The sequence below is a fragment of the Pseudorhodoplanes sp. genome, from assembly GCF_059499825.1.
The window spans coordinates 615,816-672,842 of record NZ_JCABZI010000002.1 but is presented as its reverse complement, the minus strand read 5'-3'; the positions used below and the strand labels follow the sequence as shown (position 1 = coordinate 672,842).

Below are 57,027 nucleotides of genomic sequence, written 5' to 3'. Positions count from 1 at the left end.
CGGCCATGCCGGCTACACCTACGACGCGAAATACGGCTTCCACGACTATCGCGGCGGCGGACGGGCCTCGGCGCGCGAGACCGCGTCGCGGGTCGCCGCCGGTGCAGTCGCGCGCAAGGTGGTGCCGGGCGTCACCGTGCGCGGCGCATTGGTGCGGATCGGCCCGCATGCCATCGACCGCACGCGCTGGGACTGGGACGAGGTCTCGCGCAATCCGTTCTTCTGCCCCGACGCCAGGACCGCGGAATTGTGGGCCGGCTATCTCGATGGCGTACGCAAGTCCGGTTCGTCGGCGGGCGCGGTGATCGAGATCGTGGCCGAGGGCGTGCCGGCGGGTCTCGGCGCGCCGATTTACGGCAAGCTCGACGCCGATCTCGCTGCGGCCTTCATGAGCATCAACGCCGTGAAGGGGGTCGAAATCGGCGACGGCTTCGCCGCAGCCGATCTCTCCGGCGAGGCCAATGCCGACGAGATGCGAACCGGCAACGACGGCAAGCCGGTCTTCCTGTCGAACCATGCCGGCGGCATCCTTGGCGGCATCTCCACCGGACAGCCGGTCGTCGCCCGTTTCGCGGTCAAGCCGACCTCATCGATTCTAACACCCCGCCAGACCGTCGACCGCTATGGCGGCGATACCGATATCTTGACCAAGGGCCGCCACGACCCCTGCGTCGGCATCCGCGCGGTGCCGGTCGGGGAGGCGATGATGGCATGCGTGCTGGCGGATCACTATCTGCGTCATCGCGGGCAGGTGGGCGAGGGGCCGTCCTGGCCTTTCCCGCGCCCGGCCCGATAAACAGGATCATTATGCTCGAGACCCATCAGCGCATCGATCAGGCCATCGCGGCCTTTGCCCGCGGCGAAATCGTCGTGGTGACCGACGACGACGACCGCGAGAACGAGGGCGACCTGTTCGTCGCCGCCTCGCTCTGCACGCCGGAGAAGATGGGATTCATCATCCGGCATACATCCGGCATCGTCTGCGCGCCGCTGTCGGCGGATGACGCCAAGCGTCTGCATCTCGACCCGATGGTGTCACGCAATGACGCGCCGTTGTCGACTGCGTTCACAGTGTCGGTCGATGTGAAGCACGGGCTGACCACCGGGATTTCGGCCGAGGAGCGCACCAACACCGTTCGCGCGCTGGCCAACGGCAATAGCGGCGCGTCGGACTTTGTCCGTCCGGGGCATGTCTTCCCGCTGGTCGCGCGCGACGGCGGCGTGCTGATGCGGTCTGGTCATACCGAAGCCTGTATCGATATGTGCAAGCTCGCCGGCGTGCCTGAAGTCGGCGTACTGTCCGAACTGATGAATGACGACGGCACCGTGATGCGCGGGCGCCAGGTTGCCGAATTCGCCGAAAAACATGGGCTCAAGCGGCTGTCGATTGCCGACCTGATCGCCTACCGCCAGGCGCGCGAGAAGCTGGTCCAGCGGGTCGGCGAATTCCCGGTGGCGTCGCCGATCGGACCCTTGCAGGGCTATGCCTATGTGACGCCCTTCGACGCCACGCATCACATGGCGTTCGTCTATGGCAATATCGGCGATGGACGGAATATTCTCACCCGCCTGCATCGCGCCGACGTGATCGGCGATGTGTTCGGCGGCGCCAAGACCATCAACGCGGTGTTGCAGCGCTTCAAGGACGATGGCCGCGGCGTGATCGTGTATCTGCGCGACGGCACCGCCGGCGTCCCGGTCACGGCGATCCCGCGCGAAGAGACCGAGTCGGAGGCCGCCCGGATTCGCCAATGGCGCGAAATCGGGCTCGGTGCCCAGATCCTGAGGGATCTCGGGATCGGCTCGATCCGGCTGGTGACCTCGAAAAAGCTCACCTATGTCGGCTTGGGCGGGTTCGGTATCGAGATTGTGTCCACGGAAGCTGTCGACGGCTGATCCGCCGCTTTTCCGCTGCGTGCGGCCATGGCACCATTTCCCCGTAAAGCGGGGAGATGAAGATGCTGCGTCGACCGGCCGTCATCGCGATTTCGCTGGCCCTTGCCCTCGTGGCCGCCACCGCCCGGCCGCTCGAAGCCGCGCCGACAACGCGCGGCGGCGCCAGTCAGCGAACTGCCACCGTGGATGTCGAACTCGTGCTGGCGGTCGACATTTCCTATTCCATGGATGCCGACGAACTGGCGCTGCAGCGCGAAGGATATGCCAGGGCGCTGACGTCCACCGAATTTCTCAACGCTCTGCGTGAGGGCATCCATGGCAAGGTTGCCGTCACCTATTTCGAATGGGCCGGCGCCGGCGAACAGCGCGTGGTCGTGCCGTGGCGGGTGGTGGACGGCCCGGAAAGCGCGGGCTCGGTCGCAAGCGAGATCATGGCAGCGCCGATCCGGCGCGCCGCGCGGACCTCGATTTCGGGCGCGTTGCTGTTTGGCGCGTCCCTTTTCGAGACCAGCGGCCATCGCGGTATCCGCCGGGTGATCGATATTTCCGGCGACGGTGCGAATAACAACGGGCCGCTCGTCACCATCGCCCGCGACGACGTGTTGTCCAGGGGCATCACCATCAACGGCTTGCCGGTGATGCTGAAGCGTCCGAGCTACTCGACCATGGATATCGAATTGCTCGATGAATACTACGAGGATTGCGTGATCGGCGGCCCGGGCGCGTTCGTGGTGCCGGTCAAGGACCGCGACAAGTTCGTGGAGGCGATCCGCACCAAGCTCGTGCTGGAGATCGCGACGCTCACGCCGCAGACCCGCGTCATGAAGGCGTCGGCCGCCAATCCACGTGTCCCCTGCACGATCGGCGAGCGGATCTGGCAGGAGCGCTGGGGGAATTGAGCCTCCGCACGCTTGGAGCGTCGCGTCGCTACGGCCCCTCGTTCTCCGACTTGCTGCCGCCTGCGTCCCCGCCATGTTCGGGCGGAATTCCGGATTGATCCTGCGGCGATCCCGGGAGCGCGAATACTTTCAGGGAATCGCCCTGTGTGGTTTCAAACCGGGCGTGTCCGGTCGCCGTGATGGCGATGTATTGCCTGCCATTGTGTTCGTAGGTCATCGGTCCGGCCTGGCCCCCGGCCGGCAGTCGCGCCTGCCAGACCAGTCGTCCGGTCGCTGTCTCGAAGGCGCGCAGGAAATTGTCCTGCGCCGCGGCAATGAATGTCAGTCCGCCAGCCGTGGTCAGCGGCCCGCCGAGATTGGCCGTACCCATCTCGATCTTCAGCCGTGCGGGAATGCCCAGCGGACCGGAATCGAAGCCGGTGCCGAGCGGTCTGGACCATGCCAGTTCGCCGGTGTCGATGTTGGTTGCCGCGATGAAGCCCCAAGGCGGCGCAAGGCAGGGCACGTTCAGGACAGACAGCCACATCGGACGATCGACGCCGAACGGCGTGCCGGAGTGCGGCGCGATCGCCTGATCGGGTCGCGCACCGCCCGAGCCGACAGGCCGGTCTTTGACCTCGGAGCGCGGGAACATGTCGACCACGTTCGGCAGCCGCGAATAATTGGCGATGACAATGCGCTGCACCGGATCGAAGGCGAGTCCGCCCCAGTTCATGCCGCCGACGGTTCCGGGCAGCAGTACCATGCCCTTTGTCTCAACTGTCGGAGGCGTGAACATGCCCTCATAGCGGCGCGCGTGAAATCCGATGCGGCACAGGGCGGCGTCGATCGGCGTCACGCCCCAGACGTGCCGACCGTCGATGGTCTCCGGTTCGCGGCCCGGCACGCCGCCGAGATTTGGAAAGAACACCGATTGCGGCTGGGTTGGCGACAGGCGTTCGCCGGGGAGGGCGCCACCCTGCGGAACCTTGCGCTGTTCGACCGGACGCAGAGCCTCGCCGCTCGCGGCATCCAGCAGGAACAGGTCGCCGCTTTTCGTGCCCTGCAGGACGGCGCGACGGCTTTTGCCGTCGATCGTGACATCGACCAGCATCGGCTGCGCGCCGATGTCGTAATCCCACAGGTCGTGTTGCACGGTGGCGAAGGACCAGCGCGTCTTGCCGTTGGTGAGATCGACCGCGACGATGGCGGCGGTGAAGCGGTCTTCCTCCTCGGTGCGGTTGCCGCCCCAATGGTCGGCGCCGGGATTGCCGGTGCCGAGAAAAGCCAGCCCGAGCGACTCGTCGGCTGAAATCACATTCCAGACATTGGGCGTTCCGCGTGGATAGATTTCCCCCGGCGCAAGCGGCGCCTGCGCGTCAGGCCGCAGCGCATCCCAGGCCCAGCGCAGTTCGCCGCTGCGCGCGTCGTAGGCCCGCACCACGCCGGACGGCGCATCGCGACGCTGGTTATCGCTGACTTGCTGCCCGACGAGCAGAAGGCCGCCGGCAACGGTGGCGCCGGATGTGTTGGAGGCAAAGCCGGCTTCGCGCAGTCCCATGCCTTGGGTGAGGTCGACGATCCCGTTGCGGCCGAAGCCGATGCAGACGAAGCCGGCGACGGCGTCGAGCGCGATCAGCCGTCCGTCGGGCGTTGCGACATACACACGCCGATGGCAATTGCTGCCGCCACGAGGCACTTGCCCAATCACGCCCGGTACCGTCGGCGTTTTGCTGATTGCGTCGGGCTGCCCGGCCGGTTCGCCGTCGTCAAAGTAAGCAACGGCACGGCAAGCGGCGCTGAACAGCGACTCCATACTGCGTGGTGGCACCTGCGGATCGTAGTGCCACTTCACCTCGCCGGTTGCGGGATCGAGCGCATAGACACGGCTGCTGCTGGTGCAGGTGTAAAGGAAGTCGCCGACTTTGATCGGGGTGTTTTGCGACGAATAGAACACGCGGCCTTCGGCGGGGGTGAGGTCGCCACTGCGAAACGTCCAGGCCTCTTCCAACTCGCCGACATTACCGGTGTGCACCTGCGCCAGTGTCGAATAGCGGCGTCCTGCGGTGGTGCCGCCATAGGCGGTCCATTCAGCGCTCGCGTCGCGCGCTTGCGACTCCGTCGCCGGCGGCTGACGCTGCTCCGCGCGCGATTCCGGTGCCTCGACGCGCTCCCAATTTATCGCGATGACGATGCCGGCGGCAGCAAATGCCGCAACGATTCCGAATGAAACGCCGATGCGTGCAAAACTGTGGCGTGGCGTTTGCCAGAACACGAAGGCGGCGGCAGCGCCAATGACGAGGCCTGAAACGATGCCCATCCGCGCCGCGAAATCGAAGCCCCAGGCCGGGAGCCAGCCCTTGCCGGCAATTTCGAACAGCGACCACGCAAGCGTCAGCAGGATTGCAGCGCCGCACGCAATCATCGCTGAGCGATGCCGTCCGAGCCAGGCGAGCAGGCCGCCACTGAGCAGAAGCAGACCGGCGACGATGTAATAGGCCGTCCCGCCCAAGACGAGCAGGTAAGCGCCAAGTCCCGCCATCGCGAGGCCGAGCAGTCCCAAAACCGAAGCGAACAGAAGATAGAGCCATTTCCAGGCCGGATGCCCCTTGGCTTCACGGCCGTGCATAGGCATTGGTCCAGTTGGTCATCGCGTGCTTCGTTTCGGTGATGGATTTGCCAAGCAGGCGCGTGGCACGTGCGCCGCATGCACAACCCAACGGCGCGCTCCACTGCCGGTTCCCGCAGGTTCAGAGACAGGACGTCGCAGTCTCCGGTCTTCGCGTCACCGCACGAAGTGCGCCACCATTTCCACATGCGCGGTGTATTTGAACTGATCGACCGGCGTCACGCGCACGAGCCTGTAACCGCCTGCGATCAGGATCGCGGCATCGCGCGCGAAGGTCGCGGCGTTGCACGACACCGCGATGACCGTCTTCACCTTGCTCTTCGTGAGTTCGCGGGCCTGCGCCTCCGCGCCCTGCCGCGGCGGATCGAACACGACGACATCGAAAGGCGAGAGGTCGATCGGCTGCATCGGTAGCCGAAATAGGTCGCGCTTTTGGACGGTGACTTTCTTGAGTCCTGGCGTCGCCTGGGCCGCGCGGGACAGCGCATCGATCGCCGGCTGATCGCTGTCGATCGCGGTGACGCGCATGGTCTCTGCAAGCCGCAGCGTGAACGGTCCGATGCCGCAAAACAGGTCGAGCGCGGTTTTGATTTTGCCCGCGCTTGCCGTGACCAGCCGTGCGAGCGTGTCCTCGCCTTGCGCCGTCGCCTGCAGAAATGGTCCCGGCGGCAGCGCCACCTGCGCTCGTCCCATCTGCACCAGTGGCGGAGCGATCAGCGCCACCATCTCGCCATGCCGAGTAATCCGTGCGATCCGCCCGGATGCAGCGATGCGCGTCAGTTTCAGCGCGTGCGCCCGGTCGAGCGGGCCGGAGCCGCGCACGTCGATATCGAGGCCATTGAGGGTGGCGGTCGCGTGGATATCGAGCGGCTTCTTCAGTGGGCCGAGCGCCTCCGCGATCGCCCATGCGGCCTCGATTGCACCGTCCATCCCTGGCGCCAGCACCGGGCAGCGGTCGATCGGCACGAGCGTATGAGCGCGCAAAGCCGAAAAGCCGACCTCGACGATCTCCCTGGTGCCTTGCCGTGCATGAAGGACAACGCGGCGCCGGCCTTCCCCATGCGCATCGATCAGGTCGTCGACCGCCGCATCGATCTGCGCATGCCGCAGCGCCTCGACCACCAGATTGCGTTTCCAGTCGCGGTATTGCGGCTCCGCCCAATGCTGGATCGCGCAGCCGCCGCAGACTCCGAAATGCGGGCAGAACGGCGCAACGCGGTCGGGCGAGGGGGACACCACGCGCAGCAGGTGGCGGCGGTCGGGATGACCCTGCACCGCGCCCACATCGACGGTTTCGCCGGGCAGCGTATAGGGCACGAAGATCGGCCCGTCAGGCGAAGACGCTACGCCGTCGCCGCGATGCCCGATGTCCAAAATGACCAACCTGTCGACCATTGCGGTGTCATGCCCGGCTTTTGCCGGGGAGGGCAAGACTGCTTCTGTCGTTCATCCGAAGATGCGCCTGTCGTGCTACCGTTCGGCCGCTACGTTGCTTCCAAATGATGAGCGAAGAAGCAAGCGGGAGACGGACGATGACCTTATTCGTGATCGCCGCGGGGCTGATGGTCGCGGCTCATGTCGTCGCCGCGTTGCAGCGACCGCGCCTGGCCGTGATCGTGTCGGGTATCCTGTGGGCGCTCTACGCCTATTACGAGTATCTGATCGCGACCGGCGTCCTGTGCGACAAGGACTGCAACATTCGTGTCGATCTCGTGTTTTTCTTTCCGATACTCGGGCTCGCGACGTTCTGGGCCTACCAATCGTATAATGGGAAGTCGGGCCCGGCGAAGATTGCCGGCATTGTCCTTGGAATCGTCGGCCTGCTGGCGTTTGGGCTCGTGGCCGAGGCCTACGGTTACGGCGCTTTCGCATACGCCGTCATATTAGGTGTCGTGGCGATCGCCATCATCTACGCGATCAAATCGAGGTCCGTAGCAAAACGGTCGTGACGCCGTCAGTGCACCGCGCCCGGCACGTCCGGCATGTAGCCGCGCCGCGTCAGCAGGTGAAAACGCGTCACCAGCATCAGCGCATAGACGATCACCGACAGCGACAGCCCGATCCACACGCCGAGCGCGCCCCAATTCAGCACGAAGCCGAGACCGTAGCAGGCCGAGAACCCGATTACCCAGAAGCAGATGAAGGAGAACAGGAGCGGCACCCGCGTGTCATTCAGCCCGCGCAGCGCACCGGCCGCGATCGACTGCACGCCATCGCAGATGAAGAAGCTTGCGCCCACGACCATCAGAGTCGCGGCCAGCGCCGCGGTCTGGCCGTTCTCCCTGGTGATCGTGCCGAGGAACATGACCGGCAGCATGTCGCGGGTCGCGATCACCAGCAGCGTCATCACAAACATAAAGCCGGCGCCGAGCGAGATCGCGACGAAACCCGCGCTGCGGGTGCCAGCGCTGTCGCGCCGTCCGACCGCATGCCCGACGCGCACGGTCGCCGCCATCGAGATGCCGAACGGCACCATGAACATGATCGAGGCGATCTGCAGCGCGATCTGATGCGCGGCCAGAGCCGTGGTGGAAATCCAGCCCATCATGATGCCGGCTGCGGCAAACACGCCGTACTCCAGCATGAAGGTGCCGGAGATCGGCGAGCCGATCACCAGCAGCTTGCGGAATAGCGGCCAGTCAGGGCGCCAGAAGCGGCCCATCACCTGATACTTCTTGAACGGCCGCAGCGAATAGCAGACCCAGATCGCGGCGATGCACATGCCGAGATTGACGATGGTGGTCGCGATGCCGGCGCCGAGCAGGTCGAGCCGCGGCAGGCCGAACTCGCCATAGATCAGTGCATAGGCGAGCAGGGCGTTGGCCGGGATTGCGACCAGCGTGATCCACAGGCCGGGCTCGGGCCGGTTCACCGCGCCCATGAAACCGCGCAGCGCAATGAACCACCAGGACGGAATGAGACACCAGGCGAGCCCGAACAGGTAGCGCGCGGCAAGCGTCGCCGCCTCTTCGGTCTGGCCGAGGAACAGCAGGATCTCCTTGCCGTAAAGCTGGACCAGGCTGAGCGGGATGCCGAGCAGGGTCGCGGCCCATAATCCGACACGCAAGGCGCGCCGCACCATGCGGGGATCGCGCGCACCAAATGCTTGCGCCGCAAGCGGCGCCACCGCGGAGACGAGTCCCATTCCGAGCACGAAGACGGCGAACAGCACCGTGTGACCAAGCGCCGCGGCCGCGACCACATGGTCCCCGAGCCGGCCAAGGAGCGCCAGATCGCTGGTCATCATCGCGATCTGGCCAAGCTGGGTCAGCGCGATCGGCCATGCGAGCCGCAGCGTTTCGGTCAGTTCGGCGCGCCATCGCGACGCAGGTGCGGCCGGGGCTGGAACCCCGGCGGTCAGGGTACTTTGCATTGTCATGGTATGGCCGTTCGGCAGGGCGGCGGCAACGGACGCCGGCCCATGCGGTAGCCTTTGGCGAACGCACGTGAAGCTTGCGTGACGGCGCGGATAAGGGCCAAAAGTGTTGGAAATCGGTCCGGTTCCATTCTTTCGGGTGATGAACGGGATCGGCCGGCTTCATGCGCGAATCGGTCGCCACCGCCCGGCGGCTGACCCTTTCTGCGCATCGGGACGACAAGCCTGCCGTTGCGACGGCGGAAACGGGGACCGCCGATGGACAATATCGTCCGCGCGCTGCGCACCTTCCTGCGGCTGGCGATGCCGTATTTCCGCTCCGAAGAGCGTTGGACGGCGCGTCTGCTTTTGCTCGCCGTCATCGGTGCCGAGCTTGGACTGGTCTATGTGGCGGTCGCTGCGGTCAACTGGAATGCGCGCTTCTTCAACGCGCTCGAGAACCGCGACTGGAATGCGTTTTACAGCGAACTGATCTTCTTCGGGTTCATCGTGATGGCCGCGGTGGTGGCCGGGGCATCGCAATATTTCTTCGGTCAGACCTTGCAGATCCGGTGGCGGCGCTGGCTGACCGCGAATTACGTCTCGGTCTGGATGGCGCAGGGCCGGCATTATCGCGTGCGGGTGGTGGCACCGCAGGTCGACAATATCCACCTGCGCATCGCGAGCGACGTGTATCTGTTTATCCAGCGCACGCTCGAACTGGCGACCGGACTCCTTGGCAGCACCGTCGCGCTTGTGTCCTTCGCCTTTATCCTGTGGGGATTGTCTGCGACCACGCCGGTGCCAGGCTTAAGCGGCGGCACCATTCCGGGCTGGCTGATCTGGGCGGCGTTGCTCTATGCCGGTCTGGGCACATTGTTCGCCCATCTGATTGGCTGGCGGCTGATCCCGCTGAATTTCAACCAGCAGCGCTTCGAGTCCGATTTTCGCTTCGCGATCGTGCGCGCGGCCGATCATTCCGAACCGATCGCGTTGATGCGGGGGGAGCCGGTCGAGCGCGCCGATTTGCATCACCGCTTCTCCAACCTGGTCGCGAACTGGACGCGGCTGGTCGTGACCCAGACCCGCCTGGTTGGCTTTGTCGGCGGTTACGCGCAGGCGTCCACGGTGGTGCCCATTCTTATGGTGGCTCCAGCCTATCTCGCCGGTGCGATCCCGCTGGGCTCGCTGATGCAGGCGGCGCTCGCTTTCACCCGGGTCGAAGGCGCATTCGCCTTCTGCATCTCGGCCTATCCGAAGATCGCGGAATGGAAGGCGATGGTCGATCGTCTCGCCGGTTTCGAGGACGCGATGATCGCGGTCGACGAGAGCCGCGCGCAGACGGAAGGCGTGATCGTCGTCGGGCGCGAAGGCGGCCGCGACCTCGAATTGTCGGGCCTGTCGATCCGGCTGCCGGACGGCTCGGACATTTCCGGCTTTCCGGCCATGGATCTCAAGCCGGGCGACCGGCTGATGATCGCGGGCCCTTCCGGCTCCGGGAAGTCGACGCTGTTCCGGGCCTTGGCGGGTCTTTGGCCGTCCGGCTCCGGACGGGTCGAGTTTCCGAAGGACGGCGAGGTGCTGGTGATGCCGCAGCGGCCGTATTTTCCGCTCGGTACACTCCGCACCGCGGTGGCCTATCCCAGCGAGCAGGGCGCGGTGCCCCATTCCGATATCGTTGCGGCACTGGAGACGGTGGGCCTGTCGCATCTGGTCCCGCGGCTGGACGAGGAGGCGGATTGGAACGTGCTGCTCTCGGGCGGCGAACAGCAGCGCGTCGGGATTGCACGGGCGCTGATCCGAAAACCGACCGTACTGCTGTTCGACGAGCCGGTGGCGGCATTGGCCGACGCTTCGGGGCGCGAGCTCTATCTCACCCTGCTGGAGAAGCTGCCCAATGCGGTGGTGCTGACCATCGACCGGCGCGAGGTTTTGCGCGAATACCACGAAAAAATCGTCGAATTGAGCCGCGACGATACCGTCTCCCGGGCGCGCCTCTTGGCAACCCAGCCAGCTTGAGCTAGCCAAAGTGAGGGTCCTGTCAGGGTCTTCGGCTTTGCCGGTTCGGCGCATCGCCTTCGCATCACAAGAGTATCGTCCTGCCTGAGGTGTAGATATGAGCCAGCAAGCTTCCGCGATCGGCATGAATTATTGGACTGACAAGTGGGACCTGCACGAGGACGTGTGTCCCTGCGACGTGCACTTCAACGAGTGGGTCGCGGATCAGGGTCTGAAGAACAAGACCATCTTCCATTTCGGCACCGGGACGCATCATGTCGTCGGCGTCGAGCAGGCCCGCAGCGGCTCAAACAACGCGGTGCTCGCGATCACCGCTTCGATCGAGGAATACGAGGCCTATATCAAGCTGGTCTCGACCAACTCCGCCGTGGCGAAGAGCTACGTCGCGTATTTCGGCGACATCTATCTGACCAACCCGCGCCTGCTGCCCGACTTCGACATCGTCACCATGGTGCATTTGTGCGAGTTCTTTTTCCCGAACACCGCGAGCCCCGAATATGGCGGCATGACCGATCGCCAGGTCCTCGACCTGTTCACCGACAAGACGCGGTCGGGCGGCTATCTGATCTTCTACAAGAATTCGATGGGTGCCCAACGCACGTCGGAAATCCTGCCGGTCTGGGAGAAAGAAAAGCCGGTCGAGCGCGTCGCCGATTTCAAGACGCTGATTGTTTATCGGAAGAAATAGGTTTCCGATGTCATGCGCGGGCTTGACCGCGCATCTATCCTCTTTGCTTGATGGATTGCCGGGTCAGGCCCGGCAATGACGGCCAAGGGCGTCACTTCACATCGAGCGGCGTGGTGCCCTTGGCCTTGCCGTCTGTGCCGGTGGTGATCTTGTCCACACGGGCCTCGGCCGCCTTCAGCAATTCCTCGCAGCGGCGCTTCAGCGCCTCGCCGCGCTCGTAGATCTCGACCGATTCCGCGAGCGGCACTTTCCCTTCCTCGAGCCGCTTGATGATCGATTCCAGTTCGTCGATCGCCCGCTCGAAGGGCATGGTCATCACGTCGGCGTGGTTGCTGTCTGACATGTCGGTCCTGATACGATTCCCGGTCGATTATAGCCACATCTGCTGGCTTGCCGAAGGCAAAGGCCGTCAGGTTTAGCCCGTTGGCTATCCCCGCATCAGCGCGGTGACATGGGCATCCACGGAATTGGCCAGCCCTTGCAGGTCATACCCGCCCTCCAGCGCCGAGACCACCCGGCCGCCGGCCCGGCGATCGGCCAGGTCCATCAGCTTTTTGGTGGCCCAGGCGAAGTCGGCCTCGGTGAAATTCAGGCTCGCCAGCGGGTCGCGGATATGCGCGTCGAACCCCGACGAGATGATGACGAGGTCCGGCCCGAAGGCTTCCAGCCGCGGCAGGATCACGTCGTCCATCGCGGCGCGGAACTGCTCGCCGCCGTCGCCCGCTCGCAGCGGCGCGTTGACGATATTGTCGTGGTCGCCGCGCTCGGATTTCGCGCCGGTGCCGGGATAAAGCGGCATCTGGTGGGTCGAGCAATACATCACCGTCGGATCGCTCCAGAAAATCTCCTGGGTGCCGTTGCCGTGGTGCACGTCGAAATCGATGATGGCGACGCGGGCGAGCCCGTGCGCCTTCTGCGCATGGCGGGCGGCGATCGCCACGTTGTTGAACAGGCAGAAGCCCATCGGCCGCACGGTCTCGGCGTGATGACCGGGTGGACGGGTGGCAACGAAGGCGTTGTCGGCGCGCTTGCCGATCACCTCGTCGACCGCGAGCACGACACCGCCGACGGCGCGCAAGGCCGCTTCCAGCGACCCGGGCGACATCGAGGTGTCGCCGTCGAGCGAGACCATGCCTTCGCGCGGTGCGGCCTCGCGGATCGCTCTGGCATAGTCCATGGGATGCGCCAGCGCGACGGCCTCGAGGTCGGCCATCGGTGCCTGTTCGCGTGCGAGCAGCGCGAATTTCTCGTTCTCCAGCGCGCGGTCGATCGCCCGCAGCCGGTCCGGACGCTCCGGATGGCCGGGCGGGGTGACGTGATTGAGACAGGCGGGATGGCTGATCAGCAGCGTTGTCATGCGACGGGTGGCACTTTCAGGGTTTTGCGCGAGAAGCCTCAAGGTCACGGATATCGCGGCGTGCGTCAATGACAACGCCGGGTGGCGGCGGCGGTTCGTCCGGCGTGAAGAATACCTCGGCCAGCGGCATCGTCGGGTCGACCCGGTACGGCTCGAAATCGCGCACGCCCTCGTTATAGAGGAAGCTATCGTCGATCAGGAAATGTCCCGTGAAATCGGCGGCCTTCTTGTTGAAGATCGCGTAGGCCGCGTCCGCCATGATCTCGGGCTTGCGCGACATCCGCATCACGATATCGCCGCCGAGCAAATTCTGGATCGCACTGGTCGCGATCGTCGCGCGAGGCCACAGCGCATTCACCGCGATGCCCTTTGGCCGCAACTCGCCGGACAGCCCCAGCACCACCATGCTCATGCCGAACTTGGCCATCGAATAGGCGGTGTGCGGCGCGAACCACTTCTGCTTCATGTCGAGCGGCGGCGAATTCATCAGGATGTGCGGGTTCGCGGCCTTTTCCAGATAGGGAATTGCGAATTTCGACACCATGAAGGTGCCGCGGGCATTGACGCCGTTCATCAGGTCGTAGCGCTTCATGTCGGTCTGTTCGACCGGCGTGACCTGCACCGCACTCGCATTATTCACCACGATATCGATGCCACCGAAGGTGTCGGCGGTGCGGGCGAGCGCGGCCTTTACCTGCTCCTCGTCGCGTACATCCACATGAAGCGGGAGCGCCTGACCCCCGGCCTTCACGATCTCGGCCGCAGCGGTGTGGATTGTGCCGGGCAGCTTCGGATGCGGCTGGTCCGTCTTGGCGGCGACGGCGATATTGGCGCCATCGCGCGCCGCCCGCACCGCTATGGCCAGCCCGATGCCGCGCGATGCGCCGGTGATGAACAGGGTCTTTCCTTTGAGCGACATGATCGGTTCTCCGCGAGCAACCGATGGGACAGCCTGCCGCACTGGGAGTCAACGCGCGCCGGGAGATCGCGGGCTTTCCTTTTCGGTTCCCTCGCATATGTAGCGCTATGCCGGCCGGCCGTTTCATCTGCCAGCCGGTTCGTTTTTCCGATTCTGCTTTCATCCTCCCGCGAGGCCGTTCATGCAACTCACCGGCATCCACCATCTCACCGCGGTCTCCGCGGACGCACCGGGCAACCTGCGCTTCTATACACAGGTGATGGGCATGCGGCTGATCAAGAAGACCGTGAACCAGGACGATGTCTCGGCCTATCACCTGTTCTATGGTGACGGCATCGCTTCGCCGGGCAGCGATCTCACCTTCTTCGATTTCAACACCGGCCCGGAACGGCGCGGCAATCACACGATCTCGCGGACGGCGCTCCGTGTTGCCGGCCACGACACGCTGAAATGGTGGCACCGCCACCTCTCCGAAGCCGGCGCAAGGGTCGGCGAGATCGGCGAGCGCGACGGCCGCTTCACTCTCGACTTCGAGGATCCGGAAGGCCAGCGGCTGAGCCTGGTCGACGACGGCGGGACCGGCGAGGCGCATCCCTGGGACGAGAGTTCGGTACCGGCCGAGCATCAGATCCGGGGCCTTGGCCCGATCACCATGTCGGTGCCGGATCGCACCGCGACCGATATCGTGCTGCGCGAACTGATGTTCATGCGGCATGTGCGCGACTATCCGGTGCCGGATTCGGATTCCGATATCGTGCATGTTTACGAGATGGGTGAGGGCGGTGCGGCCGCCGAACTGCATGTCGCGGTGCGGCCCAAGCTGCCGATGGCGCAGCCCGGTGCGGGCGGCGTACATCATGTCGCGTTCCGCACACCCAACCGTGCCGAATACGACGCCTGGGCCGATCGCCTGGTCAAATTGCGGGTGCCCAACAGCGGCAAGGTCAATCGCTATTATTTCGAGTCGCTGTATTTCCGCGAGCCGAACGGCATCCTGTTCGAGATCGCGACCGACGGGCCGGGCTTTGCCGCCGATGAGCCGATGGAGTCGCTCGGGGAGAAACTGGCGCTGCCGCCGTTTCTGGAGAAGCGGCGCGCTGAAATCGAGCGCGGGCTGAAGCCGCTGGGTTGATCAAATAAAAACGGGGGAGGGACGACCAAGTACCTCCCCCGCTGGACATCGGCCCCGCTGACATCAGGGCCAATGCGAAATGAAACGGGTGCATGTCCGCATGAGACATGCACCCGTGTGTCGCTAAGGCTAGGCCGCGGCGGCCTTCGCGCCGGTCGGCACTTCCGAGATCGTCTTCAGCACCTGCGAGGCGATCTGATAGGGATCGCCCTGCGAATTCGGACGGCGATCTTCCAGATAGCCTTTGTAGCCGTTGTTGACGAAGGAATGCGGCACGCGGATCGAGGCGCCGCGGTCGGCCACGCCGTAGGAGAACTTGTTCCATGGCGCGGTCTCGTGCTTCCCGGTCAGGCGCTTGTCGTTGTCCGGGCCATAGACGCTGATGTGGTCGTGCAGGTTCTTCTCGAACGCCTTCATCAGCGCTTCGAAATATTCCTTGCCGCCGACTTCGCGCATGTACTTGGTCGAGAAGTTGCAGTGCATGCCCGAGCCATTCCAGTCGGTATCGCCCAGCGGCTTGCAGTGGAATTCGATGTCGATGCCGTATTTCTCGGTGAGACGCAGCATCAGGTAGCGGGCCATCCACATTTCGTCGGCGGCCTTTTTCGAGCCCTTGCCGAAAATCTGGAATTCCCACTGGCCCTTTGCCACTTCGGCATTGATGCCTTCGTGGTTGATGCCGGCGGCGAGGCAGAGTTCGAGATGCTCTTCGACGATCTCGCGGGCGACCGAACCGACATTCTTGTAGCCGACGCCGGTGTAATAGGGGCCCTGCGGCGCCGGATAGCCAGCCTCCGGGAAGCCGAGCGGACGGCCATCCTGGTAGAAGAAATATTCCTGCTCGAAGCCGAACCACGCGTCCGGATCGTCGAGAATGGTGGCGCGCTTGTTGGAGCTATGCGGGGTGACGCCATCGGGCATCATCACTTCGCACATCACCAGCGCACCGTTCTTGCGCGCGGCGTCCGGGTAGATGGCGACCGGCTTGAGCACGCAGTCCGACGAATGGCCCTCGGCCTGCATCGTCGACGAGCCGTCGAAGCCCCAGAGCGGCAACTGTTCGAGCGAGGGAAATACGTCGAATTCCTTGATCTGGGTCTTGCCGCGCAGACTCGGAACCGGCGTGTAACCGTCGAGCCAAATATACTCGAGCTTGAACTTTGGCATTGGTCTCTCTTGATCTTGGCGACGCGGAAAAGGTGAACCCGATGGTTAATCGGGTGCCGGCTCGCGCCCGGCTACCGGCAATGCGTCAATTCAAGCATTTTATGTGCCAATCCCGGCGGCAGAGGCCGGCGCGGCAGCAATTGCTGCGGCACAGCACTTTATGTGCAGCGCCCAATTGGCGATCAAAGCAGCAGGTGGCGAAACGCCCATATTGTATGCATGCGCTGATTTTATGTGAGGCATGAGGAGCAAATCAGGGGCAGCACGGTTATATTCATTCCAGAAAATGAATCGCGTTGACGGCGCAACGAACAAGGACCGAACCGATGCCTACTTTGAATCGCGGCCCCGCCAGTCGGGGATCAGCCGAAATTATCGCCTTCCCGGCGCGCGGTCGCTTTGCCGTTGGCATGCAGGCTGACGTACTCGATGCGCGGGCATCGACTGCCGTGGTTAAAACCGTGAGCGGCAGCTCCTGGTACCACGAAGAAGCAATCCGCAACGAGCGGACCACCAAGAACTAGCATTGCACATCGCCGGGTATGTGCGAGCGCGCGTCGCCGGGACGCGCGCTTTTTCTTTGTCTATCCGCCGAAGACCGACCAGCCCATTCGCTGCGTCAGCTTTTCCAGCGCGATGCGGCCGAGATGCGAATTGCCAGTGTCGTCGAGACCGGGCGACCACACCGCGATGGAGGCCTTGCCGGGCGCAATCGCCAGAATGCCGCCGCCGACGCCACTCTTGCCCGGCAACCCCACCCGATAGGCGAATTCCCCCGATCCGTCATAATGCCCGCAGGTCAGCATGATCGCGTTGATGCGCAGCGCCCGTTCGGACTGCACCACTGCATAGCCGGTCGAGGGATTGATGCCGCGATAGGCCAGGAAACGGCTCGCCATCGCCAGCTGACGGCACGACATCGCGATTGCGCAGTGATGGAAATAGACGCCGAGCGTGTAATCGACCGGATTCTCGATCACGCCATAGGCCTTCATGTAATTGGCCAGCGCGACATTGCGGAAGCCGGTGCGCTGCTCGGAGGCCGCCACCGCCTCGTCGATCGCGATCGATGAATCGTCGGCCAGGAATTGCAGGAAACGGAGAATGTCGCCCAGCACTTCGCGCGGCTTGTGCCCGGACAGGATCGCATCGGTGACAGCGATGGCGCCGGCATTGATGAAGGGATTGCGCGGGACGCCTTTTTCATATTCGAGCTGGACGATGGAGTTGAACGCGCTGCCGGACGGTTCACGCCCGACTTTCCGCCACAGCCGGTCGCCGATCCGCCCCAGTGCGAGAGTCAGGGTGAAGACCTTGGAGATGCTCTGGATCGAGAACGGCTCTTCGGCCTCGCCGCCGGTCGCAACGCGGCCTTCGGCGTCGATCACGGCGATGCCGAACTTCGCCGGATCGGCGCGCGCAAGTTCCGGAATGTAGGTCGCGACGTCGCCGCGGTCCGGCCGCCGGCGCATCTCGTCGGCGATCTCGGTGACGACCTGCTGCAGGTCGGGACTATGGCTCATGTCGGATTGGCTGGCATTTTGATGGCGGCATTACGGGTTATCGCCGCTGGCCGGTCAAGCGGTGTTGAACGCGGGCGCGGAACTCTCGCCTGCGGTATCGATAGGACTGGCATCGGCCGCCCGGCTGCCTAAAATCCGGACTGCCGATCGGCCGCTTCGCAGGCACCGGGACCGCCGGTTGAGGCGCAACACGTCAGGCGTGGATACGCCGCAAAGCCCGCGTCCGGAAGGGAACCATGTCTTATCGCGCGCCAGTTGCCGACATCGTCTTTGCTCTGAAGCACGGCGCGGGGATGGGGGAGGCTCTGGCTTCCGGCCTGTATGGAGACTTGTCGGCGGACGATGTCGACGCCGTGCTGGTCGAAGCGGGCCGTTTTGCTTCGGACGTGATCGCGCCTCTCAACCGGGTGGGGGATAAGTTCGGCACGCCGTTCAAGGATGGTCGCGTGACCATGCCGCCGGGCTGGACGGAAGCCTATCGCGACTGGGCCGCGGCCGGCTGGAACGGGCTGGCTTCGCCCGCGCAATGGGGCGGGCAGGGGCTGCCGCGCGCGCTCAATGCAGCCTGTATCGAGATGTGGAACGCCGCCTCGATGGCCTTCGGCATCGGTCCGGTGCTGACCATGGCGGGCATCGATGCGCTGGCGCTGCACGGCAATGACGGATTGAAAAAGGCCTACCTCCCCAAGCTGATCAGCGGCGAGTGGATGGGCACCATGCAGCTCACCGAGCCGCAGGCAGGATCGGATGTCGGCGCGCTCAGAGCGCGCGCCGAACGCGCCGGTGACGGCACCTATCGCATCTTCGGGCAGAAGATTTTCATCACCTATGGCGAACACGAGATGACCGACAACATCATCCATTTCGTGCTCGCCCGCCTGCCCGATGCGCCGCCCGGCACCAAGGGTATCTCCCTCTTCCTCGTCCCGAAGTTCATGCTCGAAGAAGATGGCAGGCTCGGCAAACGTAATGACGTGAGAGCCCATTCCGTCGAACATAAGATGGGTATTCACGCGTCTCCCACCTGCACCATGGTCTATGGCGATGACGGCGGCGCGGTGGGCTACCTGATCGGCAAGGAACATGCCGGCATGGCGTGCATGTTCACGATGATGAACGAGGCCCGGCTCGCCGTCGGGCTGCAGGGCGTCGCCATCGCCGAGCGCGCAATGCAGCAGGCGCTCCATTATGCCCGCGACCGCAAGCAGGGCCGCAGCGACCAGCTGGGCGGTCCGTCCTCCGTCGCCATCATCGAGCATGCCGACGTGCGGCGCATGATCTTCACCATGCGCGCGCTGACAAAGGCTGCGCGTGCGATCTGCTATGCCACGGCCGTTGCGCTCGACCGTTCGCATCTCGACCAGGATGCCGCCGCCGCGAAAACCGCACAGGAGCGCGCCGCGCTGCTGACGCCGGTGGCGAAGGCCTTCTCCACCGATATCGGCATCGAGGTCGCCTCGCTCGGCGTGCAGGTGCATGGCGGCATGGGCTTCATCGAGGAGACCGGCGCCGCCCAGCATTATCGTGACGCTCGCATCGCCGCGATCTACGAGGGCACCAACGGCATCCAGGCGATCGATCTCGTCACCCGCAAGATCACGCTGAATGGCGGCGCCACGGTGAAAGCCTTTATTGTCGAATTGCGTGACATCGCGGCACGCGTGCAGGCGGTGAACGATCCTGCTTTCGGCGCAACCGCCTTGCGGCTGACCGAGGCGATCGATTCACTCGAACGCGCCACCGACTGGCTGCTTGCGCATCTGTCATCCGACACGCGCGCTGCACTTGCGGGCGCCACGCCGTATTTGCGCCTCTTCGGCAATGCCGCGGGCGGAGCGATGCTCGCCAACGAAGCGCTGGCTGCGATCAGGCTTGTGAACGGCGACAGCGTCGACCGTATCGCCACCGCGCGCTTCTTTGCCGAGAACATCGCGGTGCAATGCGGCGGGCTGGAGACGACCGTGACGGAAGCGGCCGAGTCCGTCACATCGTCTCCGCTTCCCGGTGAGGCCGCTTGACCATGACCGATCTGGTTGAAATCAAGGACGACGGCGGCATCCGTGTCGTGCGGATGAACCGCCCCGACAAGAAGAACGCGTTGACCGCCGCGATGTATGATGCGATGGCGGCCGCGCTCGCCGGCACCAAGACCGATCCGGACATCCGTTGCGTGATGATCGCGGGGCTGCCCGGCGCGTTCTGCGCCGGCAACGATCTCGACGAATTCCGCAAGGCGGCGGACGACGGCGAGGGGCTCGGCGCGCCCGTGCTGCGCTTTCTGCATGCGCTGGCCTGGTGCGAGCGGCCTCTGGTCGCCGCGGTGGACGGTTTTGCGGTCGGCGTCGGCACGACGATGCTGCTTCATTGCGATTACGTCGTGGCGTCGCGCATGGCGCGGTTCAGCACGCCGTTTGTCGGCCTGGGTCTCGTTCCGGAAGCTGCCTCCACACTACTCGCGCCGCAGCTCATGGGCCCGCGCCGCGCCTTCGCGATGCTGGTGATGGGCGAGCCGTTCGATTCCGAACAGGCATTGTCGGTCGGGCTGATCAATGTGGTTGCGGACAGCGCCGCGGTCGAGACGCAGGCGCTCGCCGCCGCGCGGAAAATCGGGTCGCTGCCGCCGGAAGCGGTGCTCGCTTCGCGCCGCATGATCCGCGGCGAACCGCAGGAGCTTGCAGAACGCATCGACCTCGAGGCGGATTTCTTCCGCGAACGGCTGCAATCGCCCGCGGCGCAGGCGGCGTTCGCGGCGTTTTTCGCAAGGAAGAAGTGAGGCCGCGGGCGATCAACAGCGCCGGAGGGCCTGCGGCCGGGCGGCTTTGGATCCTCACCGAATCGATATCACTGTCGTCCGGGTCGCGACGCCCTTGTCCCCCAGGCGGGGCGTCGCGACAGGCCTCGCAGGGGCGCTCCCCCTTGTGTTCCGGCCCGGCTGCAGAACCGAGACTTTGGCATTGCAGGGGCCGGGGGGCGCCGGTATGAGGTGGCCCCTTCCTGCGCTGTTGGGGCGTCGCCAAGTGGTAAGGCACCGGATTTTGATTCCGGCATTCGGAGGTTCGAATCCTCCCGCCCCAGCCAGTCACTTTAGTGATTTTCGCCTTACGAGCGTCTCCGCGAAATAATGGCGTTTTCTGTGGCGAATTCGGCCGATATTGGTGCCCGCTACCGTCTCTGCATTCCCGGAGACGGCAAAATCAGCCCCGAATTCTTCCGTTGTCTCCCGACAATACGGCGCACAATCCCGTTTGCGAGAGAACCGGGGCGGAGACTGTCAAATATCGGACTGGGTGGTAGGGAGTGCAAAGGAGTAGAGGCGTGCCGCGCTACCATGCCGACGCTGCAACAGACCATTGCCGAAAAATTTCTTGCCGAGCTGGCCGAGAAACAAAATGCTCGACACCGCCAAGATTGAGGCGCTGCGCAGCCTGCTGAAGACGTAACGGCTCATCCTGACTACCGGCGCCTGGTTGCGCAGTTCGCGATAAAGATCGAATGGGTCCGCGAGAAGCTTCGTCGTTGAACAATTCAATATCGGATGACATGTACATACTGTCGCGCTTCAAAGACGTCAGAGATGCGCTGCGAAAACGCCTTACCGTGGATGTTTGGGGAAAATTAGTCCCGCTGAATCTCCAATTGGCAGATGGGCCCGCGGCAATTTGCCCTCAACAGAGGCTGCGTCGGCGCGCGCACTCTGCGTGCTGACGAACGCGGCTCGATCGAGCCGGACAAGGTTGCGGGCCTGGCTGTAACGTATCGGATTTGGCGATACGGCCCGTTCGCGGATCTCTGGTTCGGCTTCGTACGGCCGGGCATGCCGACGACATCCGTGATGTGATCGTCGCGGGTGAGATCACTCTGCGCCTGCGCGTAACGTCCATTATGGGAAAATACGATACGATCGTTTGACCCGCATTATAACTTTCTTACTTTAGTGTTAGCTTGGTTCTTTGGGGCGGTTCGTGGTGCAAGACCTTCAACAACGACTTTGAGCGCGCGCGCGAGGCTCGCCATGCCGCCATCAAGGTCCGGCCTGCTTTCGGAGAGGCAGCGCCGCAATTCGACCTGGTAAACGCAGAAGATCACCCATCCTAAGAGTCGATGATCTTCACCGGAAGAAATCTCCCCTCGGCTCTTTCCCTGATGTACGGTCTCGTTCACCAAAGAGATCAGGAGTTCACGCGTCGCCTTGAAACGGTTGGCTTGCGTCCCGGATTCATAAAACATCATCTCGCGCAACGTGAGGCGAGACAGGTCGGGTTGCTCGAGAAAAAACTCATAGTGATCCCGAAAGATCGCCATCAGGTTAGAAAGCATAGGCGCGCGGGGCGAGACATGCGACGCCGCACGTGCGGTTATCTCCGCAAGATCCTCATTTGCGATCAGGAATAAAAGATCGCGCTTGTTGTCGGCGTAGGTGAAGACCGTGCCCATTCCAACGCCGGCGCGAATCGCAATTTCGCGCGTGGTCGTGTCGTCATAGCCCTTCCAAATGAAAAGTTCGCGCGCCGCGTTCTTGATGCGCAGCAGCTTGTCGCGCTTGTTCTTCTCGCGCTGACCGCCGGGCGCATTCTGCGCAATTGGATGTTTCGACCGAGTTTTCGTCAGCATAGATAGGACCCGTAGCGCTCAGAATGAACGCGACCTGTGATGGTGCGAAACGCCGACTTTTTCAATGCGTGGTTACTTGACTTTTGTTTGAACGCGCTCAAAAATGATCACGCTCAATAATTTCCGCAGACCCGCTCGCTGTCAATCAAGTCTCGGCAGGGCAGGAACGAAACGCGGCAAATGGGAGGTACCATGCGAGCTGGCGCAGCGGGATCGATTGCGCTCGTCCCGAGTCCGGGCATCAGAGCAACCGCGGCTCCGATGTCTTGCGGCGGGACCATCCGCATGGATATCCCAGCATGACCAAGTTCGGCATCGGCCAGGCTGTCCGACGGGTCGAGGACGAGCGCTTCCTCACCGGCTGCGGCGAATTCGTCGGCGATCTTTCGCTGCCGAGACAATGCTTCGGCGTTTCAGTCCTTTCGCCGCACGCCCATGCGCGGATCGTCGGCATCGATCTATCGGAGGCCGAGGCCGCGCCCGGAGTCGTGTGCGTGCTCAGCGGCAAGGATGCGGATGCTGACAGGATCGGCGCCCTGCCACCGCATTTCATGCCGGAGGCCTGGGGCGGACCAAAGGGCTACGCCACGCTTCGCCCCGTGCTGCTGTCGGATCGCGTCCGCTGTGTGGGTGATCGCGTCGCCTTCGTTGTCGCAGAGACGGAAGCGCAGGCCCGCGACGCGGCTGAGCTTGTGCGGATCGAATACGATCCGCTGCCACCGGTCGTCGACGTCGAACGGGCTATCGGCGCATCCGCCCCGCAGATTTGGGCGGACTGCGCGAACGGAAATATCGGTACGACCATTGCTTTCGGGGACAAGGGCGCCGTCGATGCGGCCTTCGGCAAGGCGAAGCACATCGCAAAGGTGCGGCTGCACAATAACCGCGTCACCGCAAGCGCGATCGAGCCACGGACGGCGATCGGAGACTACGCCCGTTCCAGCGACAGCTACACGCTCTACACTACGTCCCAGGACCCGCACGGGGTAAAGACCAAGCTCGCGACCGCCGTGTTTAACGTCCCCGAAACCAAAATTCGCGTCGTTTCACCCGACGTCGGCGGTGGCTTCGGCATGAAGGCTAACGTCTATCCCGATGACGTTCTGGTGCTGTGGGCGTCGCGCCGCTGCGGCCGACCGGTCAAATGGACCGCGACACGCGGCGAAAGCCTGGTCACCGACACCCATGCGCGAGACCAGGTCATCTACGGCGAGATCGCACTGGATGAATATGGGAAGATCCTCGCCGTGCGCGCACGTGCCTATCAGGCGCTCGGGGCCTATTGGTGGGCGGCCATCACTGCACCCCTGTTCTTCTCGCTCATGCTGATTCCGAGCGTCTACGACATTCAGACGATCGACCTCAGCACCAGCGCAGTGTTCACGAACACCGCGCCGACATCGGTCTATCGTGGAGCCGGGCGCCCGGAGGCGATCTACTTTATCGAGCGCATGCTGGACGAAGCGGCGCGTGTCAGCGGAATCGACCGGGTCGAATTGCGGCGGCGCAATCTGATCAAGCCGGAGGCAATGCCCTATCACACGCCGACCCACCACAATTACGACAGCGGCGAGTTCGAGAGGCTTATGGATCAGTGCCTCGCGCTCGCGGACTGGGACGGCTACGAAAGCCGTCGCAAGGCCAGCGCAGCGGCCGGCAAACTGCGCGGACGCGCAGTAACGCCCTACATCGAGCTTGGCGGCGTCTTCAACGAACGGATGGAGTTGCGGTTCGACCCGAGCGGCATGGTCTCGATCATCGCCGGCACGCATTCGCATGGTCAGGGCCATGCCACCGCCTTCGCACAGCTTGTCTCGGAATGGCTCGGCGTCCCGCTGGCCACGATCCGTTACATCCAGGGCGACACGGAAAAAGTCGCAATCGGTCGCGGCACATTCGCGGCGCGAAGTTCTATGGTCGGCGGGGTGGCGCTGCGCTTCGCAGCCGATGCGATCATCGCCAAGACGAAGCCGATGGCGGGCATCCTGCTCGAGGCATCGGCCGACGACATCGAATTCAAGGGCGGTTTCTTCGAGGTCGCCGGTACCGACAAGATGATCCCGCTCACGGCCGTCGCCAAAGCCTTTTTCGCGCCGGCCGGCCCCGTGCTGAAATTCGGCCTCGGTCTCGATGCCGAAGGCTCCTATTCCGGTGCCCCGGGCGGCGCACCGAACTATCCGAATGGATGTCAGGTTTGCGAAGTCGAGGTCGATCCGGAAACCGGACAGGTCATAGTCGATCGCTTCGCGGCGGTCGACGATCTCGGCATGATCATCAATCCGATGATCTGCGAGGGACAGATCCAGGGCGGCATTGCGCAGGGCCTCGGGCAGGCGCTGCTTGAATCCGTCTCCTATGATCCAGAGAGCGGCCAACTCCTCAGTGGCAGTTTCATGGATTACGGCATGCCGCGCGCCGCGCATATGCCGGACATCAAGTCCGCGCTGGAACAGATTCCTGCGAAGACCAATCCGCTCGGAATCAAAGGGATCGGGGAATCTGGGACGATCGGAGCGCCGCCAACCATCGTGAACGCGGTCATCGATGCGCTGCGCGATCGGGGCGTCACGCATATCGACATGCCGATGACGCCGTCCCGCGTCTGGCACGCAATTCAAGGCGCAAACGTGGCCGCCGTTAGCTGACGGAAGAGACAATATGGGGCAGCTACAGGACAAGGTCTGCATCGTCACGGGCGCCGCTGGCAGCATCGGCGCCGAAACAGCGCGGCTGATGCTCGCCGAAGGTGGCAAGATCATGCTTGTCGACAAGTCCGAGGATGGTCTGGCAAGGCTCGCAGCCGGGCTTCCTCGGGACCGTATCGCCACCTCGGTGGCCGATGTTGCGAAAACAGAACAGGTGAAGGCCTTCGTCGATGTCACGGTCGCAAAATGGGGCGCAATCGACGTCCTGTTCAGCAATGCCGGCAATGACGGCCCGCTGATTCCGACGGTGGACTATCCGGAAGACATCTTCGACCAGATTATCACGACCCATGTCCGCGGCTGTTTCCTGGTGTGCAAATACACGTTGCCGAAGATGAAGGACGGCGGCAGCGTCGTCATCACGTCGAGCATCACGGGCGTGAAGGGCGTCGCCGGCAACTGCTCCTATGTCGCGGCGAAGCATGCCCTGGTCGGGCTGATGCGTTGCCTCGCCAAGGAAATGGCGCCGCGCGGTATCCGGGTCAACACCGTCAATCCCGGTCCGATCGACAACGAGTTCATGCGCACCGCCGAGCGCAGCATGAGCAAGATGCTCGGCCGCGACGCTGGGGCGATGTTCGACCAGATCATTCCGCTCGGGCGTCACGGGCGCGTCGAAGAGGTCGCGCGCGCCGTGCTTTTTCTCGCCTCCGATCAAAGCAGCTACACCACCGGCAGCACGCTCATGGTCGACGGCGCGCTATGCGCATAGCGCCGCCGATAGACATCCGGAACCGCGCGCAGCGATCAGATCGGCTGCGCCAATGCCGCGTAGCTCCGCGCCGACAGGCCGGCCGGATCGGCATCCGGAGTCGGGTTCATTTCCCATTCTCCGAGTTGCAGGCCGTTCTCATAGATCATCCGGCAGCGCGCATACCGGCGCTTCATGTAGGCATCCAGGCGTTCTTCAAGGGTGCCCGGCTGCTGCAGCATCTCGGCCAGCACCACCGCGTCCTCGATCGCCATACCGCCACCCGACGACAGATGCGGCGTCACGGTATGTGCGGCGTCGCCGATCAGCACGACGCGCCCGCGATACCATGGCGGATCCAAGAACAGCACTTCCAACGGCCGGAACAGGACCGATTTCGGTTCGGTCAGCCGGTTCGCAACCTCGACAACGATCCCTTCGTAACCCACGATCTGCTCCCGCAGAATTTCGTGCAGCCGGTCATCCGGCATGCGCGGGACGGTCGGCAGATTGTGCACCAGCAAGAGATACATCCATTCCTTCGACAGGGGCGCAAAACCGACTTTGTTCTGGGGCCCGTAATAGAGGTAGCCCGCATCGGTGGTGGCGGGTCGCCCGGTGGTGAAGCGCCAGACCGACTGACCAGTATACCGCGGCTTGTATTCGCCAAACACCATCTCGCGAACCTTCGAGTGAAGTCCGTCGGCGCCGATCACAAGGTCGTATCGCTTCTCCGTACCGTCGGTGAACGTGACGTCCACGCCGGAAGCGTCCTGCTTCAGGCCGGCGACCGTCTCCCCGATCTTCGCGCCAGCGCCGAGCTCCTTGGCATGCCTGGTCAGCACCTCGAAAAAGGCCTTGCGCAGCACGCCAATCATGCCGGGATATTGCGGGCCTGCGATACGCGGTTGCGGCGCGGCGCCAACCTTGTTTCCGGCATAGTCGCAAAAATGCCAGACGTCGAAGCCGAAGCCAGCATCGACGACCTCGTCGAGCACGCCGACGCTGCCGAGCGCCCGCAGGCTTGCGCCGCTGAGCAGAATGCCTACACCGGACGCCATCCACTCCTTGTTGATCTCCACGACGTCGACGTCGTACCCGGCGCGCTTCATTTGGATGGCCGCTGTCAGCCCTCCGATGCCTGCTCCGACGATGAGAATTTTCTTGATTGGCTCAGTCACGCGTTCGCCTCCCTGCGGCATGCGCCATACGTCGATGATATCGATTGCGTCACAGCGCAGAAATTGCTTGCAGCGATTGATGCTATCGCCTGTCGTGATTGTTGCTCTGCAGCAAAGCGCGCGGGCCCGCATCTGCGAGCGCCGCAATCAAAAATGGAGGGGAACATCAAGCGCGGCGATAACAGGCATCGCCTCAATGGATTTGTGGCATGCAAATCCCGAACCTACGATTTGGTGGCGTTCAATCGATCGAGGTCGTGCCCGATGTTCAGCCTGATATCCCAGCTCTCCCACGTCGAAATCACCACGCCCAAGGCGGATCAATCGCTCCGGTTCTTCGTCGACGTGATGGGCATGACCGAATCCGGCCGCAAGGGTCAGTCGGTGTATCTCCGGAGCTGGCGCAATTTCTTCAACCACGACCTGGTGCTGACGGAAGGTGCGGCGCCGGGTCTCAAGCATATCGGCTGGCGCTCCGCGGGCCCGAAGGCGCTGGAGTCGGCGATCGCACGGCTCGACAGGGCCGGCTGCGGCCTCGGCTGGCACGAAGGCGAGCCCGGCCGTCCGCGCGGCTATCGCTACCGCAGCCCGGGCGGGCACGTGCATGAGATCTTCTGGGAATGCGAGCGCTGGAAGGCGCCGCAGGAGTTGGCCGCGACCTATCCAAACCGCCCGCAGCGCTACAAGCCACGCGGCATCGCTGTGAACCACATCGATCACGTCACTGTGCCGACCGCCGACATCATGAAGGATGTTGCGTTCTTCCGTGACACCCTCGACTACCGCTTCACGGAATGGACGGTACTCGACGATAAGTCCGATCTTGTGGTGTTCGCGATGATGACCACCAACGAACAGGCGCACGATCTCGGGATCCTCGGCGATCATTCCGGAATTCCCGGACGCATCCATCACCTCGCCTATTATCTCGACCAGCGGCTCGACGTAGAACGGGCCGCCGACATTCTGATGGAGGCCGACATCCCGATCGAATACGGCCCGGGCCGGCACGGAATGGGCTTCCAGACCTATCTCTATTTCCGCGAGCCCGGCGGCATGCGGATCGAACTGAATTCCGGCGGGTGGCGCAATTATCAGCCGGACTGGGAAGCGGTGCGCTGGAGTCCGGCGATGGGATCGAACGATTTCTACAGAAACCACGCTTTTCCGCAGACGATGATGGAGGCGTTTCCGCCGAATGCGGCACCGGCCTCGCCGAGCGCCAATGTCGTCAACCCCTGGGCCGCGGTCAGCGTGCGCTGAAGACCGTACTGACGAACGTGCCCGCAAGAGGCGCGAAGGCAACGAAATCATGACCAACACGGGAGGGATTGCTATGAAACCTGATCTGGATCGCCTGTTGCGGCTCGCGGCGGGATCGGTCGCGGCCGTTGGCTTGTTGTCGCTCGCCTCAGCACCGGCCGTGGCGCAGCAGAAGGCGCCGGATAAAATCAAGATCGGCTATGCCGTCTCGCTGACCGGACCGTTTGCCGGTCCTTCTTCGATGCTTCCGGTCGCGAATTACCGGCTTTGGGCGAAAGACGTGAATGCCAAGGGCGGCCTCAAGGTCGCCGGTTTCGACAAGCGGATACCGGTCGAAGTCATCGAATACGACGACACCAGCAATCCCGAGAACGCGATACGCCTGACAGAGAAGCTGATGGTGGACGACAAGGTCGACTTCGCGCTCCCGCCCTGGGGCACCGCTATGAATCTCGCGGTTGCGCCGGTCTACAAGAAAAACAACTATCCGCAACTTGGCGCAACCGCGGTGATCAACAACGCCGAGGCGATGACAAAACGGTTCGACACGCTGTTCCTGTTCAGCACCAACGCGTCGGACTACGCGACCGGCATCGTCGACATGCTCTCCAAGCTGAAAGCCGAGGGCAAGATCAACAACAAGGTCGTCCTGCTCAGCGTCGCCGACCAGTTCGGCGCCGACCTCAACGCCGCCGGTAGCAAGGCGTTCAAGGACGCAGGCTTCGACGTCGTTCTGAACAAGACTTACCCGATGGCCTCGCGCGACCTCTCGGCCGAGATGAAGCAGGCCATGGACAGCGGCGCCGACAGTTTCGTGGCGTTCAGCTATCCGGGCGACACTTTCATGATCGCGGCCCAGGCACAGACGCTGGGTTACAATCCGAAGGTCTATTACACCGCCGTCGGCACCGCCTTCCCCGGCTTCAAGGCCAAGCTCGGCGACAAGGCGCAGGGAATCCTTGGCGCCGGAGGCTGGAACCGCGGTACGGGCGCGCAGGCTTATTTCGACGGCTTCAAGGCGCTGACCAACAACGAGCCCGACCGCTGGGGCAGCCCGATCACCTATGCCAGCGCCCAAACGCTGGAACAGGCGATCGAGCAGGTCGGCCTCGACCGCAAGAAGGTGATCGAGCATCTGCGGACCGGGACGTTCGACACTGTTGCCGGCAAGCTGAAATTCACCAATCAGGTTCAGCGCGAGCAACCCGTCGTGTCGCAATGGCAGGGCGGCGATTTCGTGATGGTACAGCCCGCCAATCTCCCCGGTGCAAAGCCTGCCGTCCTGCCTAAACCGGCCTGGTGACGGTTCCTCCCGGCACCAACCTCGGCCGCTCCGATCGATCCTCGATCGGGGCGGCTCCTGTTCTGGACCGATACTGAATGATCCTTCTTGACGTCATCCTCGGCGGCCTCGTGCTCGGCGGTATGTATGCGCTGATCGCCATCGGCTTCAATCTTCAATACGGCATCGCTCGCGTCCTGAACCTCGCCTATGGCGAGTTTCTCGTCACCGCATGCTTCGCCGCCTACTGGATGTTCACGCTGTGGCGGATCGATCCGATCCTTGGGCTGATTTTTTCGGTACCGGTCACATTCGCCGCCAATTGGCTGGTCTATCGCATACTGATGGAGCCGCTCGCCCGCCGGGCCGCGAGCCGCGATCACTTCGAAGGCGAAACCATCCTGTCCACCTTCGGCCTGCTGTTCGTGATCAAGGGCAGCATGATCCTCGCCTTTACCGGCGACATCCGCTCGTACGACTATCTGTCCGTTCCTGTCACGATTTTCGGGGTCAATCTCTCGGCCAACCGGGTGCTGGCCTGCATCATTTCCTGCGTGTTCGCGGCGGCGATCTATTTCTGGTTGACGCGCTCGCGTACCGGTAACGCGATGCGGGCGCTGGCGGTAGACCCGGTTGCAGCAAGCATTGTCGGTGTCGATGTCCGCAGGATTTCGGCGCTCGCCTTCGCGACCGGCGGCGCGCTAGTGGCGGTGGCGGGCACGATGGTCAGCACCTTTCTGACCTTCGATCCGACCGTCGGCGTCGAGTTCACGGTGAAGGCTCTGATCGTCGTGATCATGGGCGGCGTCGGCAACATGCTCGGCGCCCTGGCCGCGGCGCTCCTGCTCGGCGTCACCGAGGCGATGACAGCGCGGTTCCTCGATTCCGGACTCAAGCTTGCCGTGGCCTATCTCATGTTCCTCGCCATTCTGCTGGTCCGCCCGCGCGGTCTGTTCGGGTCGAACTGATGACATCCGCGCGCTCCAACATCGCAACTTGGATCGGAGCGTCGGCGCTGATTGCCGCGCTCGCCCTCGCCCCTATCTTCGTGTCGGACTATTGGCTGTCCTACCTGATCAACACGCTTTGCTACGTTGCGCTTGCCACTGCTTGGCGTATCTTCTCCGGGCCGACACGCTACTTTTCGTTGGCTGTAGCCGCCTTTTTCGGCGTCGGCGCGTATGTCGTAGCGGTCTCGTATGAGAGCATGCCGCTTTACGGCTCGTTCGCGCTCGCAGGCGCCGTCGGGGTGGTGCTGGCACTGATCGTCGGTGCCACCACGCTGCGGGTGTCGGGCATCCATTTCGTGATCTTCACCTTCGGCCTGACCGAACTGATCAGAGAATTGGCGATCTGGTGGGAGATCAACCAGACCAAAACGGTCGGCCGCTATGTGCTGATCGATTTCAGCAACGTGATGATCTATCTCCATCTGCTCGGGCTGACCGCGATCGTATTCCTGGTCGGCTACATGATCGAGCGATCGAAGGTCGGGACCGCGTTGCAGGTCATCGGGGAAGACGAGACCGTCGCAGACCAATGCGGCATCAACCGCTCCGGCATCAAGATCTTCGCATTCGTGATATCCGCGGTGCTCATGACGCTGGTCGGGGCGATCATGGCGCCGCGCTGGTCCTATATCGCGCCCAATACCGTCTTCAACGCAATGGTCTCGTTCCAGGTCGTCATCATGGCGCTGCTCGGCGGCATGCATCGTCTATGGGGGCCGGTGCTCGGCGTTATTCCTATGATCATTCTGTCGGAATTTCTATCGACAACGTTCCCGCGCGCTTACGCCATCCTGCTCGGCGCGGTCTTCCTGTTCGTCGTCTATTTTCTGCCGCATGGGATAGCGGGCGTCATCGAACCGCTCTGGCACCGGTTCAAGGCATGGCGAACGGCGCCGGGCGGCACGGCCGTCACCACTGGAGACGCCGGCCAATGACCGCCCTGCTGAATGTGGATGGTCTGACCAAAACCTTTGGCGGTCTCGCAGCCGTCAACGGGATCAGCTTTGCCGTGGAGCCCGGCGAGATTTTTGGTCTGATCGGCCCGAACGGCTCGGGCAAGACGACGACACTGAACCTGATTGCCGGCAGCCTGATGGCCGACGGCGGCAGCATCCGTCTGCAAGGCACGGACGTGACGCGCCTGTCCAACGCCCGCCGGGTCCGCGCGCGGATCAACCGTACCTTTCAGCTGGTGCGCATCCTTCCGAGCATGACGGTCTACGAAAATATCCGCGCCGGCGCGCTGTTCGGTGCGGAGCGGCTCAGCATGCCGGAGGCCAGTCGGAAGACCGATGCGCTTCTCGAATATTTCGGCATCGCAGACAAGGCGGCACTGACCGGTGCGCAACTCACCTATATCGACCAGAAGCGCGCCGAACTGGCACGCGCCTGGGCCACCAGCCCGCGTGTTCTTCTCCTCGACGAATGGCTGGCGGGTCTTAATCCGACCGAGCTGAACGAAGGCATCGAGGTTGTCCGGCGGCTCGCGGCGGACGGCGCCGGGATCGTGCTGGTCGAGCATGTGATGTCGGCGGTGCGCGCGCTCTGCCGGCGGGTGGTGGTGATGAATGCGGGAAGGCAGATCGCGGCCGGCGATACCGAGACGGTGCTCCAGGACCGCGCGGTGAAGGATGCCTATCTGGGACACGGACATGATCGAGGTTGAAAAGATCAGCCTATCCTACGGCAAGCACCAGGCCCTGATCGACGTTTCGATGCGCGTCTCGGAAGGCGAGACCGTTGCCATTCTTGGAGCGAACGGCGCCGGCAAGTCCAGCCTGCTCAAAACCATCACTGGTCTGACGCGCAGAAGCGGTGGCCGTATTCTTCTCGCAGGCACTGACATCTCCGCCGAACCGCCGAACCGCATCGTGGAGCGCGGCATTGCGCTAGTGCCGGAAGGCCGGCGGCTGATCGGCAACATGACGGTAATGGAAAACCTGCTGCTCGGCGCGTACGCCAGCCGCGCCCGCGGCCGTGAGCAATCCACGCTCGACTACGTGTTCGAACTATTCCCTCGTCTCGCCGAGCGGCGCGGACAGGCGGTTCGCACCATGAGCGGCGGCGAACAGCAGATGGTCGCCATCGGACGCGCACTGATGTCCAACCCACTCCTTTTGCTGCTCGACGAGCCGTCGCTCGGCCTGGCGCCGAACCTGGTCGATGACGTATTCGCGATCCTGGCGCGTATTTCGCGTGACTCGCGTCTGAGCATTGTGCTGGTAGAACAGAACGCCAATCAGGCGCTGGCGATGGCCGATCGCGCCTATCTTCTGGCCGGAGGACGAATTGTCGGCGAAGGTGCGGCGGCGACGCTACGGGACGATCCGATTGTCGCAAGAAGCTATCTCGGCATGTGAAGGATTCCCGCCAATTCACCCGTGGTGCAGCGCCACGCACGGATTACGGATCGTTCCGATCTCGGCAATGGTGCCTTCCATGACGTCGCCGTCCCGCAAATAGCGCCCGTAATGCGCACCGTTGCCCGCGGGCGAGCCGGTGCAGACCACGTCGCCCGGCATCAGCTGCACACGACTGGACAGGTATTCCACCTGCCGGGCAATGTCGAAAATCATGTCCGCAGTGCTCTCGTCCTGCATCACGTCGCTGTTCAGCTTCAAAGTGATCTGCAGGCGCATCGGATCGGACACGAAGGCCGCCGGCACGATGAAGGGACCCATCGGCAGGAACGTCGGCAGACATTTCCCGGCAAGCCAGTCGGTCCCGATCGCCTTGATATCTGGCCGGTAGATGCGTTCGCGCGCAGTGACGTCGTTAGCAATCGTGTAGCCGGCGATGTACGACATCGCGTTGGCGCGGCTCACGTAGCGGGCCGGCTTTCCAATCACAAAAGCCAGCTCCAGCTCCCAGTCGGGCTCGGTCACGTCGGGCGGCAGCAGAATCGGGTCGTACGGTCCGGTCACACAGCTTTGCAGTTTGATGAAAGCATAGGGCGAACCACTTTCGATTCGCCTGTCCATCATCTTGGCGGCATAGTCACGCCGTCCCTCGATGTCGAGATTGGCGGTCTCGGGCGACACCTGCGCCGCCATCAGTTCGATCACATGCCGTCGGTAATTGGCGCCGAGGCACAGAATCTGCCGCGGCGCCTCGATCGGCGCATGGACTTTCAGCGCCGCAAGCGGCCGCCGCCTGAATACGGTGCTAGAAGGGTCGAATGCGCCCTCTTTGGCAAGCTGCTCCAGTCGCGCGAAGTTTTCCGGCCAGTGCTCGAACAGCGTCAGGAGCGAGCCGGACCATCGCAGCGCTTTCCCCTGTGCGCCCGCGACTGCCGCGATTTGATCCAGACCGATCGCCTGCTCACCGACAATAACAGCCGAAAACGGCACTCCGCCCGCCTCGGACAGCGTCCCAAGAGAAAAATGCCGCATTGTCGACTCACCCAAATCTCGCGGTCACGCGATCGGCACTTTCATCGCAACTTCGCAGAATCTTTTGAAATTGGCTGTTGCGATATGAGGTATCGCCTCCGGCGATTGTCCCAGGTCCGCAGGCGCCGGGTGTCCGCGGTACCGCGACACGTCCGTGTCCGTCGCGTCCGGTTGTTTATTGACACCGCCGATTAAACTCCCTTGACTCATCGGAAAATGAAATACCGGGAGGATGCGTGACGTGCGGTTTCACAAACTCGACCTGAACCTGCTGGTCGCACTCGACGCGCTGCTGACGCATCGGCACGTCACGCGCGCCGCGGAGCGATTATGCCTCAGCCAGTCGGCGATGAGCGGGGCGCTGGCCCGGCTGCGGACCCATTTCAAGGACGATCTGATCGTCCAAGTGGGCCGAAAGATGGTGCTCACCCCGCTTGGCGAGAGCCTTGCTCAGCCATTGCGCGACCTCCTCGCGCGCACCGAGATCCTGATCAACTCTTCGCCCACGTTCGAAGCCGCGCGCTCGGATCGGACCTTCGTCATCATCATGTCCGATTATGCGGCGCAGGTCTTGATGATGAGGGTGCTTCAAAGCATCGCGCGCGAGGCGCCCAGCGTGAAGGTGGCGATCGATCGCCTGACCGAAGACAACCTCGAGAATTTCAAAAGAGGCGAGCACGAACTCCTGCTGATTGCAGAGCAAGGATCGGTGGCCAATTGCGACCGCGAGCATATCTTCGAGGACGATTATGTCTGCGTCGTCTGGTCCGGCAACAAGCATGTTGGGCGCACCATCACAATGGAACAATATCTCAGTATGCCGCATGTCGTCGCACAATTTCCGTACGGCAGGCTGAATACGCACGATGAGCAACATCTGCAACGCATCGGCCTGAAACGCAACGTTGCCGTCACCACACCTACATTCACCCTTGTGCCATTGTTCGTGATCGGCACCGACCGGATTGCCACCGTGCACTCGCGACTCGCCTTTCAATGTGCGCAATACCTGCCGTTGAAGATCCTGCCGTCGCCGGTCAAGTTTCCAGTGCTGCGCGAGGTTCTGCAATGGCAGCCGCATCTCGCCACCGACCCGGCACTGCATTGGCTCCGCGACCTTCTCAAGCGCACGGCTGAGGACATCGAGCCGCTGGATAAAAAGGCGACGACGCTTCTGAACGCAAGCCGGAATACTTCCGTTCAGATTTCTTCTGTCAGATAGGGACAGATCGACGGCGGTATCGCGAAATGTCCATTATGGACTTCTTTGCGATGTTCGCCAGAAGCCGGCATTGCAGGCGTTGGACCATTTTTGCGTTTGTGTGACGGGCACAATCCAGTCACATTACCCCGCCGCTGGGTGCCCGGAGGTAGCGGGCCATGTTCGGCCAACTTACAAACGTGAGCGCAGGGCGTTCCGCACTCTCTGTTGGAAAGCGCGTCACGCAGTGATGAAGTTTCCGCGGCGCTGGTCTGAGCGCAACGATGTGGCTAAGGTTCTCCAGGCACGGTCAACTCGGTTGCTGGAGACCGAGGCACGGCTTTTTTCCGGCCGCCGGGCATGTTCGGTTGGTGTTCGGGGCGATGCTCCGATTTGTCGGTAGGGATGGTTTCTGCAAATGTCGGTTGAGCGCAGGCTGAGCGAACTGGGTCTTGTTCTTCCGGAGGTGATGAAAGTTCCTGACGGTGTGCGGCTGCCGTTCTCCTGGGTCCGGGTCGTGGGCAAGCGCGTCACCATCTCAGGTCATGGTCCGAGTTTGCCGGATGGTTCGGTCGCCGGTCCGTTCGGCAAGGTTGGACGGGACTTGTCGCAGGAGCAGGCCTATGAGGCCGCGAGGCTGACTGCGCTCGGCATGCTGGCGAGTCTCCGGCGGGAACTCGGTGCTCTCGATCACGTCACCTGGCTGAGGGCATTCGGCATGGTCAACGCCGCTCCGGGATTTCAATCCATGCCGGCGGTGATCAACGGATTCTCCGACCTTATCTTGTCGGTGTTTGGTCCCGAACGCGGGCAGCATTCGCGTTCGGCCATCGGCGTCGCGGAATTGCCGTTCGGGATACCTGTCGAAATCGAGGCCGAGGTCATCCTGGACTGACCGCGCGACGTCAACGCAAGAAGGAACATCATCGATGAAAGCGCTGCCGCATGTGGGGGACAAGCGGATGATCGATATGCATGTGCATATCGGTCCCGAATTCCTGCGCCGCAAATACAGTGCCGCGTCGCTCGCGGAAGAGGCACGGCGCGAAGGCTTTGGCGTAGTGATGAAAAATCATTTTCAGCCGACGACCGGACAGGTCAGCCAGATCCGCCGCCCGGACGACAAGGTACCGCTGATCGGATCGGTCGCGCTGAACTACAATTGCGGCGGCGTCGACGACCATGGCGTGCGCGCGGCTTTGTCTGGCTGGAAGAGCGATGTCACGGCCTCCGATCCCGATCCGCAACGGTTCGTTGTGTGGATGCCGACCATGTGCTGCGAAGCGCATCTTCGTCTCTACAATCGCCGGGACATTTCAGTCGATTGGGGCGTGCTCCCGAAATACACCCGCTTCTTCGCGGAGGGGACGGGCTACACGCTCGACACCGGCGACAGCGACAAGATGGCGGCGCTGGATCGCGCGCTGAGCCTGATCGCCGAATACGATCTCGTGCTCGCGACCGGCCATTTCGATCGTGAAGAGACGCTGACGCTGGTCAAGACGGCGCACAAGAAAGGCATTCGCCGTATCATCATGACGCACCCGCTGTTTCAATCGACCGAGCTCGATCCGGAGACGATGGCGGAGATGTGGGAGAAGTACGGAGCCGTCAGCGAATTGTGCTTTGTCAATCTCGCGATGGACCACCTGACCTACGAACAATATATCGACGTCATCCGGACGGTCGGTCCGCAGGGTGTCATCCTCTCCTCCGATGTCGGGCAGATTTTTTCGCCGACCGTCAGCGACGCGATGAGGGAATTCTTCGGTGAATTCCAGAAGCGCGGCATCAAGGAAGACGAGATCGTCCAGATGTCGGTGATGAACACCAATCATTTGCTGTTCGATCCCATCGAGACGTTTGAAACTTCATCGGCGAAGGACCGCACCGCGGTTCCGGCCTGACGTCGCAAGGTCCAGCTTTTGACGGTGCGTCGGTTGGGGCTGCCCGACGGCGGCCGCTTGCCGGCCCTCGTGCGCGGCACCGTGCTCCAAAATTGGAACCGCTCCTTCGGCCCGGCCGCCAGGCATCTCCAAAACCCGATTAAACGGGCCAAATTCCCGCCGTTCCGCGCCGGTAAGCGTGTTCCAATTTTGGAATTATTCCTCTAAATGTGTATTGTGAGGCCTGTGTCCGGCCCGCCACCACACATTTCGAGGGGTTTCATGGTCGACCGCATCACGATCCGCAAGCCGGACGATTGGCACCTGCATGTCCGCGATGGCGACATGCTGCAGGCGGCCATTCCCCATACCGCGGAAAAATTCGGGCGGGCGATCATGATGCCCAATCTGGTGCCGCCGGTCGCCACGGCAGCGGATGCACGCGCCTATCGCGAGCGCATCATGAAAGCGCTGCCGAAGGGCAGCACCTTCACGCCGCTGATGACATGCTACCTGACCGATGACACGGATCCCGACGATGTCGAGCAGGGATTCAGGGACGGGGTGTTCACCGGCGTGAAGCTTTATCCCGCAAACGCCACCACGAATTCCGCGGCCGGTGTCACCGACTTCCGGAAAATCCGGCATGTTCTCGAGCGGATGGAGAAGGTCGGTATTCCGCTTCTGATCCATGCCGAAAGCGTCGATCCCGCGGTCGATGTGTTCGACCGCGAGGCGGTCTTTATCGAGCGCACCTTCGAGCCATGGACCCGCGAGTTTCCCGGCCTGCGCTTCATCCACGAGCATCTGTCGAGCAAGATCGGCTGCGATTTCGTCCGGTCGAAATCCGGTCAGGTCGGCGGCACGATCACGCCGTATCATCTGGAGCTCAATCGCACCGACTGGCTCGGTTGGGGTAACCGGCCCTACATGTATTGCATGCCGGTGATCAAGACCGAGGCCGACCGTCAGGCGCTGCGCAAGGCGGCGACTGGGGGAGAGACATGCTTTTTCCTCGGCACCGACTCCGCCCCGCATTCGATCCACAAGAAGCTGGCGGTGGTCGGTGCAGCCGGGCTGTTCAATGCACCGGTCGCGATCGAGACCTACGCGAAGGTCTTCGATGAGGAGAACGCGCTCGACAAGCTCGAGGGTTTTGCATCGCTGCACGGTCCGGCGCATTACAAGATGCCGCCGAACGACGGCACCATTACGCTCGAGCGCGTGACCTGGACCGCGCCCGAAGAGATCGTGGTGAAGGGGCCGGAAGAGCGAGCCCTGATCTATCGCGGCGGCGAGACCATCGAGTGGAAGGTCACCAGCGTCAGCTGAGGCACATCAGATGACAGACCTCAACCGGCTGTCCGCGGTCGAAGTTGCATCCCGCACGCGCTCGGGCGCGGTCAGTTGCGAGGAGATTGCGCGCGACTGTCTTGCCCGGATCGATGCGCGCGAGTCTGTCGTTAGGGCGTGGTCATATCTCGATGCGGACGCGGTGCTACGTCAGGCGAAGGCGTTGGATCGTGCGCCCAATCGCGGACCGCTCCACGGTGTACCGGTCGGCGTCAAGGATGTGATCGAGACGTTCGATATGCCGACGGAGATGGGTTCGCCGATCTATCGCGGTTACCGCACCATGTCGGATGCGTCCTGTGTCGCGATGCTGCGCGCTGCCGGGGCTCTTATCTTTGGCAAGACAGTGACTTGCGAATTTGCCGGGGTGACGGCGGGGCCGACGACAAACCCGCATGACCCACTGCGAACACCGGGCGGCTCTTCGAGCGGCTCCGGAGCCGCGGTCGCCGACTTCATGGTGCCGCTTGCTTTCGGCACCCAGACCGGCGGCTCGGTCCAGCGTCCGTCGTCGTTTTGCGGCATCGTTGGCTACAAGCCGACATTCGGTCTGATCAATCCGCAGGGCGTGAAGCCGGCGGCCGAAAGCCTCGACACCGTCGGCCTGATGGCGCGGTCCGTGGAAGACATCGAGCTGTCGGCGCGTGTCCTTACGAATGCGGCGCCTGTCTCATGGCTCTCCGAGGACACGCGGATCCGCATCGGTATCTGCAGAACCTACGCATGGGACAATGCGGAGCCGGCAACCCGTGATGCGATCGAGGACGCTGCGTCGCGTTTGGCACGAGCGGGCTTCCCGGTTCAGGATGCCGAACTGCCCGAGCGGTTCAAGGCGTTGCAGGACACGCGGGAGATCATCAACGATTTCGAGCGTGCACGCGGGATGGCCTGGGAATGGCAGACCCATTCCGAACAGATCAGCGAAGGGCTGGCGAAGAGCATCCGCAACGGGCTGGCGATGGACATGTCCCGCTATGTCGGGGCGCTTGAGAGCGTGGATGAATTCCGCCGGGAGATGACCGATGTGTTCGCGGGCGTCGATGTGCTGCTGACGCCAGCGGTGAATGGCGAGGCCCCGGCTGGCCTCGGCTATACCGGTCACCATGGCTTCCAGAGCATCTGGACACAACTGCGCACGCCGACGGTGACGCTACCGACGCATGCCGGACCGGCCGGATTGCCGGTCGGTATTCAGCTGGTCGCGCCGCGTTATGCCGATGTCCGCCTGCTGGCCGCAGCCCAACTGATCTTCCGGATTCTTGGTCGCGGGCCGGTGGTGAAGCTCTAGCAGCGGACATCAAGCGGCTTTTGCTACGGCCAGCATGTCCCACAGGTCGCGCGGCCGGATCGGAAACTGATTGATGCGAATGCCAAAGGGCGACAACGCATCCTCTACCGCGGACGCGATCGCAGCGGGAATGGGCAGGATGCCCGACTCGCCAATTCCTTTCACGCCAAGCGGGTTGAGCGGCGTCGGTGTTTCGCGATGTCCCAGTTCGAGTATCGGAATCTCGGACGCGGTGACGAGGAGATAGTCGGCGAGCGTCGTGGTGATCGGTTGAGCATCCTCGTCGTATCCCATCCACTCGTAAAGCGCGTTGCCGATCCCGTGCGCGATGGCGCCGACGATCTGGCCATCGGCAATCACCGGATTGACGATCCTGCCCGCGTCATGGATGAAAACGATGCGGCTGACCTTGACCGCTGCGGTCGCGATGTCGACTTCGACCTCGGCAATTGTCGAGCCGTTGCCGTAAGTCATCGCATCGATCACGACAGTTTCGGTCGCCTCCAGACCGGGGCTCAAATTGCCCGGCAGGACAAAGCCAGGCGCGCCCGACAGCGCTTTTGCGACCGCCCGCAGCGTCACCTTCACATCCGGCGCGCCCTTCACCGCGATCGTGTCGCCTTCGATATCGAGATCGCCAGCATCGACCTCCAGCATATGGCTCGCCGCGAGCAGCGCCTTGTCGCGCACCTTCAACGCCGCTGTATGCGCGGACGAGCCGGCCATCACGGTCTGCCGGCTGTTGAAGCCGCCGAAACCCATCGCGATCTTCCCCGAGTCGCCCGCGGTCACGGCGATCCGACCGATGTCACCGCCGAGTTGCTCGGCGACAATCTGCGCGATCATGGTCTTCGTGCTTTGGCCCATGGCCGCAGCGCCGGTTGCAACCTCGATCTTGCCGGTCGAGGTCACCCGGACCTGCACCTGCTCGTAGGGACCGCGACCGGTCGCCTCGACGAAGTTTGCGAGACCGATGCCGAGGTAGCGCCCGTCACGGCGTGCAAGCCGCTGGCGTTCTGGAAAGTCATCCCAACCGGCCTTCTGCAAGGCGTCCGCCTGGCAAGCCGGATAATCGCCGGAATCGAGCACGATCGGTATGCCGCCGCGCGTGACGAAACCCTTCTTGAACGGCATCTGGTCGGCCGGCACGAGATTGCGGCGTCGGATCTCGGCGCGATCCAGGTTTAGCGTCTGCGCCGCGCGGTCGAGCAGGCGCTCCATGACAAACACGCCTTGCGGCTGACCTGCGCCGCGAACCGGAGTCACAGGCACCTTGTTGGTGAGCGCAGCCTTCACGTCCATCGAAAAGGCCGGGATCACATAGGGCAGCGACAGCGAGGCGACGGCTCCTTGCGGCACGGTCAGGCCGCGCGCCGTGTAGGCACCGTGATCATGCACCAGCGAACCGCGGACTCCCAGAATCCGGCCATCGTCGTCGAACGCGATCTCGGCGTCCCAATATTGATCACGCTCCTGCGTGGTCGACAGGAAATGCTCTCGCCGGTCTTCGATCCAGCGAACGGGGCGCCCAGTGGCCACTGAGGCAACCGCGACCGCGGCTTCTTCCGGATAAAAAACCAGCTTGGGACCAAACCCGCCGCCGACGTCGGGTGCCACGACGCGAATGGACGACTCCTCGCGGTCCAGGACCTCGGCAAGAATCCGTGCGCCAACGAGCGGCGTCTGCGTCGAACTCCAGAGTGTCAGCATGCCGCCGACGGGGTCGCGATGCGCGAGACACCCTCGACCTTCCAGCGAATGACCGCATCCACGATGCGTCCAGAAGCTTTCCCTGACGACATGTGGCGCGGCTGAAAACGCCGCATCGACATCTCCGTAAGAGCTTTTGAAGGCGGCGACCAGGTTGTCGGAGGCGTCGCTATGCACCGTTGGCGCTCCGTCGCGCAGTGCATCACGACAATCGGCAGCGGCGGGGAGGGGATCGTAGCTGATGTCGACCAGCCCGGCTGCGTCTTCGGCGAGATAGGGATCCTCGGCGAGGACCAAAGCGATCGCTTCACCGATATAGACCGTCTCGGTATCGGCGAGGATCGGCCGGTCGCGTTGCTGCCGGTAGGTCTTGTCAGGCAGCGCGACAACCAGCCTGTCCATGACGGCGTGGGCGCGGATGTCGCTCGCCGTCAGCACCGCGACGACGCCCGGCACGGCCAGCGCGGCGGTGGTGTCGATCCCGTTGATCCGCGCGTGCGCGTAGGAGCTTCTCACGAAGGCGGCGTGCAGGATCCCGGGCATGCGGATGTCGGCGACAAACTGCGCCTTGCCGCGCAGCAGATCGTTGTCCTCGATCCGCGGTGTCGATGTTCCAATCGTCTTTGACGGGCCAGATTGCATTAATGGCTGCGCCGCTACATCAGGGCGCGCGGCTTGCGGGTGCCACGTGCGGCCGGCTTCTGACGCTGAACGAAATCGCCGTCGTCCGGCAGGGCATCGCTTTCTGCCAACAGGCCTTTGACGAGATCAGCGGCGGCCTGTCCCTTCAGGGCGCGGCCCCACATCTCGTCGATGGCCGCCTCGTGGAAGGCCAGCGCGTCGGGCGCGGAGGTGATCATCGCGACACCGACACGCACGTTCGGCTCGCCGCCGAGACGGAACGGGCTGAGGACCAGAACCTTGCGGTCGGGCTGACGGAACAGTTGAAAGCCCGTATGCGGAAGCGTGTCGGTCACGATGCCGATCTGCACGCCCATCGGCGGGTCCTCGAGCCGCTTTATGAAGTGCTGGATTTCCGAACGCGCGAGCGCCCTTCGCTGCACGACGACTTCTTCGGGCAGGCCCTTGCGGCCGATGAGTCCGTGATGGAGGAAGCGCTCGATTTCCATCGCCGACATGAGATTGACGATGGTGGGCCGCCGGCGCTTGTAGGTCGCCTTGCGCTCGCGCAGGATATTTATGATCTTTGGGATATCGCTCAGCGCGCGCTCTCGGTTGGCGACGTTCTTGGTCACATTCTCGGTCAGGACCTCTTCGAGCGTTTTCTCGAAGCTGTCCGATGCCAGCAGAAAAGAAATAGGGCCCGACAGCACCATGAGATGCTCCGAGCTCTCTTCGATCTGGCGCATCCTCTCAAAGTAGGTGACCGCGGAAGGGATATATTCAATTCCGACGCCAAGCAGGGTCGGAATCGAAACGCCAAGCAGCTCGGCCAGCCGCTCCAGTGTCTCGATCTTGGCGAGCTCGCCTTTTTCGAACCGATACAGGGCGGTACGGGAAATGCCGAGCTGGTTCGCAATCTCGTCGGCGCTCAGACCCGAGCCGAGCCGATAGGCCTTCAGGCGGTTTCCGATCTCATCATAACGGAACGCCATTGAAATCTCGCCAGAATCAGGGATGGGGTTCGAGTACGATACGGCCGGTTGCGCGCCTGTCCACGATATCTTGCAAGGCGCTGGCGAAAGCTTCAAGCGGATAGGTGACGGTTGCGGCGGGCTTGAGCTTTCCGGCCTCGTAGAGGGCGAAAATCTCGTCCATGCATTGCGCCATCAGGGCCGGCATGCGCTTTCGATAGTCGCTGACCTGAAGACCGCTGACTTCGATATTCTTGACCAGCAGGTAGTTCGCCTTGACGCTCGGGATGCGCCCGGCGGCGAACCCGATCACCACAAGGCGACCGCGCCAGGCGAGCGCCCGGAGCGCGGCGTCGAAGGCGTCGCCGCCGATTGGATCGATCACCACGTCGACGCCTTTTCCGCCGTTCTGGGCATGGACATCCTCACGCAACGCATCGCGGAGATTGTCTTTGGACAAATCGATAACCGCATCGGCGCCGGCTTCGAGGGCGAGGGGCGCCTTGGCGGCATTTGATACGCCGGCCAGAACACGGGCGCCCATCGCTTTGGCGAGCTGGACCGAGGCAAGGCCGACACCGCCGGTGCTGCCAAGGACGAGAACGCTCTCGCCGTCTTGCAGTCTGGCGCGCTCCCGCAAAGCAAACCATGAGGTATCGTATACCAGCGCCATCGATGCGGCTTCGACGTAGCTCATCTTCGACGGGAGCTTGAAGCAGGACTTGGCATCGACCGCGATCTTCTCGGCATATCCGCCTTGCTCCGCGAGGGTCAGCACCCGGTCGCCAATCCGGAGACCTTCGACCCCTACGCCCAGTGCCACGATCTCGCCCGCCGGCAATTTGCCCGGCGCGAAGGGGCGCTCGGGCAAAAACTGGTACTTGCCGGTCACCACCAGACTATCGACGTAATTGACCGCTGTCGCTTTTATAAGGACCAGGACTTGCCCAGGCGCAGGCACCGGGTCGGGCAATTCGCCAACCTGGTGGCTGGCAATGGGGCCGAACTCTTTGACGATCGCTGCGCGCATTTTATTTTTCCGCCAAAACTGCTATGTCATTTTTAGTACAAATCGCTGGCCAGTTGCAACCGGGACGGCGGGTCCCGGTCGCGTCTAATACATTAAGCCCTTATAATTCCATGCTTTACGCAACATTGGAAGTATGTAAGTCTGGCTCCGTCAAGTGTAGCAATAAGTTTACAAAACGGCTGCCAGTGCCTGCTCCGGGCGCGCGGCCGCCCTCCCAACAGGCCGACGCCCAATGAAGCCGGCACCTTTCAGTTACTACGCGCCCGCAACGGTCGACGAGGCGGTGACCCTTCTCGCCAAGTACGGCCCGGACGACGGACGAATCCTGGCCGGAGGGCAGAGCCTGGTGCCGACCATGGCGTTCCGTATGGCGCGGCCCACCCACCTCATCGACATCAACGGCATCGCCGAACTGGAGGCACTGGTTGTATCGGGCGACGTGGTGTCGATCGGGGCCTGCGTCCGCCACGCGGCCTTTGACGGCGATGCGTTGCCGGGCGCGACGGGGGCGCTGCTGCGCAAGGTCGTTCACAATATTGCCCATTACCCGATCCGGACGCGCGGCACGTTTTGCGGCAGCGTCGCCAACGCCGATCCGGCGTCCGAGTGGTGTTGCGTGATGGCGGCCCTGGATGGGCACGTGGTGGCGCGTAGTGAGCGTGGAAACCGCCGCATAGCAGCGGTGGATTTTTATCAGGGGATCATGACGACAAGTCTCGAGGAGGACGAACTCATCATCGCGTGTGAGTTGCCGATGCTTGCGGAGGGGACACGCACCGGCTTTGTCGAGCACAGCCGGCGCAAGGGCGATTTCGCTGTCGCCATGGCGCTCGTCACGTACCGTCTCGAAAACGGAGCGATTGCCGAGCCTCGCGTCGGCATCGGAGGTGCCGAGTCGCACGCGCGGCGTATGGCCGACGCCGAGGATTATCTACGCGGGAAAGTTCCGGGCGCGGACGTTTTTTCGGAGGCTGCCAAGCTGGCCGCGGCGGCCTGCGATCCGATCGAGGACATCAATAACACGGCCTCCTACCGGCGCGGCGTCGTGCGCACCATGGTGCAGCGCGCGCTGGAGAACGCGGCATGACCGACAAGATCGACATCACCCTGACTATCAACGGCGTGGATCATGCGGTTGCGGTCGAACCGCGACGCACACTCTGTGACGTCATCCGCGACGATTGCGGGCAGACCGGGACGCATATCGGCTGCGAGCATGGGGTGTGCGGGGCCTGCACCGTCCTCGTCGATGGCGAGCCCGTCCGGTCCTGTCTCATGTTTGCCATCCAGGCCAACGGCCGTGCGATCCGGACCGTCGAGGGGCTCGCCGACGGCGAAAAGCTGCATCCGATGCAGCAGGCGTTCATGCGCCATCATGCCCTGCAATGCGGATTTTGCACCCCGGGATTCCTGATGCTCGCTGTCGGCGCCCTGGAAAAGAACCCTGACATGGACGACGCCGAAATCGTCGATCTGCTGTCGTCGAACCTCTGCCGCTGCACCGGGTATGAGAACATCATCAAGGCGGTCAAGGCGGCTGCTGCGGAACTGAAAGCTGGCGCGTGACGTCCGTGCCGAAATCGTGGATCGGCGCTTCGGTCGAGCGGATCGAAGACAAGCCACTGGTGACAGGGCAAGGCTGCTTTGCGGGAGACATATCGTTTCCTCATCAGCTGCACATGCGGATCGTAAGATCGTCCTACGCCCATGGATCGATCAAATCGGTCGACGTCTCCGAAGCGAAAGCGGTCAAGGGAGTCGTTGCCATCTGGACGGCCGACGACATCGCCGACTTGCCGCCTATCGATTTCCGCGAAGGGCCGAATGAAAAGCTCGCGCCATTCAGGCAACCTGTCCTGGCGCGGGACAAGGTGCGATATGTCGGCGAGCCGGTGGCGGCCGTATTTGCGAACGATGCGTATGTCGCCGAGGACGCTGCCGATCTTGTGACGGTCGAGATCGAGGAGGACGATGCTGTCATCGACGCGTCGCTTCCGGTCTCCGAGTTCGCTGCAGGCTTCACGACCGAGCCGACGGTGTGCCGACAAGGCTACGGCGATATCGATCGCGCATTCCAGGACGCCGCGGCGAGCGTGGAGATCGATGTCTCGGTCGGCCGGCATTCGGGCGTACCTCTTGAGACGCGCGGCGCGATCGGGCGCTACGATGCGGCGCGTGACGTGCTCGAATTGCACGGCGCCGCCAAGGTGCCGCATCGCAATCGCGAGTCGCTGGCGCGAATGCTCGGCCGCAGTCCCGCCGGAATTCATCTGTTCGAGGCTCACGTGGGTGGCGGCTTCGGCGTGCGCGGCGAGATCTATCCGGAGGATATTCTGGTGCTGGTCGCGGCGATGCGGCTGCGCCGACCGGTAAAGTGGATCGAGGACCGCCGCGAGCACATGATCGCGGCCAACCATTCGCGGCAGCAGCGTCACCGCATTCGCGCGGCGGTCGACGCAGAGGGGCGGCTTCTCGGGATCGACGACGATTTTTTCCACGACCAGGGGGCCTATATCCGCACGCATGGCACGCGTGTCGCGGATATGTCGTGCGGGATCCTGCCGGGACCCTATCGGTTGCCGCATTTCCGCGTGAACGGGCATTTCCGGCTGACGAACAAGACACCGGCCGCGACCTATCGCGCACCCGGACGGTACGAGACCAATTTCGTGCGCGAACGGCTGATGGACGCCATCGCCCGCAAGCTTGGCATGTCGCGGATCGAGGTGCGCCGGCGCAACCTGATCTCGCCGGACGAAATGCCGTATGAGCGGCCGCTGACGGCGCTGGGCGACGAGGTCGTTCTCGATTCCGGACATTACGAGGGACTGCTGGACCAGGCGCTGACGCGTTTCGAATGGGACAAGCATGAACGCGACGTCCGCGAACGTCGCGCGTCAGGCGAATATGTCGGTCTCGGCATCGCCATGTATGTCGAGAAGAGCGGTCTCGGACCGACTGACGGGGTACGGATACACGTGCATCCCGGCGGAGATGTCGAGGTCGTGACCGGTGGCGCTTCTGTTGGTCAAGGCTTTGAAACCGTCATGGCGCAGGTCTGCGCAGACGGGCTTGGCGTGAATTATCGCGATGTGCGCGTCGTCCATGGTCGCACCGACCGGATCGAATACGGCATCGGCGCGCATGCGACCCGCGCGACCGTGATGACGGCCAACGCGACGGCTGTTGCCGCTGCCAATGTGCGGGCCAAGGCGCTCGATATGGCCGCGCAACTTCTCCAGACGGACGCGTCGACCCTGACGATACATGACGGCACCATCGTCCGATCCGATGGGAGCGGGCCTTCGACGACGTTGTCCGATATTGTGCATCACTTGAGGCCGGCATCGGGCACGCGGGGCACGCGCGAGCCAGGGCTCTGCGCCGATGGCTGGTTCACGACCGCGCACATGACTTATCCCTATGGCGTTCAGCTGGCGCTGGTGAAACTCGACCCCGGGACGGGGGCGGTCCAGATCGAAAAGCTGTTGATCGCGTTCGACATCGGATGCGCCATCAACCCGGCGCTGGTGCGCGGGCAGCTGGTCGGCGGGTTTGCGCAGGGGCTGGGAGGCGCCTTGTTCGAGGAGTTCCAGTACGACGAGCGCGGTCAGCCGCTCTGCGTCACCTTTGCGGATTACCTGATCCCTACGGCCCATGAGATGCCGCAGATCGATGTTCTGATTGCCGAGGATGCGCCGAGTGGATGCAATCCGCTCGGCATCAAGGGCGCGGGCGAAGGTGGCATTGCTGCGGGCGGAGCGGTGATCGCATCCGCCGTCGACGATGCGCTCGGCGGGAACGGAAATATCACGGCTCTTCCGATTACGCCGCGAATGGTGAAGTCGCTGATTGATTCCAGGCGGGCGTAACGTCAGCCGAGCGCCTATTCCTGCATCGCGACTTCGCGCGTCTTCTGAATCGCGGGAAGCGCGACCACAAGCAACAATCCGGCCGCGATGATGAGGAAGCTCAGACTGATCGGCTCCTGAACGAACACCATGGCGTCGCCGCGCGACAGGAGAAGCGCGCGACGAAGATTTTCTTCCATCATCGGACCGAGCACGAAACCGAGGATCAACGGCGCCGGCTCGCAATCGAGCTTGATGCAGACGTAACCAAAGATCGCAAAGAACGCCATGACGTAAAGGTCGAACACGTTCTGGTTCACGACGTAGGCGCCGATGCAGCAGAAGATGATGATGGATGGGTACAGCAACCGATACGGAACGCGCAGAAGCTTCACCCACATGCCGACGAGCGGCAGGTTCAGTATGACGAGCATCAGATTGCCGAGCCACATGCTCGCGATCAGTCCCCAGAACAGTCCGGGCCGGTCCGTCATCACCCGTGGACCGGGCGATATTCCGTGTATCATCATGGCGCCGATCATCATCGCCATGGTCGGGTTTGACGGAATCCCGAGCGTAAGCATCGGAATGAACGAGGTTTGCGCGCCTGCGTTGTTGGCGGATTCAGGAGCCGCGACGCCGCGGATGTCGCCCTCGCCGAAGTGGCGAGGCTTCTTCGCGACCTTCTTTTCGAGTGTGTAGGCCGCGAACGCGGCGAGCAGGGCGCCGCCGCCTGGCAGCACGCCAAGGATCGAGCCCAGACCGGTGCCGCGCAGGATCGCGGGAATGCAATGCCGGATGTCCGCCAGCGATGGCCACACCCGCCCGATCTTGGACTGCACGACCGTGCCGTTCGCTTCATTGCGGTCGAGGTTGCGCACGATGTCGGCCAGTCCGTAGATGGCCATCGACAGGGCGACGAACTCGACACCGTCGGCGAGACCGGTCATCTCGAAGGTGAAACGTCTGACGCCGGAATTGATGTCTGTCCCCACCAGCCCAAACATCAGTCCAAGGGCCACCATTCCAATCGCCTTGATCACCGAGCCGTGCGCCAGAACGATCGCGGCGACGAGTCCGCAGACCATCAGCGAGAAATATTCGGCGGGCCCGAACTTCAGGGCGATGGAGGACAGCAGCGGCGCGGCGACGAAGACGAGAATCGTCGCAACTGTGCCCGCGAAGAACGAACCGAGCGCGGCTATTCCGAGCGCCGGTCCCGCCCTGCCGGCGAGCGCCATCTTGTGCCCGTCGATGGTGGTGACGACCGAGGAGGCTTCGCCAGGTATGTTGACAAGGATCGCAGTGGTCGAGCCACCATATTGCGCGCCGTAATAAATGCCGGCGAGCATGATGAGGGCGGATTCCGGGGGCAGGGTGAACGAAAACGGCAGCAGCATGGCCACCGTCGTGACAGGCCCAATTCCGGGCAAGACACCCACAAGCGTTCCGAGCAGGACCCCCGCAAAGCAATAGAGAATGTTCGTGACGGTGAGGGCGACGCTAAAGCCGGTTGCCAGATTGGCGACGAAGTCCATCGGCGGCCTTTGATTCTACAAGGAGGGCCAGAGTGCCAAGGGCAGCTGCAGGGCGAAATGAAAAATGCCGGCCGAAAGGATGACCAGGGCAGCGGCCAGCAGCCCGATTTCGATCGCATTTGAACCGCGTCCGGCGAATGCCACCACGACGACGGTGATTGCGATGCTCAAGACGAGGCCGAGCGGCTGTATGCATAACCCAAACAGGACAACGCCAACGACAACGAGCAGGAGCGCGCGCAGCCCCCAATCCTCGATCGGCTCATCGCCATTGATCAGCGAACGGGCAATCAGCAGCAGCCCGATGGCTCCCAACAGAACGCCCAGCAGCAACGGAAAGTAACGGGGGCCCATCTCGCCGGACGAGCCCATCGCGTAATTTCGGGACACATACAGGCCGACGGCGGCGAAGCAGAGGAACATCACGCCGGACCAGAAGTCCTTGCCAGTCCTGACGCGCGACATCACAGCTCCGATCGGTGCGCGGAACGTCAGTTCTTCTTGATGTTCGCGTCGGTTATGACCTTGCGCCACTTTTCGAAATCGGCCTTCACGAACTCGGCTGCCGCCGCGGCGGTTGTGCCGCGCGGAGAAGCGCCGACCTTGGCAAAGGCCTCCTTGAGCTGCGGCTTTGCCAGCGCGACCGTGATTGCATCATTCAGCTTTGTCTTGACGGCGTCCGGTAGCCCCGCCGGTGCGAACACCGTCAGCCACAGATCGACGGAGAATCCTTTGATCCCGGCATCCGCAACCGTGGGCTTGTCGGCATAGACCGGATTTGGTGTGTCGCCGGTCGTGGCAAGTGCGACGACCCGGTTGTCGGAGGTGAAGGGCAGGGCACCCGCAATGCTGCTGAAGGAGAACTGGACCTTGTTCGCCATCATGTCGGTAAAGGAGGCTCCAATCCCCTTGTAGGGAATGTGCGTCGCCTGAATTCCCGTGATTTGCTTCAGCATCTCGCCGGACAGGTGCGGCGTCGTGCCGATACCGGCCGAAGCGAAGTTCAGCTTGCCGGGATTGGCCTTCGCGTAGGCAATGAACTCATCGAAGGTCTTCACATTCAGCCCGGGCGCTACCACCAGCACCAGTGGCGATGAACTGACGACCGAAATGGGCTCGAGCTGTTTGAACAGGTCGTAGGGTACGTTGTCCTGCAGGGTCGGATTGATGACGATGGCAGGATCCATCAAGAGCAGCGTGTATCCATCGGCGGGTGACCGGGCGACCGCGTCTGTTCCGACAATGCCGCCGGCGCCCGGCCGATTGTCCGCCACCACCGGCTGGCCAAGCACGTCGCCGAGATTTTGCGCGAGCGTTCGGCCGATAAAGTCAACGACTCCGCCGGGAGTGTAGGGGAGCACGAGCTTGATCGGCTTGGTCGGGTAGGTCTGCGCAAAAGACGAAGTCGCGGCAACGGCAAGCCCCACCACGGCAGCAATGGTGGAGATCCGAAGTCTGAACGCCATAGGATGTTCCTTTTTGCCGGATGTGTCAGCCTGACCTGCAGCCAGTCCGAGCGCGCGTCGTACCAATAACTATATTTGTACCAATATAATTACATGGCGCCGGAAGGAGCAAGCCGCAGGATGGGCAAATAGACGCCACGACTTGCTCACGGATGAGCCACTCGATCACGCGGTACTGAACGTCCCGCGGCCGACCGCGACGAGCCGTCCCTTGCTGTCCGTCACCGATATGTCGACGCGCGCGATCGTGCGCCCCGCTTTCAGCAACCTGGCGTGCGCCAGGAGGTCGCCGCCATCGGCAGCGCGCAAATAGTCAATGCGCAGGTCAATGGTCGGCGTCATGCGGCCGACCTGAACCGCGGCGGCGGCATGACCCGCGAGGTCGATCAGTGTAGCGATGACTCCGCCATGAAACGCTTTCTCGCCCGGTGCGCGCGCCAGTTCATCGCGGAAGGCGAGTGAAATCGTGACCGAGCCATCTTCGGGATCGGCCGCCACCGCCTGAGGCTGCAAGATCGAATGAAATGGCGGACGCGCCATCTCTTCGCGCAGTCGCGTCAACGCGACGTCGCGATCCTGCGTCATTCGGCTTTGGCCTGGAAACGCACCGCGACCGGCGTGACACGTCCGTCTGCGATCCAGTCGACCACATCGCGTTTGCGGATCTTGCCACTCGGGGTGAGAGGAATCTCGTCCACGCTGAGGAAGTATTCGGGCATGTCGTATCTCGACAGCCCGACGCCATCGAGATGATCGAGAATGTCTTCTGCGCTTGCGGCCTTTCCGGGCTGGAACATCACTGCAAGACAGACCCGCTCGCCCAGGCGGGGATCGGGCATGGCGACGGCCGCGACCCGCTGCACAGCGTCATGTGTCGACGCCAGCGCTTCGATCCTCGCGGGATAGATATTGTGGCCGCCACGAATGATCACGTCCTTCTTGCGGCCGGTGATGCGCAGGTATCCGTTCTCGTCGACCCAGCCGAGATCGCCGGTCATGAACCAGCCGTCCCGGTTGAAAGATTCCTCGGTCGCTTTCTGGTCGTCGAAATAGCCAAGCATCAGGCTGGCGCCCTTGCCTCCGATCTGACCGATTTCGCCGGCCGGAAGTTCACGATCCGGATTCTCCCGATCGAAGATCCGGATTTCGTAACCAGCGCAGGAACGGCCGCAACTTTCCACGATCAGCCGCGGGTCGTCGTTGGGCAGGGTGTATTGGTGCGAGCAGGTCTCGGTCATGCCGTAACCGCTCTGCGGCTTGATCCCGTAATCGATCAGGCCGGCGACGAGCTCGCGCGGCGCTGCGGCGCCGGAAATACGGAAGCCCTGCAACCGTCCGATGCCAGACAGCTTTCGCTCCCGCACCTCCGCGAGCAGGTCGATCGCATGCGTCGGAACGCCGACGAGGAAGGTCGTGCCGCTCTCGATAATGCGGTCCGTCAGGCTTGCGCCACGCGGCAGATCGTGGATGACCAATTGTCCGCCGACCGACAAGGCCATGATCATGGCGCCGAAGCCGAGATTGTGGCTGAGCGGACTGAGCGAATAGACGACGGAATCGCTGTCGATGCTCCAGTCCGCCGAAAGCGCGCGCGCATTGGCGAGCAGCGTATTATCGCTGTGCATCACGCCTTTCGGCAAGCCGGTCGTGCCGGATGTGAAGGCGAGGTACAGGATGGTGTTCGCGTCGCGCGCAGTGGCAGGGGGCAGATCGTTGCGGCCAGCCACGATACCGATGCCTTGTCCCGGTCCGCTCTTTTCAAGCCGGTAGGCGCGCCGCAGCGTCTCGACCTGGGCGAGGTTTGCAAAGAGATCGGTTCGATGGGCGTCGGCGCCATAGCCGTCTTCGGCAACGACGGCTGACGCGCGCATGCGCTTCAGCAACTGGATGATATCGCCGACCGTATGGTCGCGATGCAGCGATGGGCAGCAGACATAGCCGTTCCGGCTGCAGGCAAGGAGAGCAATGATGCCTTCGGGCCGGCTCGGCAGCCACACCGCAACACGTTGCCCGGCGACAACGCCATGGTCCGCGAGATCGCCCGCAAAGGCATCGGCGAAGTCGACAAGCTGGCGATAGGTCAGGTCGCCGTACCGGCTGCGCACCGCGATGCGTTCGGGAGTGCGGTCGGCATGATCACGGACGAGGCTGTAGACCGTCTCGTCGCGCCACATTCCGGTCCGATAATATTCCTTGTAGCGATCGACATGGAACAATGTCAGCAGCGTATTAGACATCGACGCGCCCGAACCTCAACCGACGGAAATCTTATTTTCGATACACCCAGCGAACACCGGAGATATCAACAAAAATAGCAACTAGGAAGCCCGTAGCGGTATTCTCGCTCTGGATTGTTTCATTTTTTAAACAATCCCCTATAATATTACAAGTCAATGCCCTCCCACCCGCAACGCCGATGGATGTGACTGAAACCCCCCAGGCTGCCCTGACAACTGCAAATCGCATTCTGGTCCACGAAGGTGTTCTCGACGCGTTCGGGCATGTCAGCATGCGGCACCCGACGAGGCCGGATCGGTTCTTCCTCGCCCGGTCAATGGCGCCGGAGCTGGTGACCGAACCCGATATCCTCGAATTTGACATGACCGCAGAGCCTGTCGTCCACACTGACAGCGCCCTGTATTCGGAGCGTGTGATTCACTCCGTCCTGTACAGGATGCGCCCGGATGTCCATGCGATCTGTCATCACCATAGTCCGGCGGTCATGCCGTTCTGTCTGACCGATATCAAACTCGGCGTGGTGACCCAGCTCGGTGCTGTCCTCGGCACGCAGGTGCCGGTCTGGGATCAGCGCGACGAGTTCGGTCCGACCAATCATCTGGTGACGCAGGACGCGCAGGCAGAATCGCTGGGGCGATGCCTCGGGGCTGGCTCGATCGTATTGATGAAGCGCCATGGCGCGACCGTCGTCGGCAAGGATCCGCGCGAGCTGGTTTTCCGATCCGTATACGGCTGTCGCGACGCGCTGCTTCAGGCAACGGCGCGTTTGCACGGGCCGGTCGACACATTTTCCGATGACGAGATCGCGCTTGCTGGACGTTTCCCCGAGCCGACCCTCGCGCGCGCCTGGCATTACTGGAAAGCGCGCCTGCCGCGCGCAGAGGCAATGGCGTCGCGATGAATCAGGCAGTGTCCGAAGCTCAACAGGACGCGCGTGCACTCCTGGCGCGGGAATACGATGTCCTGGTCGCCGGAGGCGGCAATGCCGCGCTCTGCGCGGCGATCGCGGCACGTCGCGCCGGCGCGTCGGTTCTCGTCGTCGAGGGGGCGCCAAAATTCTATCGCGGCGGCAATACCCGGCATACCCGCAACTTCCGTTGCGCGCATGACAGCGCCACCGAGACGCTGACCGGGCCTTACAGCGAAGAGGAGTTCTTCGACGACCTTCTGCGCATCACCGGCGGCCAGACCGACGAGCTACTGGCCAAGCACATGATCCGCGAATCGAAGGAAGTGCTGGTCTGGCTCCAGGAGCAGGGCATTCGCTTTCAGCCTTCCCTTGGAGGAACGCTGACGCTGGGACGCACCAACGCTTTCTTCCTGGGCGGTGGACGCGCGATGCTCAACGCGCTGTACCGCACGGCGGAGGAACTCGGTGTCGACGTGATCTACGACGCCCCCGTGACCGCGCTTGACATCCAGGATGGCATGTTCCTGTCCGCCTCGGTGCAGGCCGAAGGGCAAACCCACGTGGTGCGTGCGCGCGCATTGGTGGCAGCGTCCGGTGGCTTCGAGTCGAATATCGAATGGCTCAAGGAATACTGGGGCGATGCCGCGGAGAACTTCCTGATCCGCGGAACGCCGTATAACCGCGGTGCGGTGTTGAAGATGCTGCTCGAGGCCGGCATTCAGGAAGTCGGCGACCCGACGCAATGCCATGCCGTGGCGATCGACGCGCGCGCGCCAAAATATGACGGCGGCATCATCACGCGGCTGGACTGCGTGGTCTTCGGCATTGTCGTCAACAAGAATGCCGTGCGCTTCTACGACGAGGGCGAAGATATCTGGCCGAAACGCTATGCGATCTGGGGACGCCTGGTTGCCGGGCAGCCGGACCAGATCGCCTATATCATTTTCGATGCGTCGTCGCTGAATCTGTTCATGCCGTCACTGTTTCCGCCGGTCACGGCCGGGTCGATCCGCGAACTGGCCGGGAAGCTCGAGCTGGATCCGGATGTGCTGGAAAAGACTGTGGCCGACTTCAATGCGGCGGTTCGGCCGGGCACGTTCAAGCATAGCGATCTCGACGACTGCCGTACCGAGGGTCTGACGCCGCCGAAGAGCCATTGGGCGCGCAAGATCGAGGCCGCGCCGTTCTACGCCTATCCGGTGCGGCCGGGCATCACCTTCACCTATCTCGGCGTGCGGGTGAACGAAGAGTCGCGCATGCTGATGGCGGACGGGCGGCCGACGGCAAACATGTTCGCAGCCGGCGAAGTCATGGCCGGTAACGTCCTGGGTCGCGGATATGCGGCAGGAATTGGCATGACGATCGGCAGTGTTTTCGGACGCCTCGCAGGGCGTGGAGCGGCGAAGAATGCGCGCAATTGATATGCATACGACGATGCCGCACGGCAGTGCGGCCTTGACCGAAGCCGACCGGCTGATGGTCGTCTGCAATTCGTGCCGTTATTGCAAGGGGCTCTGCGCCGTTTTCCCGGCAATGGAGCGGCGCCGTCTGTTCAACGACGGCGATCTCAATTATCTCGCAAATCTGTGCCACAGTTGCGGCGCCTGCTACGCCGACTGCCAGTTTTCGCCTCCGCACGAATTCGACGTGAATGTTCCCCGCGCGCTCGCGCAATTGCGGGGCGACAGCTACGCCGCCTATGCTTGGCCGGGCTTCCTTTCGGGCCTGTTTGCGCGCAACGGCCTTGCGATCAGTGTCATTGCAGCGCTCAGCGTGGCGCTGTTCGTCATCGGTTTTGTCGCCGCGCGCGATCCGTCGGTCTTGTTCGGCGTTCATACCGGGCCGGGGGCATTCTACAAGTTGATGCCTCACAACGCGATGGTTGCGCTTTTCGGAGGGGTGTTCGTCTACGCGATGGTCGCACTCACCATGAGCATGCGTGCGTTCTGGAAAGATATATCCCGAGGCACGCCATCGGGCGGGCTTGCTTCGATCTGGCGCGCCATGATGGACGCCGGACGCCTGCGATACCTGGACGGCGGCAAGGCCGGCTGCATGAACGATGACGAGCAGCCGACCGATCGGCGCAAGCACTATCATCACGCGACGTTCTATGGGTTTCTGCTGTGCTTTGCGGCAACCTCGGTTGCGACGTTGTATCATTACCTGCTGGGACGCGAGGCTCCTTACGCCTGGTATGATCTGCCGGTGGTCCTCGGTACGATCGGCGGCATCGGGCTCGTGGTCGGGCCGATCGGTTTGCTGATCGCCAAGTGGCGGCGCGATCCCGCGCTTGTGGATCATGCGCGGTTCGGAATGGACGTTGCTTTCATCATGATGCTGCTGCTGACGAGTGTCAGCGGACTGCTGCTGCTTGTGCTCCGGGCGACGCCGGCGATGGGCGTGCTGTTGGCGGTGCATCTCGGATTCGTGTTCGCGCTGTTCCTGACGTTTCCCTACGGGAAGTTCGTGCATGGCCTGTATCGCTTTCTGGCGCTCGTGCAATATGCGCGGGAAAGCGCCTCCGATGCGCAGAACCATAATGGCTGAAGGCTAGCGGCGCTGGGTCCGCTAGAGGCACGGTGATGGATCGGATCAAACTATCGGGCGAGGATGCGCTGCTCATCGTCGATGTGCAGAATGACTTTGTGTCGGGTTCGCTCGCAATCCCCGAGGCCGAGACGATCGTTCCCGTGATCAACAGGCTTGTCGCGACATTCGATCACGTGATCGCTGCCCAGGACTGGCATCCGTCGGGGCACATTTCGTTTGCCAGCGCGCATCCGGGGCACAGCGCAGGGGAGATGATCGATGTGAGCTACGGGCCGCAGCGCCTGTTCAACGATCATTGCGTCCAGGGGACGGCCGGCGCGGAATTCCATCCCGATCTGGAATTAGGGAAGGCCGAACTGATTCTCCGCAAAGGCTATCGCCGAGAGGTGGACAGCTATTCGGCGTTCTTCGAGAACGATCAGAAGACGGTGACAGGCTTGGCCGCTTATCTGCGCGCGCGCGGCTTTCGTCGTGTCTTCTGCGTGGGGCTGGCGTTGTTCGGCTGCGTGAAAGCGACGGCTGAGGGCGCTCGGCGCGAGCAATTCGAAGCCGTGATCATTGAGGACGCAGGCAAAGCCAGACCGGTCGCCGACGATGCGAACGAACTTGCCGAGACTGCGTTGCGCGCCCTCGGCGTCCGCTTCATCAAGTCCACGCAACTCGTATTCTAGCGCTTATTGTTGAACAACTAAGCGACTTGTTACGCGAAC

The 57,027-nt window shown here is 63.0% G+C and carries 50 protein-coding genes and 1 tRNA gene (1 of these 51 cut by a window edge); 31 read left to right on the top strand and 20 right to left on the bottom strand.

The genetic code is table 11. The features are described 5' to 3' along the window. The 3 genes from aroC to AC5I5I_RS06605 form a co-directional block, all read left to right on the top strand. Positions 1-796 carry the 3' portion of a chorismate synthase gene (gene aroC, locus AC5I5I_RS06615; protein ID WP_495971114.1) on the top strand. The gene continues 329 nt to the left of window position 1, outside the view, so only the last 796 of its 1,125 coding nucleotides appear in the window; the start codon falls outside the window, past its left edge; its stop codon occupies positions 794-796. Between the two features lie 11 nt (positions 797-807). Beyond that, on the top strand, positions 808-1,896 hold the full coding sequence (ribB, locus tag AC5I5I_RS06610; RefSeq protein WP_495971112.1) for a 3,4-dihydroxy-2-butanone-4-phosphate synthase: 1,089 nt from the start codon (positions 808-810) through the stop codon (positions 1,894-1,896). A 62-nt stretch (positions 1,897-1,958) separates the two neighbouring features. Next, a complete protein-coding gene (locus AC5I5I_RS06605) occupies positions 1,959-2,795 on the top strand; it encodes a DUF1194 domain-containing protein (protein ID WP_495971110.1) in 837 nt (278 codons plus the stop codon). Positions 2,796-2,823: 28 nt separating this feature from the next. Here AC5I5I_RS06605 and AC5I5I_RS06600 read toward each other — a convergent pair whose 3' ends face one another. Further along, the gene (locus AC5I5I_RS06600; protein ID WP_495971108.1) at positions 2,824-5,403 is read right to left on the bottom strand and encodes a pyrroloquinoline quinone-dependent dehydrogenase; all 2,580 of its coding nucleotides are present in this window, start codon (positions 5,401-5,403) and stop codon (positions 2,824-2,826) included. A 156-nt stretch (positions 5,404-5,559) separates the two neighbouring features. Beyond that, a complete protein-coding gene (locus tag AC5I5I_RS06595) occupies positions 5,560-6,798 on the bottom strand; it encodes a class I SAM-dependent RNA methyltransferase (protein WP_495971106.1) in 1,239 nt (412 codons plus the stop codon). A 137-nt stretch (positions 6,799-6,935) separates the two neighbouring features. Between AC5I5I_RS06595 and AC5I5I_RS06590 the strand changes: the two genes are divergently transcribed. Next, on the top strand, positions 6,936-7,352 hold the full coding sequence (locus AC5I5I_RS06590; protein WP_495971104.1) for a hypothetical protein: 417 nt from the start codon (positions 6,936-6,938) through the stop codon (positions 7,350-7,352). A 5-nt stretch (positions 7,353-7,357) separates the two neighbouring features. On the opposite strand, the gene AC5I5I_RS06585 is transcribed toward AC5I5I_RS06590, so the two are convergent. After that, complete coding sequence (locus AC5I5I_RS06585) at positions 7,358-8,782, bottom strand: MATE family efflux transporter (RefSeq protein ID WP_495971102.1); 1,425 nt, start codon at positions 8,780-8,782, stop codon at positions 7,358-7,360. A 255-nt stretch (positions 8,783-9,037) separates the two neighbouring features. Here AC5I5I_RS06585 and AC5I5I_RS06580 point away from each other — a divergent pair, with 255 nt between their 5' ends. Together AC5I5I_RS06580 and AC5I5I_RS06575 are read left to right on the top strand one after the other, a co-directional pair. Next, on the top strand, positions 9,038-10,777 hold the full coding sequence (locus AC5I5I_RS06580; RefSeq protein WP_495971100.1) for an ABC transporter ATP-binding protein/permease: 1,740 nt from the start codon (positions 9,038-9,040) through the stop codon (positions 10,775-10,777). 97 nt (positions 10,778-10,874) lie between these two features. After that, complete coding sequence (locus AC5I5I_RS06575) at positions 10,875-11,465, top strand: hypothetical protein (protein ID WP_495971098.1); 591 nt, start codon at positions 10,875-10,877, stop codon at positions 11,463-11,465. A gap of 91 nt (positions 11,466-11,556) precedes the next feature. Here the strand turns inward: AC5I5I_RS06575 and AC5I5I_RS06570 are convergent, their stop codons facing one another. The 3 genes from AC5I5I_RS06570 to AC5I5I_RS06560 form a co-directional block, all read right to left on the bottom strand. After that, positions 11,557-11,808 (bottom strand): exodeoxyribonuclease VII small subunit, encoded by a 252-nt coding sequence (locus AC5I5I_RS06570; RefSeq protein ID WP_495971096.1) that lies wholly within the window; start codon positions 11,806-11,808, stop codon positions 11,557-11,559. A gap of 84 nt (positions 11,809-11,892) precedes the next feature. Then, the gene (locus tag AC5I5I_RS06565; protein WP_495971094.1) at positions 11,893-12,822 is read right to left on the bottom strand and encodes a histone deacetylase family protein; all 930 of its coding nucleotides are present in this window, start codon (positions 12,820-12,822) and stop codon (positions 11,893-11,895) included. Positions 12,823-12,838: 16 nt separating this feature from the next. Continuing rightward, positions 12,839-13,741, bottom strand: coding sequence for an SDR family oxidoreductase (locus tag AC5I5I_RS06560; protein ID WP_495971092.1), 903 nt, complete (start codon positions 13,739-13,741; stop codon positions 12,839-12,841). A 181-nt stretch (positions 13,742-13,922) separates the two neighbouring features. On the opposite strand from AC5I5I_RS06560, the gene AC5I5I_RS06555 reads away from it, so the two are divergent. Next, positions 13,923-14,873 carry a ring-cleaving dioxygenase gene (locus AC5I5I_RS06555; protein ID WP_495971090.1) on the top strand — a complete coding sequence of 317 codons (951 nt, stop codon included), beginning with the start codon at positions 13,923-13,925 and terminating at the stop codon, positions 14,871-14,873. 129 nt (positions 14,874-15,002) lie between these two features. On the opposite strand, the gene AC5I5I_RS06550 is transcribed toward AC5I5I_RS06555, so the two are convergent. Continuing rightward, positions 15,003-16,040 (bottom strand): glutamine synthetase beta-grasp domain-containing protein, encoded by a 1,038-nt coding sequence (locus tag AC5I5I_RS06550; protein ID WP_495971088.1) that lies wholly within the window; start codon positions 16,038-16,040, stop codon positions 15,003-15,005. A gap of 326 nt (positions 16,041-16,366) precedes the next feature. On the opposite strand from AC5I5I_RS06550, the gene AC5I5I_RS06545 reads away from it, so the two are divergent. Next, a complete protein-coding gene (locus AC5I5I_RS06545; protein WP_495971086.1) occupies positions 16,367-16,564 on the top strand; it encodes a DUF2735 domain-containing protein in 198 nt (65 codons plus the stop codon). A gap of 60 nt (positions 16,565-16,624) precedes the next feature. Here the strand turns inward: AC5I5I_RS06545 and AC5I5I_RS06540 are convergent, their stop codons facing one another. Continuing rightward, the gene (locus AC5I5I_RS06540) at positions 16,625-17,563 is read right to left on the bottom strand and encodes a glutaminase (protein ID WP_495971084.1); all 939 of its coding nucleotides are present in this window, start codon (positions 17,561-17,563) and stop codon (positions 16,625-16,627) included. Positions 17,564-17,799: 236 nt separating this feature from the next. On the opposite strand from AC5I5I_RS06540, the gene AC5I5I_RS06535 reads away from it, so the two are divergent. From AC5I5I_RS06535 to AC5I5I_RS06525, 3 genes are all read left to right on the top strand, one after another. Beyond that, entirely contained in the window at positions 17,800-19,581 is a 1,782-nt protein-coding gene (locus AC5I5I_RS06535) for an acyl-CoA dehydrogenase family protein (RefSeq protein ID WP_495971082.1), read from the top strand. A 2-nt stretch (positions 19,582-19,583) separates the two neighbouring features. Beyond that, complete coding sequence (locus AC5I5I_RS06530) at positions 19,584-20,336, top strand: crotonase/enoyl-CoA hydratase family protein (RefSeq protein ID WP_495971080.1); 753 nt, start codon at positions 19,584-19,586, stop codon at positions 20,334-20,336. A gap of 230 nt (positions 20,337-20,566) precedes the next feature. Next, positions 20,567-20,641 (top strand) — tRNA-Gln (locus AC5I5I_RS06525). Between the two features lie 193 nt (positions 20,642-20,834). Here AC5I5I_RS06525 and AC5I5I_RS06520 read toward each other — a convergent pair. Beyond that, a complete protein-coding gene (locus AC5I5I_RS06520; protein ID WP_495971078.1) occupies positions 20,835-21,011 on the bottom strand; it encodes a hypothetical protein in 177 nt (58 codons plus the stop codon). A gap of 467 nt (positions 21,012-21,478) precedes the next feature. After that, positions 21,479-22,174: a TetR/AcrR family transcriptional regulator gene (locus AC5I5I_RS06515; protein WP_495971076.1), complete on the bottom strand. Its 696-nt coding sequence runs from the start codon at positions 22,172-22,174 to the stop codon at positions 21,479-21,481. Between the two features lie 299 nt (positions 22,175-22,473). On the opposite strand from AC5I5I_RS06515, the gene AC5I5I_RS06510 reads away from it, so the two are divergent. Next, positions 22,474-24,819, top strand: coding sequence for a xanthine dehydrogenase family protein molybdopterin-binding subunit (locus tag AC5I5I_RS06510; protein ID WP_495971074.1), 2,346 nt, complete (start codon positions 22,474-22,476; stop codon positions 24,817-24,819). A 13-nt stretch (positions 24,820-24,832) separates the two neighbouring features. Beyond that, the gene (locus AC5I5I_RS06505; RefSeq protein WP_495971072.1) at positions 24,833-25,591 is read left to right on the top strand and encodes an SDR family NAD(P)-dependent oxidoreductase; all 759 of its coding nucleotides are present in this window, start codon (positions 24,833-24,835) and stop codon (positions 25,589-25,591) included. 35 nt (positions 25,592-25,626) lie between these two features. On the opposite strand, the gene AC5I5I_RS06500 is transcribed toward AC5I5I_RS06505, so the two are convergent. After that, positions 25,627-26,751 (bottom strand): FAD-dependent oxidoreductase, encoded by a 1,125-nt coding sequence (locus AC5I5I_RS06500; RefSeq protein WP_495971070.1) that lies wholly within the window; start codon positions 26,749-26,751, stop codon positions 25,627-25,629. A gap of 264 nt (positions 26,752-27,015) precedes the next feature. Here AC5I5I_RS06500 and AC5I5I_RS06495 point away from each other — a divergent pair, with 264 nt between their 5' ends. From AC5I5I_RS06495 to AC5I5I_RS06470, 6 genes are all read left to right on the top strand, one after another. Beyond that, complete coding sequence (locus AC5I5I_RS06495; protein WP_495971068.1) at positions 27,016-28,014, top strand: VOC family protein; 999 nt, start codon at positions 27,016-27,018, stop codon at positions 28,012-28,014. A 73-nt stretch (positions 28,015-28,087) separates the two neighbouring features. Beyond that, positions 28,088-29,317 (top strand): amino acid ABC transporter substrate-binding protein, encoded by a 1,230-nt coding sequence (locus AC5I5I_RS06490; protein WP_495971066.1) that lies wholly within the window; start codon positions 28,088-28,090, stop codon positions 29,315-29,317. A 77-nt stretch (positions 29,318-29,394) separates the two neighbouring features. Beyond that, entirely contained in the window at positions 29,395-30,264 is an 870-nt protein-coding gene (locus AC5I5I_RS06485) for a branched-chain amino acid ABC transporter permease (RefSeq protein WP_495971064.1), read from the top strand. Continuing rightward, positions 30,264-31,241 (top strand): branched-chain amino acid ABC transporter permease, encoded by a 978-nt coding sequence (locus AC5I5I_RS06480; RefSeq protein ID WP_495971062.1) that lies wholly within the window; start codon positions 30,264-30,266, stop codon positions 31,239-31,241. The genes AC5I5I_RS06485 and AC5I5I_RS06480 overlap by 1 nt, the downstream gene beginning before the upstream one ends. Beyond that, entirely contained in the window at positions 31,238-31,972 is a 735-nt protein-coding gene (locus tag AC5I5I_RS06475) for an ABC transporter ATP-binding protein (RefSeq protein ID WP_495971150.1), read from the top strand. The genes AC5I5I_RS06480 and AC5I5I_RS06475 overlap by 4 nt, the downstream gene beginning before the upstream one ends. Then, positions 31,959-32,666: an ABC transporter ATP-binding protein gene (locus AC5I5I_RS06470; RefSeq protein ID WP_495971060.1), complete on the top strand. Its 708-nt coding sequence runs from the start codon at positions 31,959-31,961 to the stop codon at positions 32,664-32,666. Before AC5I5I_RS06475 ends, AC5I5I_RS06470 begins: the two co-directional genes overlap by 14 nt. A gap of 15 nt (positions 32,667-32,681) precedes the next feature. On the opposite strand, the gene AC5I5I_RS06465 is transcribed toward AC5I5I_RS06470, so the two are convergent. Then, entirely contained in the window at positions 32,682-33,698 is a 1,017-nt protein-coding gene (locus AC5I5I_RS06465) for a fumarylacetoacetate hydrolase family protein (RefSeq protein WP_495971058.1), read from the bottom strand. Between the two features lie 241 nt (positions 33,699-33,939). Here AC5I5I_RS06465 and AC5I5I_RS06460 point away from each other — a divergent pair, with 241 nt between their 5' ends. The 5 genes from AC5I5I_RS06460 to AC5I5I_RS06440 all read left to right on the top strand — a co-directional run bounded on the left by AC5I5I_RS06460 (position 33,940) and on the right by AC5I5I_RS06440 (position 39,426). Continuing rightward, positions 33,940-34,920: a LysR family transcriptional regulator gene (locus AC5I5I_RS06460; protein ID WP_495971056.1), complete on the top strand. Its 981-nt coding sequence runs from the start codon at positions 33,940-33,942 to the stop codon at positions 34,918-34,920. A 397-nt stretch (positions 34,921-35,317) separates the two neighbouring features. Further along, positions 35,318-35,794, top strand: a complete 477-nt coding sequence (locus AC5I5I_RS06455) for a RidA family protein (RefSeq protein ID WP_495971054.1) — start codon at positions 35,318-35,320, stop codon at positions 35,792-35,794. Positions 35,795-35,828: 34 nt separating this feature from the next. Then, positions 35,829-36,806, top strand: coding sequence for a DUF6282 family protein (locus tag AC5I5I_RS06450; protein WP_495971052.1), 978 nt, complete (start codon positions 35,829-35,831; stop codon positions 36,804-36,806). A gap of 261 nt (positions 36,807-37,067) precedes the next feature. Continuing rightward, entirely contained in the window at positions 37,068-38,117 is a 1,050-nt protein-coding gene (gene pyrC / locus AC5I5I_RS06445; RefSeq protein ID WP_495971050.1) for a dihydroorotase, read from the top strand. Between the two features lie 10 nt (positions 38,118-38,127). Next, positions 38,128-39,426: an amidase gene (locus tag AC5I5I_RS06440; protein ID WP_495971048.1), complete on the top strand. Its 1,299-nt coding sequence runs from the start codon at positions 38,128-38,130 to the stop codon at positions 39,424-39,426. 9 nt (positions 39,427-39,435) lie between these two features. On the opposite strand, the gene AC5I5I_RS06435 is transcribed toward AC5I5I_RS06440, so the two are convergent. Genes AC5I5I_RS06435 through AC5I5I_RS06425 form a run of 3 tightly spaced genes read right to left on the bottom strand, consistent with a single transcriptional unit; the run spans position 39,436 to position 43,761 of the window. Then, the gene (locus AC5I5I_RS06435; protein ID WP_495971046.1) at positions 39,436-41,778 is read right to left on the bottom strand and encodes a xanthine dehydrogenase family protein molybdopterin-binding subunit; all 2,343 of its coding nucleotides are present in this window, start codon (positions 41,776-41,778) and stop codon (positions 39,436-39,438) included. Between the two features lie 14 nt (positions 41,779-41,792). Continuing rightward, on the bottom strand, positions 41,793-42,752 hold the full coding sequence (locus AC5I5I_RS06430) for a helix-turn-helix domain-containing protein (RefSeq protein WP_495971044.1): 960 nt from the start codon (positions 42,750-42,752) through the stop codon (positions 41,793-41,795). Between the two features lie 16 nt (positions 42,753-42,768). Continuing rightward, on the bottom strand, positions 42,769-43,761 hold the full coding sequence (locus AC5I5I_RS06425; protein ID WP_495971042.1) for an NADPH:quinone oxidoreductase family protein: 993 nt from the start codon (positions 43,759-43,761) through the stop codon (positions 42,769-42,771). Positions 43,762-43,993: 232 nt separating this feature from the next. On the opposite strand from AC5I5I_RS06425, the gene AC5I5I_RS06420 reads away from it, so the two are divergent. The 3 genes from AC5I5I_RS06420 to AC5I5I_RS06410 are packed head-to-tail and all read left to right on the top strand — an operon-like array spanning position 43,994 to position 47,633. Further along, positions 43,994-44,848, top strand: coding sequence for an FAD binding domain-containing protein (locus AC5I5I_RS06420; RefSeq protein ID WP_495971040.1), 855 nt, complete (start codon positions 43,994-43,996; stop codon positions 44,846-44,848). Beyond that, on the top strand, positions 44,845-45,327 hold the full coding sequence (locus AC5I5I_RS06415; protein ID WP_495971038.1) for a (2Fe-2S)-binding protein: 483 nt from the start codon (positions 44,845-44,847) through the stop codon (positions 45,325-45,327). Before AC5I5I_RS06420 ends, AC5I5I_RS06415 begins: the two co-directional genes overlap by 4 nt. A gap of 5 nt (positions 45,328-45,332) precedes the next feature. Continuing rightward, positions 45,333-47,633: a xanthine dehydrogenase family protein molybdopterin-binding subunit gene (locus AC5I5I_RS06410; protein WP_495971036.1), complete on the top strand. Its 2,301-nt coding sequence runs from the start codon at positions 45,333-45,335 to the stop codon at positions 47,631-47,633. Positions 47,634-47,647: 14 nt separating this feature from the next. On the opposite strand, the gene AC5I5I_RS06405 is transcribed toward AC5I5I_RS06410, so the two are convergent. The 5 genes from AC5I5I_RS06405 to AC5I5I_RS06385 form a co-directional block, all read right to left on the bottom strand. Further along, positions 47,648-49,150, bottom strand: a complete 1,503-nt coding sequence (locus AC5I5I_RS06405) for a tripartite tricarboxylate transporter permease (RefSeq protein ID WP_495971034.1) — start codon at positions 49,148-49,150, stop codon at positions 47,648-47,650. 15 nt (positions 49,151-49,165) lie between these two features. After that, positions 49,166-49,615: a tripartite tricarboxylate transporter TctB family protein gene (locus AC5I5I_RS06400; protein WP_495971032.1), complete on the bottom strand. Its 450-nt coding sequence runs from the start codon at positions 49,613-49,615 to the stop codon at positions 49,166-49,168. A gap of 26 nt (positions 49,616-49,641) precedes the next feature. Next, positions 49,642-50,616 carry a tripartite tricarboxylate transporter substrate binding protein gene (locus AC5I5I_RS06395; RefSeq protein WP_495971030.1) on the bottom strand — a complete coding sequence of 325 codons (975 nt, stop codon included), beginning with the start codon at positions 50,614-50,616 and terminating at the stop codon, positions 49,642-49,644. 165 nt (positions 50,617-50,781) lie between these two features. Next, positions 50,782-51,201 (bottom strand): PaaI family thioesterase, encoded by a 420-nt coding sequence (locus tag AC5I5I_RS06390; protein WP_495971028.1) that lies wholly within the window; start codon positions 51,199-51,201, stop codon positions 50,782-50,784. Next, positions 51,198-52,853, bottom strand: a complete 1,656-nt coding sequence (locus AC5I5I_RS06385) for a class I adenylate-forming enzyme family protein (RefSeq protein ID WP_495971026.1) — start codon at positions 52,851-52,853, stop codon at positions 51,198-51,200. The genes AC5I5I_RS06390 and AC5I5I_RS06385 overlap by 4 nt, the downstream gene beginning before the upstream one ends. A 179-nt stretch (positions 52,854-53,032) precedes the next feature. Between AC5I5I_RS06385 and AC5I5I_RS06380 the strand changes: the two genes are divergently transcribed. Genes AC5I5I_RS06380 through AC5I5I_RS06365 form a run of 4 tightly spaced genes read left to right on the top strand, consistent with a single transcriptional unit; the run spans position 53,033 to position 56,988 of the window. Beyond that, positions 53,033-53,755, top strand: coding sequence for a class II aldolase/adducin family protein (locus tag AC5I5I_RS06380; protein ID WP_495971024.1), 723 nt, complete (start codon positions 53,033-53,035; stop codon positions 53,753-53,755). Positions 53,756-53,796: 41 nt separating this feature from the next. Continuing rightward, positions 53,797-55,185 carry an FAD-dependent tricarballylate dehydrogenase TcuA gene (gene tcuA, locus AC5I5I_RS06375; protein WP_495971148.1) on the top strand — a complete coding sequence of 463 codons (1,389 nt, stop codon included), beginning with the start codon at positions 53,797-53,799 and terminating at the stop codon, positions 55,183-55,185. After that, positions 55,172-56,314 carry a tricarballylate utilization 4Fe-4S protein TcuB gene (gene tcuB / locus AC5I5I_RS06370; protein ID WP_495971022.1) on the top strand — a complete coding sequence of 381 codons (1,143 nt, stop codon included), beginning with the start codon at positions 55,172-55,174 and terminating at the stop codon, positions 56,312-56,314. The genes tcuA and tcuB overlap by 14 nt, the downstream gene beginning before the upstream one ends. Positions 56,315-56,349: 35 nt before the next feature. Then, positions 56,350-56,988: a nicotinamidase gene (locus AC5I5I_RS06365; protein WP_495971020.1), complete on the top strand. Its 639-nt coding sequence runs from the start codon at positions 56,350-56,352 to the stop codon at positions 56,986-56,988. Positions 56,989-57,027 lie beyond the last annotated feature (39 nt).

Excerpts from the sequence above, each read along its gene's own strand:
- ribB (WP_495971112.1), top strand. The coding sequence starts at position 808 with ATGCTCGAGACCCATCAGCGCATCGATCAGGCCATCGCGGCCTTTGCC.
- AC5I5I_RS06605 (WP_495971110.1), top strand. The coding sequence starts at position 1,959 with ATGCTGCGTCGACCGGCCGTCATCGCGATTTCGCTGGCCCTTGCCCTC.
- AC5I5I_RS06600 (WP_495971108.1), bottom strand. The coding sequence starts at position 5,403 with ATGCACGGCCGTGAAGCCAAGGGGCATCCGGCCTGGAAATGGCTCTAT.
- AC5I5I_RS06595 (WP_495971106.1), bottom strand. The coding sequence starts at position 6,798 with ATGGTCGACAGGTTGGTCATTTTGGACATCGGGCATCGCGGCGACGGC.
- AC5I5I_RS06590 (WP_495971104.1), top strand. The coding sequence starts at position 6,936 with ATGACCTTATTCGTGATCGCCGCGGGGCTGATGGTCGCGGCTCATGTC.
- AC5I5I_RS06585 (WP_495971102.1), bottom strand. The coding sequence starts at position 8,782 with ATGACAATGCAAAGTACCCTGACCGCCGGGGTTCCAGCCCCGGCCGCA.
- AC5I5I_RS06580 (WP_495971100.1), top strand. The coding sequence starts at position 9,038 with ATGGACAATATCGTCCGCGCGCTGCGCACCTTCCTGCGGCTGGCGATG.
- AC5I5I_RS06575 (WP_495971098.1), top strand. The coding sequence starts at position 10,875 with ATGAGCCAGCAAGCTTCCGCGATCGGCATGAATTATTGGACTGACAAG.
- AC5I5I_RS06570 (WP_495971096.1), bottom strand. The coding sequence starts at position 11,808 with ATGTCAGACAGCAACCACGCCGACGTGATGACCATGCCCTTCGAGCGG.
- AC5I5I_RS06565 (WP_495971094.1), bottom strand. The coding sequence starts at position 12,822 with ATGACAACGCTGCTGATCAGCCATCCCGCCTGTCTCAATCACGTCACC.
- AC5I5I_RS06560 (WP_495971092.1), bottom strand. The coding sequence starts at position 13,741 with ATGTCGCTCAAAGGAAAGACCCTGTTCATCACCGGCGCATCGCGCGGC.
- AC5I5I_RS06555 (WP_495971090.1), top strand. The coding sequence starts at position 13,923 with ATGCAACTCACCGGCATCCACCATCTCACCGCGGTCTCCGCGGACGCA.
- AC5I5I_RS06550 (WP_495971088.1), bottom strand. The coding sequence starts at position 16,040 with ATGCCAAAGTTCAAGCTCGAGTATATTTGGCTCGACGGTTACACGCCG.
- AC5I5I_RS06545 (WP_495971086.1), top strand. The coding sequence starts at position 16,367 with ATGCCTACTTTGAATCGCGGCCCCGCCAGTCGGGGATCAGCCGAAATT.
- AC5I5I_RS06540 (WP_495971084.1), bottom strand. The coding sequence starts at position 17,563 with ATGAGCCATAGTCCCGACCTGCAGCAGGTCGTCACCGAGATCGCCGAC.
- AC5I5I_RS06535 (WP_495971082.1), top strand. The coding sequence starts at position 17,800 with ATGTCTTATCGCGCGCCAGTTGCCGACATCGTCTTTGCTCTGAAGCAC.
- AC5I5I_RS06530 (WP_495971080.1), top strand. The coding sequence starts at position 19,584 with ATGACCGATCTGGTTGAAATCAAGGACGACGGCGGCATCCGTGTCGTG.
- AC5I5I_RS06520 (WP_495971078.1), bottom strand. The coding sequence starts at position 21,011 with ATGAGCCGTTACGTCTTCAGCAGGCTGCGCAGCGCCTCAATCTTGGCG.
- AC5I5I_RS06515 (WP_495971076.1), bottom strand. The coding sequence starts at position 22,174 with ATGCTGACGAAAACTCGGTCGAAACATCCAATTGCGCAGAATGCGCCC.
- AC5I5I_RS06510 (WP_495971074.1), top strand. The coding sequence starts at position 22,474 with ATGACCAAGTTCGGCATCGGCCAGGCTGTCCGACGGGTCGAGGACGAG.
- AC5I5I_RS06505 (WP_495971072.1), top strand. The coding sequence starts at position 24,833 with ATGGGGCAGCTACAGGACAAGGTCTGCATCGTCACGGGCGCCGCTGGC.
- AC5I5I_RS06495 (WP_495971068.1), top strand. The coding sequence starts at position 27,016 with ATGTTCAGCCTGATATCCCAGCTCTCCCACGTCGAAATCACCACGCCC.
- AC5I5I_RS06490 (WP_495971066.1), top strand. The coding sequence starts at position 28,088 with ATGAAACCTGATCTGGATCGCCTGTTGCGGCTCGCGGCGGGATCGGTC.
- AC5I5I_RS06485 (WP_495971064.1), top strand. The coding sequence starts at position 29,395 with ATGATCCTTCTTGACGTCATCCTCGGCGGCCTCGTGCTCGGCGGTATG.
- AC5I5I_RS06480 (WP_495971062.1), top strand. The coding sequence starts at position 30,264 with ATGACATCCGCGCGCTCCAACATCGCAACTTGGATCGGAGCGTCGGCG.
- AC5I5I_RS06475 (WP_495971150.1), top strand. The coding sequence starts at position 31,238 with ATGACCGCCCTGCTGAATGTGGATGGTCTGACCAAAACCTTTGGCGGT.
- AC5I5I_RS06470 (WP_495971060.1), top strand. The coding sequence starts at position 31,959 with ATGATCGAGGTTGAAAAGATCAGCCTATCCTACGGCAAGCACCAGGCC.
- AC5I5I_RS06465 (WP_495971058.1), bottom strand. The coding sequence starts at position 33,698 with ATGCGGCATTTTTCTCTTGGGACGCTGTCCGAGGCGGGCGGAGTGCCG.
- AC5I5I_RS06455 (WP_495971054.1), top strand. The coding sequence starts at position 35,318 with ATGTCGGTTGAGCGCAGGCTGAGCGAACTGGGTCTTGTTCTTCCGGAG.
- AC5I5I_RS06450 (WP_495971052.1), top strand. The coding sequence starts at position 35,829 with ATGAAAGCGCTGCCGCATGTGGGGGACAAGCGGATGATCGATATGCAT.
- pyrC (WP_495971050.1), top strand. The coding sequence starts at position 37,068 with ATGGTCGACCGCATCACGATCCGCAAGCCGGACGATTGGCACCTGCAT.
- AC5I5I_RS06440 (WP_495971048.1), top strand. The coding sequence starts at position 38,128 with ATGACAGACCTCAACCGGCTGTCCGCGGTCGAAGTTGCATCCCGCACG.
- AC5I5I_RS06435 (WP_495971046.1), bottom strand. The coding sequence starts at position 41,778 with ATGCAATCTGGCCCGTCAAAGACGATTGGAACATCGACACCGCGGATC.
- AC5I5I_RS06430 (WP_495971044.1), bottom strand. The coding sequence starts at position 42,752 with ATGGCGTTCCGTTATGATGAGATCGGAAACCGCCTGAAGGCCTATCGG.
- AC5I5I_RS06425 (WP_495971042.1), bottom strand. The coding sequence starts at position 43,761 with ATGCGCGCAGCGATCGTCAAAGAGTTCGGCCCCATTGCCAGCCACCAG.
- AC5I5I_RS06420 (WP_495971040.1), top strand. The coding sequence starts at position 43,994 with ATGAAGCCGGCACCTTTCAGTTACTACGCGCCCGCAACGGTCGACGAG.
- AC5I5I_RS06415 (WP_495971038.1), top strand. The coding sequence starts at position 44,845 with ATGACCGACAAGATCGACATCACCCTGACTATCAACGGCGTGGATCAT.
- AC5I5I_RS06405 (WP_495971034.1), bottom strand. The coding sequence starts at position 49,150 with ATGGACTTCGTCGCCAATCTGGCAACCGGCTTTAGCGTCGCCCTCACC.
- AC5I5I_RS06400 (WP_495971032.1), bottom strand. The coding sequence starts at position 49,615 with ATGTCGCGCGTCAGGACTGGCAAGGACTTCTGGTCCGGCGTGATGTTC.
- AC5I5I_RS06395 (WP_495971030.1), bottom strand. The coding sequence starts at position 50,616 with ATGGCGTTCAGACTTCGGATCTCCACCATTGCTGCCGTGGTGGGGCTT.
- AC5I5I_RS06390 (WP_495971028.1), bottom strand. The coding sequence starts at position 51,201 with ATGACGCAGGATCGCGACGTCGCGTTGACGCGACTGCGCGAAGAGATG.
- AC5I5I_RS06385 (WP_495971026.1), bottom strand. The coding sequence starts at position 52,853 with ATGTCTAATACGCTGCTGACATTGTTCCATGTCGATCGCTACAAGGAA.
- AC5I5I_RS06380 (WP_495971024.1), top strand. The coding sequence starts at position 53,033 with ATGGATGTGACTGAAACCCCCCAGGCTGCCCTGACAACTGCAAATCGC.
- tcuB (WP_495971022.1), top strand. The coding sequence starts at position 55,172 with ATGCGCGCAATTGATATGCATACGACGATGCCGCACGGCAGTGCGGCC.
- AC5I5I_RS06365 (WP_495971020.1), top strand. The coding sequence starts at position 56,350 with ATGGATCGGATCAAACTATCGGGCGAGGATGCGCTGCTCATCGTCGAT.